The 57,671-nt window shown below is 70.9% G+C and carries 43 protein-coding genes and 1 pseudogene (1 of these 44 running past the window's edge); 25 read left to right on the top strand and 19 right to left on the bottom strand.

The annotated features are described in order from the left end of the window. Nucleotides 1-370 carry the 3' portion of a 5-methylcytosine restriction system specificity protein McrC gene (locus tag IG98_RS53865; protein WP_281178590.1) on the top strand. It extends 113 nt beyond the left edge of the window, so the window shows 370 of its 483 coding nt (coding positions 114-483); its start codon lies beyond the left edge, outside the window; its stop codon occupies nt 368-370. 264 nt (nt 371-634) lie between these two features. Here the strand turns inward: IG98_RS53865 and IG98_RS0137585 are convergent, their stop codons facing one another. From IG98_RS0137585 to IG98_RS0137560, 5 genes are all read right to left on the bottom strand, one after another. Further along, nucleotides 635-2,089 carry an RICIN domain-containing protein gene (locus IG98_RS0137585; RefSeq protein WP_211264289.1) on the bottom strand — a complete coding sequence of 485 codons (1,455 nt, stop codon included), beginning with the start codon at nt 2,087-2,089 and terminating at the stop codon, nt 635-637. Between the two features lie 1,043 nt (nt 2,090-3,132). Then, on the bottom strand, nt 3,133-3,705 hold the full coding sequence (locus IG98_RS0137575) for a peroxiredoxin (protein ID WP_030923787.1): 573 nt from the start codon (nt 3,703-3,705) through the stop codon (nt 3,133-3,135). A gap of 2 nt (nt 3,706-3,707) precedes the next feature. Then, a complete protein-coding gene (locus tag IG98_RS0137570; RefSeq protein WP_030923784.1) occupies nt 3,708-4,358 on the bottom strand; it encodes a 4'-phosphopantetheinyl transferase family protein in 651 nt (216 codons plus the stop codon). Next, nucleotides 4,355-5,194 (bottom strand): metallophosphoesterase family protein, encoded by an 840-nt coding sequence (locus tag IG98_RS0137565; RefSeq protein WP_030923781.1) that lies wholly within the window; start codon nt 5,192-5,194, stop codon nt 4,355-4,357. Before IG98_RS0137565 ends, IG98_RS0137570 begins: the two co-directional genes overlap by 4 nt. 223 nt (nt 5,195-5,417) lie before the next feature. Further along, the gene (locus tag IG98_RS0137560; RefSeq protein WP_030923777.1) at nt 5,418-7,712 is read right to left on the bottom strand and encodes a catalase; all 2,295 of its coding nucleotides are present in this window, start codon (nt 7,710-7,712) and stop codon (nt 5,418-5,420) included. Between the two features lie 353 nt (nt 7,713-8,065). On the opposite strand from IG98_RS0137560, the gene IG98_RS0137555 reads away from it, so the two are divergent. The 4 genes from IG98_RS0137555 to IG98_RS0137540 all read left to right on the top strand — a co-directional run bounded on the left by IG98_RS0137555 (nt 8,066) and on the right by IG98_RS0137540 (nt 11,795). After that, nucleotides 8,066-9,157 (top strand): M4 family metallopeptidase, encoded by a 1,092-nt coding sequence (locus IG98_RS0137555; protein WP_245651887.1) that lies wholly within the window; start codon nt 8,066-8,068, stop codon nt 9,155-9,157. 25 nt (nt 9,158-9,182) lie between these two features. Beyond that, complete coding sequence (locus IG98_RS0137550; RefSeq protein ID WP_030923769.1) at nt 9,183-9,503, top strand: protealysin inhibitor emfourin; 321 nt, start codon at nt 9,183-9,185, stop codon at nt 9,501-9,503. Nucleotides 9,504-9,616: 113 nt separating this feature from the next. Then, nucleotides 9,617-9,778: a hypothetical protein gene (locus tag IG98_RS51360; RefSeq protein WP_157594742.1), complete on the top strand. Its 162-nt coding sequence runs from the start codon at nt 9,617-9,619 to the stop codon at nt 9,776-9,778. A gap of 292 nt (nt 9,779-10,070) precedes the next feature. After that, on the top strand, nt 10,071-11,795 hold the full coding sequence (locus tag IG98_RS0137540; RefSeq protein WP_030923767.1) for a S8 family peptidase: 1,725 nt from the start codon (nt 10,071-10,073) through the stop codon (nt 11,793-11,795). 70 nt (nt 11,796-11,865) lie between these two features. On the opposite strand, the gene IG98_RS0137535 is transcribed toward IG98_RS0137540, so the two are convergent. Genes IG98_RS0137535 through IG98_RS0137515 form a run of 5 tightly spaced genes read right to left on the bottom strand, consistent with a single transcriptional unit; the run spans nt 11,866 to nt 18,545 of the window. After that, nucleotides 11,866-14,505 carry an alpha-L-rhamnosidase gene (locus IG98_RS0137535; RefSeq protein ID WP_051753447.1) on the bottom strand — a complete coding sequence of 880 codons (2,640 nt, stop codon included), beginning with the start codon at nt 14,503-14,505 and terminating at the stop codon, nt 11,866-11,868. Next, a complete protein-coding gene (locus tag IG98_RS0137530; RefSeq protein ID WP_030923761.1) occupies nt 14,502-15,500 on the bottom strand; it encodes a serine hydrolase domain-containing protein in 999 nt (332 codons plus the stop codon). The genes IG98_RS0137535 and IG98_RS0137530 overlap by 4 nt, the downstream gene beginning before the upstream one ends. Continuing rightward, the gene (locus IG98_RS0137525; RefSeq protein ID WP_030923759.1) at nt 15,497-16,312 is read right to left on the bottom strand and encodes a carbohydrate ABC transporter permease; all 816 of its coding nucleotides are present in this window, start codon (nt 16,310-16,312) and stop codon (nt 15,497-15,499) included. Before IG98_RS0137525 ends, IG98_RS0137530 begins: the two co-directional genes overlap by 4 nt. Continuing rightward, nucleotides 16,309-17,253, bottom strand: a complete 945-nt coding sequence (locus IG98_RS0137520) for a carbohydrate ABC transporter permease (protein WP_084195940.1) — start codon at nt 17,251-17,253, stop codon at nt 16,309-16,311. The genes IG98_RS0137525 and IG98_RS0137520 overlap by 4 nt, the downstream gene beginning before the upstream one ends. Further along, nucleotides 17,247-18,545, bottom strand: a complete 1,299-nt coding sequence (locus IG98_RS0137515) for an ABC transporter substrate-binding protein (protein WP_030923753.1) — start codon at nt 18,543-18,545, stop codon at nt 17,247-17,249. The genes IG98_RS0137520 and IG98_RS0137515 overlap by 7 nt, the downstream gene beginning before the upstream one ends. Before the next feature lie 352 nt (nt 18,546-18,897). Between IG98_RS0137515 and IG98_RS0137510 the strand changes: the two genes are divergently transcribed. From IG98_RS0137510 to IG98_RS0137500, 3 genes are all read left to right on the top strand, one after another. After that, a complete protein-coding gene (locus IG98_RS0137510) occupies nt 18,898-19,938 on the top strand; it encodes a LacI family DNA-binding transcriptional regulator (RefSeq protein ID WP_030923750.1) in 1,041 nt (346 codons plus the stop codon). Between the two features lie 126 nt (nt 19,939-20,064). Beyond that, nucleotides 20,065-21,654, top strand: a complete 1,590-nt coding sequence (locus tag IG98_RS0137505; protein WP_030923748.1) for a hypothetical protein — start codon at nt 20,065-20,067, stop codon at nt 21,652-21,654. Next, nucleotides 21,651-23,654: a hypothetical protein gene (locus tag IG98_RS0137500; protein ID WP_030923744.1), complete on the top strand. Its 2,004-nt coding sequence runs from the start codon at nt 21,651-21,653 to the stop codon at nt 23,652-23,654. The genes IG98_RS0137505 and IG98_RS0137500 overlap by 4 nt, the downstream gene beginning before the upstream one ends. Before the next feature lie 43 nt (nt 23,655-23,697). On the opposite strand, the gene IG98_RS47765 is transcribed toward IG98_RS0137500, so the two are convergent. Further along, nucleotides 23,698-24,303 carry a TetR/AcrR family transcriptional regulator gene (locus IG98_RS47765; protein WP_051753446.1) on the bottom strand — a complete coding sequence of 202 codons (606 nt, stop codon included), beginning with the start codon at nt 24,301-24,303 and terminating at the stop codon, nt 23,698-23,700. A gap of 141 nt (nt 24,304-24,444) precedes the next feature. On the opposite strand from IG98_RS47765, the gene IG98_RS0137490 reads away from it, so the two are divergent. From IG98_RS0137490 to plsX, 11 genes are all read left to right on the top strand, one after another. Further along, the gene (locus IG98_RS0137490) at nt 24,445-25,320 is read left to right on the top strand and encodes an alpha/beta hydrolase family protein (protein WP_030923739.1); all 876 of its coding nucleotides are present in this window, start codon (nt 24,445-24,447) and stop codon (nt 25,318-25,320) included. Nucleotides 25,321-25,605: 285 nt separating this feature from the next. Then, complete coding sequence (locus tag IG98_RS0137485; RefSeq protein WP_030923735.1) at nt 25,606-26,904, top strand: extracellular solute-binding protein; 1,299 nt, start codon at nt 25,606-25,608, stop codon at nt 26,902-26,904. An 82-nt stretch (nt 26,905-26,986) separates the two neighbouring features. Then, nucleotides 26,987-27,916: a carbohydrate ABC transporter permease gene (locus IG98_RS0137480; protein ID WP_051753445.1), complete on the top strand. Its 930-nt coding sequence runs from the start codon at nt 26,987-26,989 to the stop codon at nt 27,914-27,916. Then, nucleotides 27,913-28,710, top strand: a complete 798-nt coding sequence (locus tag IG98_RS0137475; RefSeq protein ID WP_084195937.1) for a carbohydrate ABC transporter permease — start codon at nt 27,913-27,915, stop codon at nt 28,708-28,710. Before IG98_RS0137480 ends, IG98_RS0137475 begins: the two co-directional genes overlap by 4 nt. Next, nucleotides 28,707-30,017: a M28 family peptidase gene (locus IG98_RS0137470; RefSeq protein ID WP_245651886.1), complete on the top strand. Its 1,311-nt coding sequence runs from the start codon at nt 28,707-28,709 to the stop codon at nt 30,015-30,017. The genes IG98_RS0137475 and IG98_RS0137470 overlap by 4 nt, the downstream gene beginning before the upstream one ends. Beyond that, nucleotides 30,014-31,459, top strand: a complete 1,446-nt coding sequence (locus IG98_RS0137465) for a carboxylesterase/lipase family protein (protein WP_051753443.1) — start codon at nt 30,014-30,016, stop codon at nt 31,457-31,459. Before IG98_RS0137470 ends, IG98_RS0137465 begins: the two co-directional genes overlap by 4 nt. A gap of 41 nt (nt 31,460-31,500) precedes the next feature. After that, nucleotides 31,501-31,860, top strand: coding sequence for a hypothetical protein (locus IG98_RS52850; protein WP_051753442.1), 360 nt, complete (start codon nt 31,501-31,503; stop codon nt 31,858-31,860). After that, complete coding sequence (locus IG98_RS0137460) at nt 31,857-32,732, top strand: recombinase family protein (protein WP_051753441.1); 876 nt, start codon at nt 31,857-31,859, stop codon at nt 32,730-32,732. The genes IG98_RS52850 and IG98_RS0137460 overlap by 4 nt, the downstream gene beginning before the upstream one ends. Before the next feature lie 204 nt (nt 32,733-32,936). Continuing rightward, nucleotides 32,937-34,397, top strand: a complete 1,461-nt coding sequence (crtI, locus tag IG98_RS0137455) for a phytoene desaturase family protein (RefSeq protein ID WP_030923718.1) — start codon at nt 32,937-32,939, stop codon at nt 34,395-34,397. Beyond that, the gene (locus tag IG98_RS0137450; protein WP_030923716.1) at nt 34,394-35,293 is read left to right on the top strand and encodes a phytoene/squalene synthase family protein; all 900 of its coding nucleotides are present in this window, start codon (nt 34,394-34,396) and stop codon (nt 35,291-35,293) included. The genes crtI and IG98_RS0137450 overlap by 4 nt, the downstream gene beginning before the upstream one ends. A 55-nt stretch (nt 35,294-35,348) precedes the next feature. Then, the gene (plsX, locus tag IG98_RS0137445; RefSeq protein WP_030923713.1) at nt 35,349-36,320 is read left to right on the top strand and encodes a phosphate acyltransferase PlsX; all 972 of its coding nucleotides are present in this window, start codon (nt 35,349-35,351) and stop codon (nt 36,318-36,320) included. A gap of 57 nt (nt 36,321-36,377) precedes the next feature. Here the strand turns inward: plsX and IG98_RS0137440 are convergent, their stop codons facing one another. Beyond that, nucleotides 36,378-37,088, bottom strand: a complete 711-nt coding sequence (locus IG98_RS0137440) for a hypothetical protein (protein WP_030923710.1) — start codon at nt 37,086-37,088, stop codon at nt 36,378-36,380. On the opposite strand from IG98_RS0137440, the gene IG98_RS0137435 reads away from it, so the two are divergent. After that, nucleotides 37,063-37,659, top strand: a complete 597-nt coding sequence (locus tag IG98_RS0137435) for a glycerol-3-phosphate acyltransferase (RefSeq protein ID WP_030923707.1) — start codon at nt 37,063-37,065, stop codon at nt 37,657-37,659. The two genes, IG98_RS0137440 and IG98_RS0137435, sit on opposite strands and share 26 nt — an antisense overlap. Here IG98_RS0137435 and IG98_RS0137430 read toward each other — a convergent pair. From IG98_RS0137430 to IG98_RS0137420, 3 genes are read right to left on the bottom strand one after another with little or no spacing between them, the layout of a single operon-like run. Further along, nucleotides 37,601-38,830, bottom strand: coding sequence for a glycosyltransferase family 2 protein (locus tag IG98_RS0137430; RefSeq protein WP_084195936.1), 1,230 nt, complete (start codon nt 38,828-38,830; stop codon nt 37,601-37,603). The genes IG98_RS0137435 and IG98_RS0137430 overlap by 59 nt on opposite strands. A 31-nt stretch (nt 38,831-38,861) precedes the next feature. After that, nucleotides 38,862-40,343, bottom strand: coding sequence for a phytoene desaturase family protein (locus tag IG98_RS0137425; RefSeq protein WP_037972339.1), 1,482 nt, complete (start codon nt 40,341-40,343; stop codon nt 38,862-38,864). 31 nt (nt 40,344-40,374) lie between these two features. After that, the gene (locus IG98_RS0137420) at nt 40,375-41,184 is read right to left on the bottom strand and encodes a carotenoid biosynthesis protein (RefSeq protein WP_245651885.1); all 810 of its coding nucleotides are present in this window, start codon (nt 41,182-41,184) and stop codon (nt 40,375-40,377) included. Between the two features lie 197 nt (nt 41,185-41,381). Between IG98_RS0137420 and IG98_RS0137415 the strand changes: the two genes are divergently transcribed. Further along, complete coding sequence (locus tag IG98_RS0137415) at nt 41,382-42,125, top strand: sulfite exporter TauE/SafE family protein (RefSeq protein ID WP_030923695.1); 744 nt, start codon at nt 41,382-41,384, stop codon at nt 42,123-42,125. A 328-nt stretch (nt 42,126-42,453) separates the two neighbouring features. Continuing rightward, nucleotides 42,454-42,690: pseudogene (locus IG98_RS54485) on the top strand (transposase); the annotation flags it as partial. Here the strand turns inward: IG98_RS54485 and IG98_RS54990 are convergent. The 3 genes from IG98_RS54990 to IG98_RS0137395 form a co-directional block, all read right to left on the bottom strand. Further along, nucleotides 42,627-43,109, bottom strand: a complete 483-nt coding sequence (locus IG98_RS54990) for a DUF6444 domain-containing protein (protein ID WP_084195935.1) — start codon at nt 43,107-43,109, stop codon at nt 42,627-42,629. The pseudogene IG98_RS54485 and the gene IG98_RS54990 sit on opposite strands and share 64 nt — an antisense overlap. Nucleotides 43,110-43,634: 525 nt before the next feature. After that, nucleotides 43,635-44,918: a sensor histidine kinase gene (locus IG98_RS0137400; protein WP_037972338.1), complete on the bottom strand. Its 1,284-nt coding sequence runs from the start codon at nt 44,916-44,918 to the stop codon at nt 43,635-43,637. After that, nucleotides 44,915-46,090, bottom strand: coding sequence for an acyltransferase family protein (locus tag IG98_RS0137395; RefSeq protein WP_037972337.1), 1,176 nt, complete (start codon nt 46,088-46,090; stop codon nt 44,915-44,917). The genes IG98_RS0137400 and IG98_RS0137395 overlap by 4 nt, the downstream gene beginning before the upstream one ends. Nucleotides 46,091-46,407: 317 nt before the next feature. Here IG98_RS0137395 and IG98_RS0137390 point away from each other — a divergent pair, with 317 nt between their 5' ends. Next, nucleotides 46,408-47,499, top strand: coding sequence for a prephenate dehydrogenase (locus IG98_RS0137390; protein ID WP_281178586.1), 1,092 nt, complete (start codon nt 46,408-46,410; stop codon nt 47,497-47,499). Between the two features lie 95 nt (nt 47,500-47,594). Continuing rightward, nucleotides 47,595-48,266: a response regulator gene (locus IG98_RS0137385; RefSeq protein ID WP_030923678.1), complete on the top strand. Its 672-nt coding sequence runs from the start codon at nt 47,595-47,597 to the stop codon at nt 48,264-48,266. 42 nt (nt 48,267-48,308) lie between these two features. Here the strand turns inward: IG98_RS0137385 and IG98_RS0137380 are convergent, their stop codons facing one another. Next, nucleotides 48,309-49,517: a cytochrome P450 gene (locus IG98_RS0137380; RefSeq protein ID WP_051753440.1), complete on the bottom strand. Its 1,209-nt coding sequence runs from the start codon at nt 49,515-49,517 to the stop codon at nt 48,309-48,311. A 384-nt stretch (nt 49,518-49,901) separates the two neighbouring features. Between IG98_RS0137380 and IG98_RS0137375 the strand changes: the two genes are divergently transcribed. After that, nucleotides 49,902-57,671 (top strand): non-ribosomal peptide synthetase (locus IG98_RS0137375; RefSeq protein WP_051753439.1); only part of this gene is annotated, 7,770 nt, incomplete at its 3' end.

Below are 57,671 nucleotides of genomic sequence, written 5' to 3'. Positions count from 1 at the left end.
CAGTGAACTGCAGGACCGCCGCCACCACCTGGACCATGGGCGGCGGGTGCTGCTCAAGCCCGACCTGGTGCGCTATGTCCTCGATTCCGGGGGGAAGGAGGTTCCCGCCGCGGTGGTGGACAGTAAGTACAAGATCTCCGCCAACAGCGCCGACCTCTACCAGATGCTGGCGTACTGCACGGCGCTCGGCCTCGACCGCGGCCACCTGGTGTACGCCGAGGGGAGCGCCGAGCCGTACCGGCACCTGGTGCACGGCGCGGCGATCGGGATCACGCAGCATGCGATCGACCTGACCCTGCCACCGGCACGGCTGCCCTCCACCGTCGAGCGGGTCGCCGGATCGATCCTGCGGAATGACGAGGGCCGGTAACCCGTGTCGCCCGGGTGGTGGCGTGCGGATGGCGCAGACCCTCGTGTGGCCGGAAACGAAGGGGTACACGGCGTGGAGGCGTACGGACCCGCCGGGCGCATCGTCACCGGGCAGGGCTGCGACCGTCTCATCAGCCGAGAACGCCTCGACCTTGTTAACGACGCGAACGGTGATTCGAGCGACGTCGACACACCGGGGCGTGCGAGCTTGTACCGCGGATCCGCAGGCCTGTACCGCGGATCCGCGGTCATGTCGAGACGACCGTCAGACGGCCGTGCGCGACCACTGCTGGTTGGTGCCGGTGTTGCACGGATACTGCTTGAGGATCACGCCGTCCGCGGTCGACGCGGACGGTACGTCCACGCATTTACCGCTGTGTCGTGCCCGGAGCTGGAAGTAGTCGCCGTTGGCGACCATCTGGAACTGCTGGTTGGTGCCGCCGCCGCAGGTGTACTGGACGAGTTCTGCGCCGTCGGCGGTTGAGGCGCCCACTACGTCGAGGCACTTTCCGCTGTGGCGGCTGTAGATGCGCAAGTAGCCGCCGCCGACGTCATCGAACCGCCACTGCTGCCACGCGTTGCCACTGTAGGTGTACTGGTCGACGCGCGTGCTGTCGTTGGTGCTCGCTTGTTGGACGTTCATGGCCTTGCCGCTGTGGCGCGCGTTGATCCTGTACACCGGCGGAGGGGTGGAGTCGCCGACGGTGTCGCCCCAGGCATACCGGAGCCGGTTGGCGCCGGAGCCGTTGCGGACGGTCACGCTGAGATTGGTGCCGCTGCCACCCAGAGCGTACATCGAGTAGTGGTCGTAGCCGAGGCTTCCGGTCGGCTTGCCGCCGAGGGCGGGCCAGTAGGTGCCGCCCATCCGGTTGTCACGCATGACCTGGGCCATGGCGCGGAAGTAGCGCACGAAGTTGTCGGTGCTGTTCGGGTTGCCGTAGTCGAGGCCAGTGGACATCGGCGCGCCGAACTCGGTCGCGACCGCGCGGGAGGCGCAGTTGCCCAGAAGCGTCTGAATGTGGCTTCGGAAGTCGTCGTAGGCCATCGCGCTGTAGAAGAAGGCGTAGGAGTGGAAGGACAGCAGCGTCGAGTTGAAGCGGCTGTCGTTGCAGATGTCCCGCAGGTCCTGACTGAAGCCGGTGCCGCTGATGAGCACCCGGCCGGGCACTGCCGAGCTGTGATAGCTGAGCCAGTTCGCTGCGACGTCGCGCCAGTCCGCCGATGAGTAGCCGTGCGGCTCGTTCATCGGCTCGAAGTAGAGGTTGCTGTTCGAGCCGTAGGTGTTGATCACGGTGGACCACATCGTGTTCCATGCGGTGAGGTTCGTGATCCTGCCGCCGGAGGCGGCGCCGTCCTCCCAGTAGGCCAGGATGACCTTGAGTCCACGGTCGGTGGCGGCGTCGATGGCGCCGCGGTAGGCGTTCCACCAGGTCGTGTTGGCCACGGTGTGAGTGTTGATGGGCAGCCGGATGGTGTTGACTCCCATGGTGTAGGTCACGTGGTCGTAGAACGCGTTGGCCTTGGCCCGAACTGTCGCGTTGCTGTCGGACTGGCTCAGGCCCTGCACGACGAGCGGGCCGGTGCTGAAGTTGTCTCCGAGCACGGCCCAGTTCATGCCTCGGAACTGGCCGGTGTCGGCATTGGCCGGCGGAGCGGAGACGACGAGGCTTGTCACTGTGGTGAGCGCGGTCACCACAAGGGCGATCAGTAACCGGCGCAACGGCCGGGTGCTCCGCGATGGTCCTGATGAGTGACCATCAGGCGCCGTGATCAGTGCCATGAGATGTCCAATCACTAGATCTGAATTCCTGGGTCGGGCCCTCGGCCGACGTGACGACCGGGTCGTTCTGGTTCAGGGGCATCCAGATGGGGCTATCGGAGTTCACCGCCAGGTGGAGGGCGTGGTCGTCACCGGACCGGTTCGGCGACTCTTCGAAGTAGCCCGTGACATGGAGACCGAATACGTGGCCGCCGACGCTGACGGCGCCGCGGCGATGTGGACGACACTGCCCAGCACGGCCGTCGACTACGTGACGGTGGCGACGATCTTTTGACGCAGGGACACCGCGGACATCCTTTCCGGGAATCGGTGAGGAGACGGCGAGGGGCGACGCCACAGCTGCGTAGGGCAGTGGGGTGGCATCGACGGGCGCACGAAGAACTGTTAACGCTAACATTTATGCACAAACATCGTCCCTGTGAGCTTGGCAATAGGGCGATTGATTCCCGATGAAGGGCCGACGATCGGGTCACATTCATGTTTCTATTGCATTGCCGCAAAGTGTTAGGGTTCACTGGCGGGATGTCAACATCTCGCTACAGGAAATTCGTCTCCATGCAGTCGACATTCTGCGGCAGTGGCGATGCGTGTAGTGCCGATCTCGGGCCGCAGGCGGTAATATCGCCTGTTCAGTCCTCTTCGATGCTTGGCGGTCGGTGGCCTGGGGCGTCATGCCGGCCTTCTGACCACGGGCCGGAAGGTCCAGTGCGGTCGATGACGGCGGGTGTTGACCGTACTCATGTGAACGCGCACACTGGTGTGATGTCGATCTAGCCCGCCGCCCTGTCGCGGTTACGGACTGCGCTTCGCGCATTGGGACCTGAATTATTATCGCGTTCCAATAATCATGCCTGATTACGTTAACGCTGACGCAATCGGTGTGCCCCTGGTCTTGTGGAGGCGGGTTCTTGGATTCTTGGGCCACTCGTTATTGGCGGGGGCGCCGGTGGTGAGGGTCGTGGTGGACGGAATCAACCGCGACCTCACCGATGGTCACGCAGCCAGGTCAGCACCTCCGCGGCGTGGCCGTCGGGCGGGAAGACGGGATAGAAGCACTGCTCGATCACCCCGTCGCGGATCACCAGGGTGAACCGGCGCAGCAGTGTCATGCCGGCCACCCGCAGTGTGGGCAGGCCGAGAGCGCGGGTGAGCTCCAGCGACGCGTCGCTGAGCAGCGGAAACGGCAGGTGCAGCCGCTCGGCCGCCTCTCGCTGGTAGGCGGTGTCCTGGGTCGAGAGCCCGGCGACGGCGGCGCCCGCCGCCCGTAGCTCCCCGGCGTGGTCGCGGAAGGCGCACGACTCGGGCGTGCATCCGCGCGCGCCGGGGATGAGGTCCCAGTCGGGGACCAGCGGGTCCTCCTTCGGCCGTCCGGTGCGCGGGTAGGCGTACAGCACCAGCCGCTCGGCGCCGCCGGGAACGCGGTCCACCCGGAAGGAGGCCCCGCTCGTCGAGGGAAGGGCGAGCGCGGGCACAGGGACGCCGGTCAGGTGGGCGCATGCGCCGTCGTCGACGGGCACCGGCAGGTCGGCGGGCAGGATCGTCGGATCATGTGGCATGGTCAGGGCGCGGGCCGGTCCGGTACGGCGATGGAGGTCACCGCCAGGCCGTCGGACACCAGCCAGCGGCCGGTGAAGCCGGTCAGTTCCCGGCCCGCCACCAGGGGGCCGGGGACGAGCAGCCGGGCGGTGAACGTACCGGACGGGTCGAAGACGAGGTGGGCCTCCTCGAAGCCGAGCCAGCGCCGAGCCAGCGGGAACCACGCCTTGTAGACGCTCTCCTTGGCACTGAACAGCAGCCGGTCCCAGTGCACGCCGCCGTCGAGCCGCGCGATCGCCGCCCGCTCCGCCTCCAGGGAGACCGCGTCCAGGACGCCGTCGGGCAGCGGCTCGTGGGGTTCGGCGTCGATGCCGACGGTCAGCGCGTCACGGGAGACGGCCGCGGCGCGGTACCCGGCACAGTGGGTGATGGCGCCCACCACCCCGCCGGGCCATCCCGGGGCACCGCGCTCGCCGGGCAGGATCGGCGCCGGCGGCAGCCCGATGCGGGCCAGGGCCTGGCGGGCGCAGTGGCGCGCGGTGGTGAACTCGCGCCGCCGCTTGTCCACCGCGCGGGCGATGACCGCCTCCTCCTCGGGGAACAGCGTCACGCCCGGCGGGTCGTCGAAGGACTCCGCGCTCGCCACCCACGGTGGCAGGATCTTCTCGATCATGCGACGGGCTGCGGGCTGGGCAGGATGTGCCGCGGCTGGCCGGGCGTGGTGGAGCGGGGACGCCATTCGCGCGGATAGCCCAACGAGACCTCCTCGAAGCGGACCCCGTCGTGCCAGGTGGTCCGGGGGATGTGCAGGTGACCGTAGACGACGGTGGCGGCGTCGAAGCGCAGGTGCCAGTCGGCGGTGCGCTCGGTGCCGCACCAGATCGCGAACTCCGGGTAGCGCAGGATCAGGGTGGGCTCGCGCACCAGCGGATAGTGGTTGACCAGCACCGTCGGCACACCGGGCGGCCTGGCCGAAAGGCGCCGCTCGGTCTCGGCGATCCTGGCCTCGCACCACGCGTCCCTGGTCGGGTACGGGTCGGGGTGCAGCAGCATCTCGTCGGTGCAGACCACGCCCTTGTCGTACGCGCGGGCCAGCGCCTCCTCCTTCGTCGCCACGCCGGGCATCCGGAAGGTGTAGTCGTACAGCACGAACAGCGGGGCGACGGTGACCGGGCCACCGGGTCCACTCCAGGTCGGGTACGGGTCCTCCGGCGTCACCACCCCCAGGTTCCGGCACACCTCCACCAGGTGCCGGTAGCGCTCCTCGCCGCGCAGCTGGACCGGGTCGCTGGGATGGGTCCACAGCTCGTGGTTGCCGGGTGCCCAGACCACCTTCTCGAACCGGTCGGCGAGCAGTCCCAGCGCCCACGCCACATCGGAGACCTTCTCCGAGACGTCCCCGGCGACCAGCAGCCAGTCGGAGGCGGAGGTGGGCCGCAACTCCTCGACGATGCGCCGGTTCTCCTGGTAGCCGATGTGCAGGTCGCTGATGGCCAGCAGTGCCGTCATACGTGACCCGTCCCCGGCGAACCGGCGCCTGCCGGGGGTCGGCCACCGCGCGCCGGGGAAGCCTCCCGCGTTCTCTTGTCCACAAGCACCGTCGCCTCCGTCTCGCCCGTTCTCCGGGCGCGGTCACGCATCTGTGATCGTCGAGCAAAAGAACCTTCTCACGATCTCCCCCGGGCGCACACTTCGTCCTGCTATGACGCCCCGTGCCGTTTTCCGGCAATCCTTACCTGTTGTGACCTGTGGTGGGGAAGCGGTCCCAGACCCGGTGCCCTCCCAGTAGCCGGACGACCTCCTCCAGTACCGTGTCGCCGCTGTCCGCGACGAGCACGCCGGGCGCCGCGGTGTCGATGCCCGCGGCGGTGAGCGCCCGCTCGGCGTCCGCCCAGCCACCGAGCGGCTTGGCGTGGCGGAACGCCTCGGCCAGCATCAACAGCACCCTCGGGTCGGTGGGCATTCCGGCGACGCCGTTGCCCGCCTTGGCGTCCCGGGCACCGTAGGCGTCCTTGCCGGGCGCGGGGGTGCCGGCCAGCAGCAGGGCGTCGAACTCGACGGACCTGGCCGTGGTGAACGTGCGCTGCACGGTGACGGGGTCACCGCCGTCGGCTCCGAGCACGCCGCCCGCCGGGGCGATGACCAGCGGCACCATGCCGCCGTCCAGGATCGTCCGGCGGAGGGCGCGGACCGTCTCCAGGTCGCTGCCGTCGTCGGCGACGATGCCGATGACCCGGCCGGTGGTCGGCCAGGTCCGCCCGAGCTGGGAGAGCGCGGGACTGGGCTCGACGGACGGCAGCGAGTTCACCGGCTTCGGAACCGGCAGTCCCAGACCCTGGGCCACCTGCTCGCACAGGTACGGGTCGATCTCGGCGAGCGTCCTCAGGGTGCGCTCCTTGATCGCCTGCTCGTAGACCTTGCCGAGTTCGAAGGTGTAGGCGGCGATGACGTGCTCGCGCTCCACCGGGGTCAGGCTCAGCCAGAACAGGCGCGGCTGGCTGAAGTGGTCGGCGTACGACGCCGGGGCCTCGCGGACCTTCTCCGCCGCGGGCACCCGCACGGGCGTCTCCCGGTAGCCGCCCTCGGACTGCCCGGCGAAGAAGGGGCAGCCGCCGTCCAGCGAGTTGGGCTTGTAGGGCGCCACCCCCGAGTGCACCGCGTCTTGATGGAAGCCGTCGCGCAGCATGTCGTTGATCGGCGCGTGCGGGCGGTTGATCGGGATCTGCGCGAAGTTGGGGCCGCCCAGCCGGGTTATCTGGGTGTCCAGGTAGGAGAAGAGACGCCCGGCGAGCAGCGGGTCGTCGGTGATGTCGATGCCCGGCACCAGGTGTCCCGGGTGGAAGGCGACCTGCTCGGTCTCGGCGAAGAAGTTGACCGGGTTGGCGTTGAGGGTGAGCAGGCCGATCGGCTGGACCGGCGCCAGTTCCTCAGGCACGATCTTCGTCGAGTCCAGCAGGTCGATGCCCTGGAAGGTCTGCTCGGGGGTGTCGGGAAAGGTCTGGATGCCCAGTTCCCACTGCGGGTAGGCGCCCGCCTCGATCGCGTCGGCCAGATCGCGCCGGTGGAAGTCCGGATCCACACCGTTGATCAGTTGTGCCTCCTCCCACAGCAGCGAGTGCACACCCGCCTTGGGCTTCCAGTGGAATTTCACCAGCGTCGTCGCGCCCTCGGCGTCCACCAGCCGGAAGGTGTGGACTCCGAAGCCCTCCATCGTCCGCAGGGAGCGGGGAATGCCGCGGTCGGACATGTTCCACAGTGTGTGGTGGGTGGCCTCGGTGTGCAGGGAGACGAAGTCCCAGAACGTGTCGTGCGCGCTCTGGGCCTGGGGGATCTCCCGGTCGGGGTGTGGCTTGCCGGCGTGGATGACGTCGGGGAACTTGATCGCGTCCTGGATGAAGAAGACCGGGATGTTGTTGCCCACCAGGTCGAAGACGCCCTCACCGGTGTAGAACTTCGTCGCGAAACCACGGGTGTCACGTACCGTGTCGGCCGATCCCCGTGACCCCAGCACCGGTGAGAAACGCACGAAGACCGGCGTCTCGACGTCCTTGGCGAGGAACGCCGCCTTGGTCACCGTCGTGGCCGTGCCGTACGCCTTGAAGACGCCGTGCGCGGCGGCTCCACGGGCGTGCACGACGCGCTCGGGGATGCGCTCGTGATCGAAATGCATGATCTTCTCGCGCAGGTGGTGGTCCTGCAGCAGCACCGGCCCCCGCGGACCGGCCTTGAGCGAGTGGTCGGTGTCGACCAGCCGCAGTCCCTGGGCCGTCGTCAGGTACTCGCCCCCCTGCGCCCGTGCGGCCGGTGGCACGTCGGTGGGCTGGCCCGTGGCGGTGAACGGCTCCGGGCCGCTCTGGTCGGGCTTGGGCGGGAGAGGCGCCCGAGGCTCGGTCGGCTCCTCCAGCGCGGCCGGCTCGCTGCCCGGCCGGCCGGGAATCGTGTCGGAGGGTACGCCGCCGGAAACGGCATCGACGACCTTGTCAATAACCCTGTCGACCGCTCCCTTTGCCGGACGAGACTTTTCCATCGTTTTCCCCTTTAAGGTGTGGCAGCGGTGATCGCCACCGCCGTCGGTAATCGAGTTCGGGCACAGCGAGGCCGGTGCGTCGGCAGTGCGAGATGAGACCGCTGAGGACCGGCATCAGCAGTACGCCGTACCCCTCCTTTAACGCTTAAACCGCAGATCACCCGGGGTCCCGCCCCGACGGTCGCCTCGGACCCCTTCGGGGAGTCGGCGGAATCAGAAGGCCGGCGCCGGGCCGAGAAGCCGGCGTCCGTACCGGTCGGAGACCCGTACCGGCGCGCAATTGTGAACCGAGCGGCCCGCATGAGTACGGCGATACTCATGCGGTTGCCGAAGACAGCGATGATTCTTGACCTATGACTACCTTCGACAGCATGCCCGCGTGCTGTATCGCGCCCCCCGACCTGCTTGAGGCGGTCGCCGGGCAGGGCACCCCCGAGGAGCGGGAGGCCGCGCTCCGGACCCTGACCGCATCGGAGACCTCCCGGGCTCAGCGCGCGTCGGTCACCGGCGCGCTGAGCCGGCTCACCCTCACCATCGCCGACGTGGCACCCGCCCCCGGCATGGTGCGTACCGTCTACGACGCGGAGAACGGCGGCGACTTCGACCTTCCCGGGAAGAAGCGGCGGGGGGAGGGCGATCCGCCGTTCGGTGACGCGGCGGTCGACGAGGCGTACGACGGGGCGGGGGCCACCTACGACTTCTACCGGACCGTCTTCGGGCGCGACAGCATCGACGGGCGGGGGCTGGAGATCGTCTCTTCGGTCCACTACGGGAACGACTACGACAACGCCGCCTGGATCGGCTTCCAGATGATCTACGGTGACGGCAGCGGGCAGATCTTCACCAAGGGATCCCTCACCAAGGCCGTCGACATCGTCGCCCACGAGCTGACGCACGGCATCACCCAGTTCACCGCGCACCTGGTCTACAGCAAGCAGTCCGGGGCGCTCAACGAGTCGTTCTCCGACGTCTTCGGGTCCCTCGTCAAGCAGTACGGCCTCGGGCAGAGCGCGGAGCAGGCCGACTGGCTGATCGGCGAGGGCATCCTGGGCAGCGCCCTGCGGGGTACGGCCCTGCGGTCGCTGAAGGCGCCGGGGACCGCCTGGTCGACCCCCACGGGCGGCCGCGACCGACAGCCCGCGCACATGCGCGACTACCTGGACCTGCCCGACGACGGCAACCCCTCCAACGACCACGGAGGCGTCCACCTCAACTCCGGCATCCCCAATCACGCCTTCTACCTCGCCGCCACCGCCATCGGCGGCAACGCCTGGGAGCGTGCCGGCCGGATCTGGTACGTCACCCTCACCGAGCGGCTCCGGCCGCGCTCCGACTTCCGGCAGGCCGCGGAGGCGACGGTGCGGGTGGCCGGAGAGCTGTTCGGCGTCGACGGTGACGAGCAGAGGAAGGTGCGCGCCGCCTGGCAGCAGGTCGGGGTGCTGTAGGAGAACCCGGTCTAGGATCGGTTTCATGAAGGTGTCGATCGTCCGGGGTGGCGGTATCGCCGGTCTTGTCACGACCACCACGGTCGACTCCGCGTCGCTGGCGTCGCAGGAGGTCGCCGAGCTGCGCTCCAGGGTGGAGCGGGCCGGGCTGTCCGATGCGCCGGAACGCTCCGGTGCCTCCGGCGGGCAGCCCGACCGCTTCGACTACGAGCTGACCGTCGAGGACGGCGGCCAGGCGCACACGGTGCGCGTCTGCGAGAGCGACCTCCCCGGCCCGCTCCGCGCGCTCATCTCGTACGTGACCTCGCTGCCGGGCAGGCAGGAGCGGGTCGGCCCGCCCGGCTGATCCCGCTCGCAGAACACGCGGGCCGTCGATCTTCTTGCCGTTCGACAGGGTCGCGAAACGCCTCGCCCCCAGGTCGATCCCGATCTCGCCCGACATCTCGGGCAACGGACGACGTGAAGTACCGGCCCGCCGAATTCGTGGCCACCGTCACCGGCGACGACTCCAAGGACGGCGACCGCGACCGGGCCGTGGCCACGGTGGCCTCAACGGACCCGATGGCGGGAGCCGGCAGACGGGGCATTGGGGGCGGACGCCGCTCCTCCCCGCACTCGTGAGGGTATCCGTCTCGAATCCCACGCCGGATTTCGGTACCGGTGACGTCTCACCCCTTTTGAAGGGGATTTCGCAGTGCGAAATTCCGTGCCCTCGTTGGTTTTGGGGCGGGAATCCTCGCATGCGGGTTCGGTGATGGCATGATTCGCCAATGTGCGCAGGTCACAGGGGCATCGGGATTTCCGGTGTTTGCCGGATCGATTACATCCCGGTGGCGAACATCTGCCCGCCCGAATTGCCGGTGCGGGGGAAATCAGGGTTGCGAGGGGTCTTTTGACCATATTGGAGGTAAATGTGAAACGGGTCGCCATCGCCGCAGCCGTCACCGCCCTCGCGGCAGCCGCGCCGATACCCCCGGTGCGGGCGCGGCAGGTGATCGCCGAACCGGGCGCGGAGGTCGAGTACGTCGTCCTGTACAGCGAGGGAGCGCGTCCCGCCGACGCCCAGCGGGTCATCAGGGCGGCGGGCGGGAGCATCCTCAAGGAGAACGCCGCGGTCGGCGTCGCCACCGTCACGACGAGGAACGCCCGCTTCGCCGAGGCGGTGCGCGACGCCGACGCGATCGACGACATCGCCCACAACCGGTCCATCGGCAGCGTGCCCACGGCCGCCGGGGGAGTCGCGGGCCGCGCGACGGTCCAGGCCAGGGCGGTGGAGAAGGCCGGTGACGGTGCCCCCGCCTCCGCCACCTTCGGCGGGGCCGTTCCCGGTGCGGAGCCGCTGTCGGAGCTCCAGTGGGACATGAAGCAGATCCACGCGACGGTGCAGGGCTCCTACCGTCATCAACAGGGCGACCCGGGCGTGCTGGTCGGTGTCATCGACACCGGCGTGGACGGATCCCACCCCGACATCGCGCCGAACTTCAACCGCGAACTGAGCCGCAACTTCACCGTAGACATCCCCGTCGACGCCGACGGCAACAAGGCCGACGGCCCGTGCCAGGCCGAACCGGACCATTCCTGTAACGACCCGGCGGACGTCGACGAGAACGACCACGGCACGCACGTGGCGTCGTCGATCGCCTCGCCCGTCAACGGGCTCGGTACGTCGGGCGTGGCCCCCAAGGTCTCGATCGTGAACCTGCGGGCCGGACAGGACTCCGGCTACTTCTTCCTGCAGCCCACCGTCGACGCGCTGACCTACGCCGCCGACATCGGCGTCGACGTGGTCAACATGAGCTACTACATCGACCCGTGGCTGTTCAACTGCGTCGACAACCCGGCGGACTCCCCGGCCGAGAGGCTGGAGCAGGCCACGATCATCAAGGCCGCCCAGCGGGCGCTCACCTACGCCTACAACAGGGGCGTGACCCTGGTGTCCGCGGCGGGCAACGGCGCCACCGACTACACCAAGGAGCTCGCCGACGGCTCCAGCCCCGACTTCGCCGGCGTCCCCGGCGAGCTGCCCCGCCCGCGCACGATCCCCCCGAGCTGCGTCTCCATGCCCAGCGAGGGCAGGCACGTGATCTCGGTCTCCTCGACCGGCGTCAGCAGGCGCAAGTCGTACTACTCCGACTACGGTGACGGTCACGTCGACGTGGCCGCCCCGGGTGGCGACGTCTACGACACCGGGGACGGCACCCGCGACGTGACCAGGGCGACGCTGGCGGCCTACCCCAAGGCGCTGGCCGAGGAACGCGGTCAGCTCAACCCCGACGGCACGCCCAAGGTCACCAGCGTGGTCCGCAGCTGCCGGGGCGAGGTCTGCGCCTACTACCAGTATCTTCAGGGCACCTCGATGGCCTCGCCACGCGCGGCCGGGGTGGCCGCGCTGATCGTCGCCAGGTTCGGCCGGCCCGACCGGGTGCACGGCGGCAAGACACTCCACCCCGCCGTGGTGGAGATGGTCCTCAAGGGCACCGCGACCAGGGTGAGCTGCCCCGTCCCGGCCGCCCACACCTACACCAGGCACCTGCCGGGCGGCGGCACGGCGACCGCGACGCACACCTGCGAGGGCGGCGGTCCACACAACGGCTTCTACGGTTACGGGATCGTCGACGCCCTGCGGGCGGTGCGCTGACCCGGGCGGGCTGTCCGGCCGCCGTCACGGCGGCGGCCGGGACGCTCTCAGCGTGCCGAAGGGGAGGGGGTCACAACTCGTCCCAGGCGGAGAGCAGCGGGTCGGCGGCGGCGGCCGGAGCCGTGATCGACCAGCGGCCCGACGGCAGGTCCAGCGAGCACGAGCCGTCGGCCAGCCGCCTGGTGGGGAGTTGCTCGGCCAGCCCCATCAGGAAGGTGCCGTTGACGGTCATACCGTCCCAGGTGCCGTGGACGGGGAGCACCGCGCGGGCGGTCACGCCGGGAGGGACACGGAAGACGAACTGCAGGCCGTCGGGCCCGGCGCGCCATCCCGACTCGACGGTGCCCGCGGGGCTGTCGTACCTGGCGTGCGCCTGCCGCAACAACGGGACGGGGCCCGGGCGAAGCAGCGGCTCGGTGAACCCGCCGTTCACCCCGCGGGGGTCGTCACCGACACCGGCGACGTGGCGGAAGAGCCAGTCGCCGACGCAGCCGTAGGCGTAGTGGTTGAAGGAGTTCATCGTCGGGGTGTGCATGCCCCGCCGATGGTGCCAGGCGTCCCACCGCTCCCACATGCTGGTCGCGCCCGCCCGCAACTGGTAGCGCCAGGAAGGGTGCCCCTCCTGGTTGAAGACCCGGCAGGCGACGTCGTGGTGGCCGGTCTCCGAGAGCGTCGGCAGCAGCAGCGGCGTACCGACGAAACCGGTCATGAGCCGGTGGCCGTCCGCCCTGACCAGCTCCGCGAGCGCCGCCGCGGTCCGGGCACGGTTCCTGGGCGGGACGAGGTCCCAGGCCAGGGCGAGGGCGTACCCCGTCTGGGTCTCGGTGCGCAGCCGGTGCTCGGTGAGGAAGGCCCGCTGGAAGGCGTCCGAGACCATGGTCGAGGCCTCGCGGTACGCCCTGGCGTGCGGCTCGCCGAGCACGTCGGCGACGTCGGCGATCAGGCGCAGGCTCCGCGCGAGGGCGGCGGTGGCGATCAGGCTCCTGGGCGTCTCCACGGTTCCGGGGGCCAGCCAGTCGCCCAGCGCCCGGCCTGGGCGGACCCCGTCGTCACACTGCGCCAGGCAGTAGTCGGCCCAGCGCCGCATCGGCCCGTACGCCCGGCGCAGCGTCCGATCGTCGCCGTAGCGCCGCCACAGCAGCCAGGGCACCTCCACGATCGCGTCGGACCAGACCGGCGAGTCGAACCCGTACTCGGGCAGTACCGGGGCCACGTGCGGGACGGCCCCGTCTCGCCGCTGGCCGTCGATCAGCGTCGTCACCCAGCCGGAGAGGAACGCCTGGGTGTGACGGAGGAAGCTCAGCGTCGAGGCGAACACCGAGATGTCGGCGGTCCAGCCGGCCCGTTCGTCGCGCTGCGGGCAGTCCATGGGCACGCTGAGCAGGTTGCCCTCGGCGGAGGCGACGATGTTGGAGACCAGCTGCCTGACGGCGGGGTCGGAGGCGGTCAGGGTGCCGGTGACGGGCAGCGCCGAGGACAGGAGCACCGCCTCGGCGTCACCCGCGGACATGCCGCCCGGCCATCCGGTGACCTCGGCGTAGCGGAACCCGTGGAAGGTGAACGAGGGCTCCGCGACGTGGCGTCCGGCGGGGAGGAGGAACTCGTCGCGCTGCTCGGCCGTGCGCAGGTTGGCGTCGTAGAGACGGCCGGTCGCGGTGAGCTCCTCGCCGTGGCGGACCACCAGGTGGACCGGGTACGACGTGTCGATTCGCAGCCGGAGCCGTCCCACGACGTTGCGGCCGAAGTCGAGCAGGTGAACGCCGGGGACGGGCTCGGTGACCGACGCCGCGGCCAGGGTGCCGATCTCCCGCACCGGGGGAGCGGGATCGGCCTCCACCAGCAGGCCGGGCGGTGGCGCCACCACGGTCACGGCCCGGTCCCGGCCGGGCCGGGAAGCCAGGTGGACGGTCTCGCCCATCACCAGGTCGGCGCGGGGTACGCCCAGGTCTCCGGCCGTCCAGCCGGGGCCGGTGGCCGCGAGCGGGTGAACGCCCTCCGGGTCGCGCAGGAACAGCCGGGCGCTGGCGGCGGGGTGGTCGCCGTATCGGCGCGGCCCGCCCGCCGCGACGTGACCGGCGTACCAGCCGGGGGCGAGCCGGATCTCCAGCAGGTTCTCCCCGGTACGGAGCAACGCGGTGACGTCGGCCAGCCGGTAGCGGACCCGGCGGCCGTAGTCGGTCCAGCCGGGGGCGAGTTCCTCGTCGCCGAGCCGTTCGCCGTTCAGCACCGCCCGGTAGACGCCCAGCGCGGTGGTCGCCAGCCAGACCCGTCCCGGCCGAGGCTCCCAGCCGAACGTCCCGCCGAGGCGGACGGCGCCCTCGCTCTCGTTCCCGCCGTCCTCGACCCAGGGGGCTCCCCAGGCGCCGCCCGCGCGCAGGCCGGTCACGAAGGTGCCGCCGAGCTGCCCGGCGACCGACCAGGTGTACGGGGTGAGCGGCTCCAGCGCCTCTTCCGGGACATCGGCCCAGCTCGTGCCCGGCGGGAGGTCACGCGCCCACACCTCGCGTCCGCCGGTGGACACCGTCAGCCGCTCGGGATGGAGCAGCCTGGCCGCCCAGGACAGGCGCGGGGAGGGATCGTCGACGCCGACCGGGTCGGTGAGCCCGCAGGTGTGGCAGGCGACCGCCTCGGCGGGCGGGGAGGAGCCGACCGGCACCTGGCCGCCCGAGGCGGCCCGTGCCAGGCCGGGGGTTCCCGGGACGTGGATCATGCGCCGAGACCCGTCGTGAAGGCGTTGTGCAGTCCGTCGATGTCGACCCCGTGCAGGCTGGGCGCCATCACGTTGATCAGCAGTACGAAGCAGGCGTCGTGGTCGGGATACATCCACCACTGGCATCCGGAGGCGCCGCCGTGCCCGTAGAGCCGCCGCTCCAGCAGGCCGGGCGCGGAGTGGCGCAGGTTCCAGGTCAGCCCCCAGTCCTGGCCGGCGTTGACCGGGTCGGGCTGCAGCTTGACCAGGCCCGTGGTCTGGGGTTTCGTCATGGCGGCCAGCGTGATCGGGTGGACCGGTGCCCGGTCGCCGCGGAGCAGGGCGCTGCCCAGCGCGAGCAGGTCCTCGGCACGGGAGAACAGGCCCCCGGCCGGATGCCGGAGCCGGACGAACCTGTCGTAGTCGACACCGAGCAGCTCGACGGCCCTGACCTCTGCCGGGTCACAGGCCGGGTCGAAGGTGATCCGCCCGCCGCCGGGCACCAGTGTGTTCAGGTCGGTGTCGATCACGTCGGCCAGATCCCTGCCGGTGACATCCCTGATCATCTCGGAGATGCCGGCGAAGCCGATGTTGCAGTACTGGCTGAGCGTGCCCGCCTCGAACAGCGCGGGGGCGGCGATCAGATGCTCCACCAGGTCGTCCGGGGTGAGCGTCTGCTCGGCGATGCCGCTGGTGTGGGTCAGCAGGTGCCAGAGCGTGACCTCGTCGGAGCGCAGCCCGCCGAAGCCGGGCACCGCGTCACGGAGCGGGCGGCGCAGCGAGAGCAGGCCCCGCTCCACCTGGCGCATGGCCAGCAGGCCGATCAGCGGCTTGGTCACCGAGAACAGCGCGAAGTGGTCGTCGGCGCGGGTCGCACGTCCGTCGTGCTCTCCGAAGGACTCCAGCAGCACCGTGCCCTGCGAGGTGGCCGCTCCGAGCACCGCGCACGGGAGTCTCCCCTCGCGGACCATGCGCCTCACCCACTCGACGGCGAGCGCGAACGGTTGGTCGGTCATCCTTTGAGTGCTCCTTCTGTGAGCCCGGCGAGGACGTGCTTCTGCGCGAACACGTACACCGCCACCAGCGGCAGCGTGGTCAGCAGGACGTGGGCGAAGACGAGGTTCCACTGCAGGGTCTGCAGCGTGCCGGAGGCGAACTGGAAGAGGGTGAGGGGCAGGGTCGCGTTGTCCTGCCCCTTGAGGAGGAACAGCCCGAAGAAGAAGTCGTTCCAGACGTTGATGACCAGGATGACGCTCCCGACGAAGAGCACCGGGCGCAGCAGCGGCAGCAGGATGCGCGCGAAGATCTGCGGCCGGGACGCCCCGTCGATGGCGGCGGCGTCCTCCAGGTCGGGAGGGAAGGCCCTGACGAACCCGGTGGCCAGGAAGACCACGATGCCCAGCCGGGTGCCGATCAGGACCAGCGCGTAGCCGAACGGCGTGCCGTCCAGGCCGAGCCCGCGCAGCACGTGGACGGTCGGGATGATCGACGGGGGGATGAGGATCGACAGGCTGAGTACGAAGTAGGTCGCGCGCAGCCACCGCGAGTCGCCTCGGCCGTAGGCCCACGCCGCCGCCGCGCCGAGCAGCAGCACGGCCAGCACGACGGGTACCGTGATCATGAGGCTGTTGGCGAGCCCGCCCAGGTAGTCGCCGGTGTCGACGACGGTCGTGTAGTTCTCGACGATCGCCCACTGCCGGGGCAGGCCGAGGCCGAGTTCGGCCGCCTCGCCCGCGGGCTTGAAGGAGTTCACCACGACCAGCCAGAACGGCACGACCACCCAGGGGATCGCGAACAGCGACAGCAGCGTGTACTTGACGACTCTCATCCGGTGACCTCCCTGCGGCGCAGCCACCAGACGAGGGGGACCGCCGTCGCGATCACGAGCAGCGTCACCGTGAGGCTGAGCGCGCTGGCGGAACCGAAGAACCCCTGACCCCACTGCTGGCGCATGACGATGTTCAGTGCTCTGGTGTGGTCGCCGGGGCCGCCGCCGGTGGTGGCGGCGATCACGTCGTAGGCGCTGAGCGCGCCGACCAGGGTGACCGCGACGTTGAAGGTGATCGCGGGGGCCAGCAGCGGGAACCTCACCCGGGCGAAGCGGGTCCAGGGGCCCGCGCCGTCGACCGTGGCCGACTCGATGAGCTCCCTGGGCACCGAGTTAAGGCCCGCGATGTAGACAAGGGTGATCAGCCCGCTCCACTTCCAGGCGTCCACGAACGCGACCGTGAGCAACGCGGTCGCGGGCTCGCCCAGCCAGGCCCAGTCGATGCCGAGGAAGGAGTTGACCGGGCCCGCCGGATCGAGGATGCCCCGCCAGATGTAACCGGCGGCCAGCGGCGAGACGAGGGTCGGCAGGAAGAACACCGACCTGAACACGGTGTTGACCCGGTCCGTCCGCTGCAGGGCGAGTGCGAGGCTCAGGCTGACGGTGTTCTGGATGGCCATGCACAGGATCGCGTAGAGCACGGTCACCGTGACGGCGTTCGTCAGGAGATCCTGCTCGACGAGCATGCGGAAGTTGTCCAGGCCGTTCCAGGTGATCTCCGAGCGGAACCCCGTCCAGGCGGAGAAGGCGAAGCGGGCGTTGAGTGCGAACGGCAGCGCGAAGAAGAGTGCCACCAGCAGCACTGCGGGCAGCGCCCAGGGCAGCCAGCCCCGCCGTCCGGGGTCCCCGGTCTCGCCACCGCCCCCGTCGGCGGGGTGCGGGGCGTGGGGCGCGGTCTCGGTGCCCGGGGGACGCTCGCGCGGGGGTAGCGAGGTCACCATCCGGGCAGCCCGGCGGCCTTCGCCGCCTGCTCGACCTGGCCCTGCAGCTGCGTGGCGGCCTTCTGCGGATCCTTCTGCCCGGCGATCAGTTCCGACATCAGCGGCGCCAGCCCGGCCATGCCGGGGATGTCGGAGTTGAAGGCGATGACGGCGCCGTTGTCGTACGCCTTCTTGACGTCCTGGAGCACGGGGGAGACGTCCTGCGGACCGTCCACCCCCTGGAGCACGGGGAAGGTCTTCGCGGACTTCACGTAGTCGGCGTAGGCGGGGCCGGTCATGAACCGGACGAAGTCCAGCGCGGCCTGCTCCCGTCCGGCGTCGCCCGTCTTGGGCAGGTAGAAGGTGCCGATCGGCCCCGGCGCGTACGTCACCACGGCCTTGGTGCTCGACAGCCCGGTGAACCCGACGGTGTCGTCCACCTTCCGCTGGTCGCCGCCGGCGGCGGCGAGCATGGCCGGCAGCATGTCGGAGTGCTGGGCGACCATGGCGGCCTTGCCGGTCACCAGGGCCTTCATCGAGTTCTCGAACGTGGCGGTGGTGATGTCCTTGTTGAAGCAGCCGTCGTCCTGCAGCTTCCTGTAGGAGCTCAGCCCGGCCACGAACGGCGAGCCGGGGTCGGCCAGCGAGGCGGTGTGGCCCGCGATGGCCTTGCCGTAGGCGTTGGCCTCGTTGCTGGCGCTGACGTACAGCAGTGGCAGGATCTGCACCGGCCAGATGGATCCGCCCGACTCGAACACGGGCGTCACGCCCTTGGCGGAGAGCGCGCGGCAGGCCGCCGAGAGCTCGTCGAACGTGCCCGGGGGCTTGACGCCCGCGTCGGCGAGGACCTTCTTGTTGTAGTAGAGGCCGAAGACCTGGGGGAAGCCGGTGATGGCCGCGTAGACCTTTCCTCCCGTGGCGCCCGCGCTGCTGTAGAGGTCGCCGGACCTGGCGACGTACGCCTCGCCGGACAGGTCCCTGAGGTTCTCCGACGGGTTCAGGGCGAGCAGGTTGCTCACCGTGGCGTGGTATTCGAGGATGTCCGGCCGTTCGCCGGTGGCCCACTTGGTCTGGGTGCTGTCCTCGAACCCGTCGGAGGGGATCGGGACCAGCTCGATCGTGTGGCCCGACTCGCGCTCGAACCGCTTGTACATCTCCACCAGCGGGGCGGGATCGGCGGTGTTGTGCCAGAGCGTCAGCGTGACCTTCCCGCCGTCGGTTCCGCCTGGTTCGGCGGCGCCGCCACAGCCCGCCGCGGTGAGGGTGAGGGCGGCGCAGGCCGCGGCTCCCAGCAGTCGTTTCGATGCCCTCATGCTCGTTATTCCTGTTCGTCACGGGGTTGGTGATAGCCGGCCTCCGGGCGGACGCCTGCACGCCTCCGGGCCACAAGACATGCGGGTTTCCGTCATGTTTCGTAGAACGTTCTCCATTGTTAGACCAGGAGTGTTTGCGGCGTCAAGACCCGTGTTCCAGGTGACCAACTCGTTAAGAAGTGGTAAAAATCGGGTCTGGCAAGGATGGCTTCGAACGGGTACCGTCGCCTCTGCATCGCCAGAATGTATTTCGTTCTACACACGGGCGCCGCGCTCGCCCGGCGATTTGCCCCGCTCTTCCCCCGAGGTTCGCTGCGGGGCCGTTCCCACTTTCGCCTACCGAAGGACTCGCGTGACCACAGGATCAGCACCGCGCCGGGTGACCATCGCCGACGTGGCAGACCGGGCCGGCGTCTCCACGGCCGCCGTGTCCAAGGTGCTGCGCGGAGCCTACGGGGTCAGCCCCGGCATGCGGGCCAAGGTCCGTGAGGCCATGGACGAGCTCGGCTACCGGCCGCACGCCGCGGCCAGGGCCATGCGGGGCCGCACCTACACCCTTGGTGTGATGCTGTCCGACACCAGGAACCCGTTCTTCCCCGACATCATCGAGGGCGTCACCGGCCGGCTGGGCGGCACCGAGTACCAGGTGCTGCTCGGCCCCGGCGGGGACGAGCCCAGGAGTCAGGCGAGGATGACCGACGCGATGATCGACCGGAGCATGGATGGCATCATCCTGATATCTCCGGTCATGTCGAGTGCGGAACTCGCCGCCATCGCCACCACGACGCCGATCGTGGTGATCGGCCGTCACGGAGGTGCCGCCGAGTACGACTCCGTGGTCGACGACGACATCGTCGGCGCCCGCCTGGTGGTCGACCACCTGGCCGATCTCGGCCACCGGCGGATCGCCCACATCACCCATCTCGACCGGGGGCGCGCCTCCGGTGCCGACTCCCCGCAGGCCGTCCGCGCCGAAGGCTACCGTCAGGCCATGCGCGCCAGAGGCCTGGCGGAGGGGATCGACGTGGTGGCCACCTCCTTCACCGAGGAGGGCGGCTACGAGGGAGCGCGGCAGCTGCTCGCCCGGCCGGCCAGGCCCACCGCCATCTTCGCCGGCGCGGACGTCGCGGCCCTCGGGGTGCTGCGTGCGGCCTACGAGGCCGGGTTGTCGGTCCCCGGTGACCTGTCGGTCGCCGGATACGACAACATCGGCATCGCCTCCCTCAAGCCCATCTCCCTGACCAGTGTCGACCAGGACGGACACGTCATCGGGGCCACCGCGGCGCGCCTGCTCATCGAGCGCATCGAGGGTCGCGGGCGGTCCGTCCTGTCCTCCGTCTCACCCACCCTCGTCGTCCGCGGCACCACCGGCCCACCGGCCGGACGGGAGTGACCGGACGGCGTCGACCCGCCGCTGACCGGGATCTCCTGAAGCACCCCGCCCCGGCACGAGCATCCCGTTGAGCGGTCCCCGCGAGGGACCGCCATGTCACCGTGTTCCGACGCGAAGGAACCCCCCGTGAAACGTCTCATCCTCATCGGACCGATGCTTCTCGCCCTCACCTTCCCCGTCCCCCTGCCGGGAGCCGCGCTCGCCGCCCAGGCGACGACCTGCCCGGTGCGAATCGACCCGGCGAGCTTCGCGAGCGAGGCCCGCCTGCTCGAACTCGCCGAGCGGCAGGAGGACTTCGGTCCCCGGCCGACCGGCTCGGCCGCTCACGACGACTACATCGACTGGCTGGAGGACGAGATCGGCGCGGTCCCCGGCGTCCAGCTCTCCTCACTGCCCTACGAGATCGACCGCTGGGACGACCTCGCCACGGGGCTGACCGTCGGCGGCCAGGCCGTGGCGGTCGCCGCGCCCGTGCCCTTCTCCTCCTCCACCGGGCCGGGCGGAGTGACCGCCCCGCTCACCTACCTGCCCGCGGGCACCGCCATCACAGCGGCGAACGCCGCGGGGAAGATCGTCGTCAGGGATCTGCCCTGGTCGACGGTGCCCAACCTGCTCTTCTATCCGCCCCTGCTCGGCTACCACATGTACGACCCCGGCCTCACGATCAACCTGCTCGGCTCCGACTCCATGGAGGCCCCCGCCGGAGCCGACGCCGACCTCAAGGCCGCCGCCGCGGCTGGCGCGGCGGGGGTGCTGGAGGTGAGCCGCCTGCCGCACGCCCAGATCGAGGGGATGTACGCGCCCTACGAGGGTCTGCCGTACCAGGTTCCCGGCGCCTATCTCGGCGTCGACCAGGGCGAGCGGATCAAGCAGGCGCTCGCCGCAGGGCAGCCGGTCGAGGCCGTGCTGACCGTCGACGCGGCATGGACACCGAAGACGACCCGCACCGTCCTCGCCACCCTGCCCGGGGTGAGCGAGCAGAAGATCGTCGTGGAGAGCCACACGGACGGCATGAGCCCGGTGTGGGACAACGGCCCGCTCACGATGGTGGAGATGGCCCGTTATCTGGCGTCGCTGCCGGTGAGCTGCCGCCCGCGTACGGTCCAGTTCGCCTTCGTCACCGGCCATCTCTACCAGCATCTCACCGGACCCGGCGTCCGTGAGGGAGGCGCGGGGCAGCTGGCGGCCATGCTGGACGCCGAGTACGACCAGGGCAAGGTCTCCTCGGTCGTCGTCCTGGAGCACCTGGGTGCCCGGCGCTACGACGCGGTCACCCGCACCGGAGGGCTGCCCGGACTGGAGCTCGTGGCCGATCCCTCGCTCACCGAGCTGCTCTGGGTCCCGGTCAGTGAGAGCACGCCCCTGCGTGAGCTGGTCAAGGGTCATGTCCAGTACTGGGACGTGCGGCGCACGGCCGTGCTGAAGGGGCTGTCGGCGGCCGACCTGGGCACCGTGCCGCACCACTGCGGCTTCGGGGGCGAGGGTACGCCGTACAACCGGCACCTGCTGCCGACCATCGCGCCGATCGCGGCCCCCAAGACGCTCTTCTCACCGCGTTTCGGGGCCGAGGCGATCGACGTGGCGGTGATGCGCCGGGCGTCGCTGGCCTTCACCGACGTCGTGCTCGACCTCGGCACCATGCCACAGGCGGACGTCGCGGGCGATGTCACGTTCATGCGCGCCCAGCGTGCCTCGGGCACGCCGGGGTGCGCGTGAGCATCGACCGAGAGGCCCTGGTACGGCGGCACGCCGTGGTGCTGACCGAGCCGGACGCGGAGTCCCCGCTGACCGTCGGCAACGGCGAGTTCGCCTTCACCGCAGATGTCACCGGGCTGCAGACCTTCCCCGCCTTCCACGCCGCGAGCATGCCGCTGGGCACCCAGTCGCAGTGGGGCTGGCACACGATGCCCAACCCCCGGGGCTTCACCCTGGAGGACGCGATGACCGGCTACGGCCGGGCCCGCTATCCCGACCGGCACCGGATGACCTTCGGTGGTCCGGTGGCGCCGGAGTTCGAGGCCGGTACGTGGCTGCACGGCAATCCCCAGCGGCTCGACCTGGGCAGGATCGGGCTCGACCTCGGCGAGCACGTGGAGATCACCGACCTCACCGGCGTCCATCAGCGGCTCGACCTGTGGAGCGGGCTGCTGCGCAGCGCGTTCACGCTCGACGGCGTGCCGTACGAGGTGGAGACGGTCTGCCATCCCGGACGCGACCTGCTGGCGGTGCGTGTCACCGGCGGGGCGGCGGTGACGATCGCCTTTCCGTACGCCTGTGAAGCCTGGAACGTGGCCGCCGACTGGGACGGTCCGGAGCGGCACCTCACCGGCCATGTCGTCGGCGCCGCACGCTGCGACTTCACCCGGGTGCTGGACGGCGACCGCCACCATGTCGCCCTCGCCTGGCAGGGGCCGGCCCGGCTCACGCCCATCGCCGAGCACCGCTACCGGCTGGAGGGCGCCACCGAGTTCGTCGTGGCCTTCGGTCTCGACCCCGTGGGGTCCGGTCTTTGCGGATTCGCTGAGGTCCGCGCGGCCGCCGCCCGGCACTGGGCCCGTTTCTGGACCGATGGCGGCGCGGTGAGCTTCGCGGGCAGCTCGGACCCGCGCGCGCCCGAGCTGGAGCGGCGCGTGGTCCTCTCGCAGTACCTGACCGCGGTCAACTGCGCGGGCTCGCTGCCGCCGCAGGAGACCGGCCTGGTCTGCAACTCCTGGAGCGGCAAGTTCCATCTGGAGATGCACTGGTGGCACGCGGCGCACTTCCCGCTGTGGGGAAGGCCGGAACTGCTGGAGCGCAGCATGCCGTGGTACCGGAGCATCCTTCCTGCGGCGCGGGCCACGGCCGCCGGGCAGGGGTATCGCGGGGCCCGCTGGCCCAAGCAGGTCGGCCCCGAGGGCAGGGAGAGCCCCAGCACGATCGGGCCGTTCCTGATCTGGCAGCAGCCGCACCCGATCTACTTCGCCGAACTCCTCTACCGGGTCCGGCCGGAGGCCCTGTACGACTACCGGGACCTGGTCTTCGAGACCGCGGAGTTCATGGCGTCCTTTCCCGTCGAGGAGGACGGCCGCCATGTGCTCGGTCCGCCGCTGGTCCCGGCGCAGGAGTCGTACGCGGAGATCAGGGCGACGGTCAGGAATCCCACGTTCGAGCTGGCCTACTGGTGGTGGGGGCTGGAGATCGCGCAGCGGTGGCGTGAGCGTCTCGGCCTCGCCCGGGACTCGGAGTGGGAGAGGGTGCGGGACGGGCTGGCCGCGCCGTGCGTCAGGGACGGCGTCTACGCGGCCATCGCGGTGGAGCCGTACACGCTCAGGACGGACCACCCCTCGATGACCGGGGCACTGGGCCTGGTTCCGGCGACGCCGCTGATCGATCCGGAGACCATGCGGGCCACCCTCGACGACGTGCTGGAGACCTGGGACCTGCCGAGCACCTGGGGCTGGGACTACCCGATGCTCGCCATGTGTGCGGCCAGGCTGGGCGAGCCGGGCAAGGCGGTCGACGCGCTGTTGATGGACGCGCCCAAGAACGCGCACCTGGTCTCGGGTCACAACCGGCAGTGGCCCGGGATCCTGCCGCTCTACCTGCCGGGCAACGGAGGCCTGCTGGCGGCCGTCGCGCTGATGGCGGCGGGCTGGGACGGTGGGCCCGACGGGTGCGCGCCCGGCTTCCCCGCGGGCTGGAACGTCCAGGTGGAGGGGGTGCGGGCGATGCCCTGACCCGGACGCGGCACCCGTGCCCTCGCGGCGCGGGTGCCGTGGGTCAGCCGAGTGCCCTGTCGGCCGTCGCGCGGTCGGCGAGCAGCGTGACCGTGTAGTGCAGCAGGTCCTCCTCCAGTGCGGACAGCCGCTCCGCGTTCCCCGCGCGCACCGCGGCGGCGATGAACTCGGTGACGCCGAAGACGATCAGGGAGGGCACGCTCTCCCTGACCGGTCCCAGGGAGGGGGTCTCCGCCCTGGCCCGCGCGGCGAGGGCGCGCAGCATCTCCAGGAAGGGCAGGTAGGCGCGGTCGCGCTGGTCCATCGCCCGCCGGCCCGCCGCGGGGAGTTCGACGAAGTAGGCGCGGGCGTACTCGGGACGGTCCTGCCACCACCGCAGGTAGGCGTACAGGCCCTGGCGGACGGCGGCGACCCAGTCGTGGCCGGTGCCCTCGGCCGCGGACAGGATCGTCTCGACCACGCCGGACAGGTCCCGTTCGCACAGGGCGAGGAAGCAGGCCTCCTTGTCATGGAAGTTGGCGTAGAAGGCGTTGCGCGAGACCCGCGCGGCGGCGATCACATCGGGCACGGTCGTGGCGGCGTACCCCCGGGCCGCGACCAGTAGCAGCATCGCCTGGATCAGGCGGTCGCGCTGCGAGGTGCGGACCACTTCTGGGGGCAGCCCGTGACGGCCGCGGGGGAGGGGCTCACCCTCCGGAATTTTCTTTCGATCCTGTCTTGACATCAATCACAGATCGTACTTCCCTCTGTTTGGGGACGTTCACGTCTCCAAAGAATCGGTGAGGTGACCATGGAAGACAAGGGCATGTCCCGGCGGCGGGTCCTGCGCGCGGCGGCGGTCGGGCTGCTGTCGGCGGGCCTCGTGTCGCGGACCACCCAGGCGGTGGCGGCCGGCACGATCGAGTCGCACTACGCGGTCCGAGGCCCCTGGGCGGTCACCGCCTCCGACGCGGGCGACGCCTCGGGAACCTACCGGCTGCACCACCCGGCGGACCTCGGCGCCGGCGGCTTCCGGCACCCGATCGTCACCTGGGGGAACGGCTCCCACGCCACCCCCGCCCTCTACCCCGGCGTGCTCGACCAGCTCGCCTCCTGGGGCTTCACCGTGATCGCCTCCACCGACACGACCACCGGGACGGGCACCGAGATACTCGCCGCCGCGCGATACCTGGTGGCGAGGAACGCCGACCCCGCGAGCCCGTTCCATCAGAGGCTCGACGCCACCAGGGTCGGCGCCGCCGGGCACTCCCAGGGCGCGGGCGGCACGGTCAACGCGGCCAACCTCTCCGCGGGGCTCGTCACCACGGCCGTGCCGATCGCATTGCCCGCACAGCTCTGGGTGGGGGCCGGCGACCAGTTTCAGGTCTCCCAGCTGGTCTGCCCCGTCCTGTTCATGAGCGGGGGCAACGACTGGCTGATCTCACCGGCCTCGGCGCTGCGGGGCTACTACGACCAGGTGCCCGGGGCGGCGGCCATGGCACTGCTGAAGGGCGCGGGTCACAACGACATCCAGGGCACCGGCGGCGGCTTCCTCGGCTACCTGACGGCCTGGCTGATGTACCGCCTCCAGGACGACGCCTACGCCCGAGGCGCCTTCGCCGGGAGCGCCCCCGAGTTCACCGCCAACACGGCCTGGCAGCACCAGGCCGCCAAGAACCTCCCTTGACGTCCTCCCCGGCTTGAAAGCCGGGGATTCCAGCACCCGACCTGATGGTCGGATCCGTCGGTTCGCGGTTCATCGGCCCGGACACTTCCGAAGCCTCCCCGCGCAGACACGGTACGCCCCGCCGCGTTCGAACGAACACGCCCCACCTGGTTATCGCGGAACACCCCGACTCTACCGAGCCACACCCGCACAACACGTGAAAAGAGGCATCCGCCCCAGATGTTCGGCGACCACCTCATCCCGCGCGGTGCCCGCCGTACGGGATCACCCCCCAGGAGAACAGCCATGACGGATCTGACACGGCGCCGGCTGCTCGCGGCCGGCGCGCTCTCCCTGGCCGCGCCCAGCGTGCTGGCGGCCTGCGGCGCCGACCGGCCCGAGCGGCCCGATCGGCAGGCCCAGGATGGCAGGCCGCACGGCGAGGTCAGCGTCTGGCTGCACGGCTCGCAGGAGACGGGCCCGCAGTTCGAGAAGCTGGTGCACCGCTACATCGACGAGTTCGGCGTGGACGTCAAGCTCCTCTACCTACCCGTCGCCCAGCTGGACGCCAAGCTGCTGACCGCCTTCGGCGGCGGCGCCCCACCCGACGTCTTCAAGATCGGGCACTGGAGCTTCCCCTCCCACGCCGGAAAGGAGCGGCTGGCGCCCATCGACCCCCGGGCGTTCGGCGCGCCGGACGTGGCGACCGTCCTGGGACGGTACGAGCCGGGGACGGTCGCTCCGCTGAGTTACCGCGGCCAGGCGTACGGTGTGCCGATCGACCTCAACCCCGCCATGCTGTACTACCGCAGGGATCGCTTCGAGGAGGCCGGCCTCGACCCGGACAAACCTCCCACGACCTGGGAGGAGGTCGCCGGCCACAGCAAGAGACTCACCTCGGCCGACGGCCGGCGGGTGGGCCTGCAGTGGCTCTACGGCGACCCGCAGTGGGCGCTGATGACGCTGACCGCGCTCATCAAGGGCGGCGGTGGCGAACTGGTCAGTGCCGACGGCACCCGCGCCTCCCTCGACACCGAGCACGGCATCCGGGCCCTGGAGTACTTCGCCGGGATCGGCAACCCCAGGCTCTCCAACCCGCTCGGCGCGCTCGGGCTGTTCTACTCGGGTGAGGCCGCCATGGTCGTCAGCGGGGCCTTCCTCGGTCCCGCGCTGGAGCGGCTCGGCGAGGACACCCTCAAGCCGGGCAAGGACTACGGCGTGGCGCCCATGCCCCGCTGGGAGGGTAGTAGGGCCGTCGTGCCCGCCTACACGTGGGGCTGGGGCGTCGCCGCCGCGTCGAAGAACGGCTTCACCGCCTGGCACCTGATCAACTACCTCCAGGGGCGGGAGTCGGTCACGGCCAACCTGGAGAACGGGATCGTCATCCCGGCCACCGGCTGGCGGGACGCCGGGCCGCGCGGCACCTCCGAACTGATGGAGATCGCGGCCTCCGGCATCCCCGACGCCGACTTCGGGCCGGCCATCCCCGCCGCGCTGGAGCTCGCCAAGGCCGCCTCCAGCGCCTGCGACGCCGTGGCCCACGGCCGCTCCACGCCCGCCCAGGCGGCCAAGGACTTCGACGCCACCGTACGGCTCGCGCTGTGAACGCGGACACCGGGCATGCGGGCCGTCCGGCCGGTTGTCCGGGCCGGTCGTACCGGGTCCGAAGTGACGTGGCGGGCACCCGATGACCCTGACCACGAAGACCGTCGAGGCACCCGCGGTCTCGCCGGGACCGGGGAAAGGCGGGCGCGGCAGGTCGCGCCGGGAGGCGGGGGCCGGGATCGTGCTGACGATCCCGGTGGCCGTCTTCTTCGTCGTCTTCTGGCTCGTGCCGTTCTGCGGTGCCGTGTACCTCAGCTTCACCGACTACGAGATGGCCGGTGCCCCACGGTGGATCGGGCTGGACAACTACGCGCGGATGCTCCAGGACCCCGGGGTCTGGAACTCGGCGTGGATCACCGTCGTCTACACGGTCTTCACGGTCCTGCCGACCATCCTGCTCGCACTGCTCGTCGCGGTGCCGCTCAGCGGGCCCGGTCGCCTCAACCGCGTGCTCCGCTCGCTGGTCATGGTGCCCGCGGTGATGCCGCTGGCCGCGACGTCGATGGTGTGGGTCATCATCTACTCCGACCGAGGGCTGGCGAACACGCTGCTCGGCGCCGTCGGCATCGAGCCGCAGTCGTGGCTGACCGGCTCGGATCTGGCGATCTGGGCGCTGGTCGTCATGGTCGTCTGGAAGAGCCTGGGGCTGTTCGTCATCATCCTGACGGCTGGGTTGCAGGCACTGCCCCGGGAGGTGTACGAGGCCGCGGCGATCGACGGTGCCGGGCCCGTCACCACGTTCCGCAGGATCACCGTCCCGCTGCTCCGCAGGACCCTGCTGTTCGTGCTGGTCATCTCCGTCGCCGGATCGATGCAGGCCTTCGTGCCCGCCTTCCTGCTCACCGGCGGCGGCCCGGCCGACGCCACCCAGGTGCTGCCCTACTACATCTGGGCCAACGCCTTCCCCTACGAGCACATGGGCTATGCCTCCGCACTGGCCATGACGCTGCTGGTCGCGATGCTGGTCGTCTCGATCGTCCAGTTCGGCTTCCTGAGGGGTGGGGACGAATGAGGGTGCTCCGGACCGTCTGGCTGCTGAGCGCCGTGGCCGCGATGCTGCTGCCGATCTACGTGATGCTCGTGGTCGCCTCCGCTCCCGACGACACCGACCTCGGCGGGCTGGTCTTCAACGGCTTCCACCTGCCGGAGAACCTCGCCGAGCTGTTCGCGGGCGAGGGCTTCCCCGTCTACTTCCGCAACAGTGTGATCTACTGCGTCGGCAGCGGGGCGCTGGACGTGCTCTTCTCCTCGGCTGCGGGCTACGCCCTGGCCCAGCTGTCCTTTCCCGGCAGGCGCGTGCTGTTCGTGCTCGTGGTCGGCACGCTCGCGCTCGCCCCGATGGTCATGATCATTCCGGTGTTCCTGATCGTCAAGGAGCTGGGCTGGGTGAACACCATCCAGGGAGTGATCGTCCCCGGCATGATCAGTGCCTTCGGCGTCTTCCTGGTCCGCCAGTTCGCCCTCGGCGTCCCCAAAGAGCTGATCTTCGCGGCGCGCGTCGACGGGGCGGGGGAACTGCGCATCTTCCTCCGGGTGGCGCTTCCGCTGTTGCGGCCGGCGCTGGTGACGCTCTTCCTCATCCACTTCCTCGCCCAGTGGGACAACCTGCTCTGGCCGCTCATCGTCGCCAACGACCCCGCGCTGTGGTCGCTGCCCGTGGGACTGGCCAACTTCCAGAGCGAGCACGGTTTCAACTACCACCTCATGACCGCCGCCGCCCTGGTCACCGCCGTGCCGCCGTTCCTGCTGCTGGCCGGACTGCAGCGCTACTACGTGGCGGGGCTCACCTTCGGAGGGGTCAAGTGACGATCCCGGACACCGCCGAGATCATGGCGTGGATCGAGACGATCACGGCCAGGGGGATCCGGCGTCCCGGATACCCCGCCGACGCATGGACGGAGAGGTGGGCGGCCGGGCTGCTGGCGGGCTTCGGGCTCGACGTGCGCCTCGCGCCGGTCGAGGTGCCCACCTGGCATCCTGTCACCGCCACGCTCCGCGCCCACCTGGAGGCCGACCCGTCCCGGGCCGTCGAGGTGGAGGCCTTCGCCCTGCCGTACACCACCCCGAAGGCGACGGTGACCGCGCCGCTCACCCGGTCGGCGGCCCCCGGTCGCATCGCGGTGCGCGAGCACACCTTCGCCGAGCTGCCCCAGGCCCTGGTACGGGAGATCGCCACCGCCGTGCACGACCCCGACGGCGACTTCGACGGCCTGGTGCAGACGCTGCCGTTCGCGCCCGGCTACCTGGAGGATCTCGACGGGGCGGTCACCTCGGGGGCGGCCGGGTACGTCGGGGCGCTGACCGGCCTCCCGTGGGAGACACGCGACTACTACGTGCCCTACGACGCGGTGCGCCGGTCCGTACCCGCGGTCTGGTTGTCGGCGGCCGACTCGCGGCGGGTGCTGGCGCTGATGGACGAGGGGCCCTGCGCCGGCACGCTGTCCGTGGAGTCGGAGACCTCGACCGCGACCTCGCACAACGTGATCGCCACCCTGCCCGGGCGGGGCGACGGCTGGGTGATCGTCGCCTCGCACCACGACGCCCCCTGGGCCTCCGCGGTGGAGGACGCCTCCGGTGTCGCACTGGTGCTGGCCGCCGCCAGGCACTGGTCGCGGGTGCCTGAGGAGGACAGGCCGCACAACCTGCTCTTCCTGCTGACCGCCGGGCACATGGCGCACGCGGCGGGCACCCGGGCGTTCATCGAGGAGAACCGGGCCCTGCTGGAGCGGGTCGTGCTCCAGGTCCACCTGGAGCACGCGGCCCGCGAGTGCCGCGCGGAGGGCGGGACGCTGGTGCCCACCGGTGCCCCCGAACCGCGCTGGTGGTTCACCACCCGGCGCCCCGAGCTGGAGCGGCTCGTCGAGCGGGCGCTGGTCGCCGAGGACCTGCGCAGGTCGTTCGTGCTGCCGCCCGACGTGTTCTCGCCGATGCCGCCCACCGACGGCGCGTTCTTCCACCCGGAGGGGGTGCCGCTGGTGCACTTCCTCACGGCCCCCATGTACCTGTTCGATTCCGCCGACACCCTCGACAAGGTCGACGAGGCGAGCCTGGTGCCGCTGACCCGCGCGGCGATCCACATCGTCGAGGGCACCGAGGGATGGAGCCCCAGATGATCGTGCGAACCCCCTCCGGCCTCGTCAGGGGCCGCTTCGACGGAACGGTGGCCTCCTTCCTCGGCGTTCCGTACGCCGCCCCGCCCTTCGGTGAGCACCGCTTTGGCGCGCCCGTCCCGCCTCCCGCCTGGGACGGGATCCGCCCTGCGCTCCTGCCGGGCGCGGCGGCGCCGCAGCGCGCCACCGACGACATCGGGCTGTATGCCCCCGAGGTGTTCGCCTCCGGAGAGGACTGCCTCAACCTCGACGTCCACACCCCCGATCCCGGTGCCGCCGGCCTGCCGGTGCTGGTCTGGTTTCACGGCGGGGCCTTCGCCATCGGCGGCAACGGGGCCGCCTGGCACCGCGGACACCGCTTCGCCCGCGACGGTGTGGTGTGCGTCTCCGCCAACTACCGGCTGGGCTTCGAGGGGTTCCTCGCGCTGGACGGGGCGCCGCTCAACCGGGGCGTGCTCGACTGGCTCGCCGCGCTGGAGTGGGTGCGCTCCGCCGTCGCGGCGTTCGGCGGTGATCCGGGCAACGTGACGATCGCGGGGCAGTCCGCGGGTGGTGCGGCGTGCGCCACCCTCCTGACGATGCCCCGCGCGGCGGGCCTGTTTCGCCGGGCGATCGTGATGAGCGGGTCGGCGAGCCTGGCCGTACCGGAACAGCGGGCCCGCGGGTACGCCGGTGAGCTCGCCGCCCGTCTCGGCGTCCGGCCGGCCAGGGAGGACTTCCTGACCATCCCACCCGCCGCGCTGGTGGCCGAGCAGCCGCCGCCGCTGTCGGGCGGGGAGTCCGGCGCGTTGAGCGGGGCGGTGCCGATCCAGCCCGTCGTGGACGGCGACCTGGTGCCCTCCGTGCCACTGGACGCGCTGCGCGCGGGGGTGGGCGGACACATCCCGCTCCTGGTCGGCTGCACCTGTGACGAGGCCGGTGTCTTCGTGCGCGCGATGGCGCGGGGGATCGATGAGGCGACGGCCGCGGCCGTGCTGGCGCAGCTGGGCCTGCCGCCCGGCTACCGGGACGCGCATCCCGGGTTGTCGCCCGAGGAACTCGTCGGCAGGGCGGCCGGCGACCACCTGTTCCGCAGGGAGACGATCTGGATCGAGGAGGCCCGCGCGGCCACCGCCTCCGCCCCGACCCACGCCTACGAGTTCCGCTGGGAGTCGCCGGTGCCCTCTCCCATCGGAGGCGGGAAGGTCGGCGCCGCGCACAACATCGACCTGCCCTTCGCCTTCGACGTGCTGGACGCGCCGGGCGTCGAGCGTACGGCGGGGCGGCGGCCCCCGAGGGCGCTCGCCGAGGCGATGCACGGCGCCTGGGTGCGGTTCGCCCGCGACGGCGACCCGGGATGGCCCGGCTACGACCGCGCCCGCAGGCAACTAATGATCTTCGATACCGAGTCGGAGGTCGCCGACGATCCCCTGCGGCCGCAGCGGCACCTCTTGCGGGAGCCGTGAGCGGCGTGCACCTTGTTACTCAGCGACCGGAGGTTTTCCCCATGCTGTCCTACTCGTGCGCCGTCTCGGGCGCCCCCCTCCTCGGCGAGACCATCGGCGAGAACTTCGAGCGGATCGTGGCCCGCTTCGGCGACAGGGAGGCCCTGGTCGACCTGCCGGGCGAGCGCCGCTGGACCTACGCCGAGCTGAACGCCGACGTCACCTACATCGACGAAGGGAGCTGGCACCGCCTGCCGGCCGGGGCCACAGGCGTCGGCCCCGAGAGCCTGCGCTCGCGAACCTGCAAGCGGCGAAGGCGGGCAAGCCCTATACGGCAGGCATCCGCCCCTTCGGGTACGGCGAGGACCACGTGGCGATCGTTCCGGCCGAGGCTGAGGCCATCCGCGAAGGAGCCTCGATGATCCTTGCCGGTGAGTCCCTGTCGTCTGTCGCCCGGAAGTGGACCCAGGCCGGTCTCCTGTCGCCTCGCTCGATCGCGGCCGGAGCGAAAGCGTGGACCCTGCGAGGGGTGAAGAAGGTACTCACCTCCCCGAGGTACATCGGCCGGCGAACCTACCGAGGCGAGGTCATGGGTGATGCCGAGTGGTCGGCCATCCTCGATGACGCGACTCACTATGCGGTGGTGTCGATCCTGTCGAGTCCCGACAGGTTCAGCGGAGGTCCGAGGACCGGCAGGACGGCGGCGACGCTCCTGGCCGGCATCGCAGTATGTGGCGTGTGCGGGGAGACCGTGAGCGGCAGGGGGTACCGGGGGGCGAAGGTTTACGGATGCCGTCAGACCCACACGCGTACACCTCGAGATGTCGCCGACGAGAGAGCGGAGAAGGCGACCCTCGCCCGCATGGTGTGGCCCGACTTCCTGTCCACCGTCCTTGCCATGCACGCAGAGGGTGGCGATGCCGGCACGGCACATCTGCAAGCCGAGATGAAGAATTTACGCGAACGCCTCGATGGTCTTGCCTTGGCCTACGCCGAAGGGGCCATCAGCCTCTCGCAGATGACGGCTGGAAGCGAAGCCCTACGGGGCAAGCTCGAAGAGGTCGAGTTCAAACTGTCCGGGGTCACCGGTCTACCTCCCCTCGACCCCGTCTCCGGCATTTCTGGGCTCATCGAAGGATGGGCCGATGCTCCTTTGCCTGTGAAGCGTTCATGGGTGGCGTTCTGCACGATCGTGACTCTGAGGTCGGCGAACGGGAAACACGCACGGAACATGACACCGGAGGATCATGTCTCGCTCGACTGGCACCACTTTGCAGGGGACGGCGAGGAGTAGCTGAGCAGGCAGGGGCCGGCGGCTCAGGGCCGAGAGGCCGACGCCGTCTTTACGCCTTCTTGCGCGATGGGTTGATTTATCCGCAGCCCGATCCGGGGATGGGTCGTCCGACGCCATTGATCATGGGCCGTGCGCCTGCCGACGAACAGACGCATCCGAACGCGTACGCGCGGACCCCGCGGACCTGGCGACGAGGAGGAGCGCGTGAGCCATGTCGTGGTGATCGGCGCGGGGCTCGGCGGTCTGGCCGCCGCGGTCCGGCTGGCCGCCGCGGGGCGGGACGTCACGATCGTGGAAGCCGGCCGGACGCCCGGCGGCTGCTGCGGTACGGCCGCCGTCGGTGAGTACCGTTTCGACACCGGCCCCTCCGTGCTGACCATGCCCGAGGTGCTCGCCGACGTCTTCGCCGCGGCCGGGCAGGACATGGAGAGCCTGCTCCCGCTGCGGCGGCTGGACCCGTACTACCGGCTGCGCTATCACGACGGCTCCCACCTGGACGTGGTGGCGGGCGAGGAGGCCATGGTCGAGCAGGTGCGCGCGCTGTGCGGAACCGCGGAGGCCGACAGGTACCGGCGCTTCCGCGTCCGGCTCGGCGAGCTTTTCGACGCCGAGTGGCCCGCGTTCATAGACCGCGACATGACGCGGCTGCGCGACCTCGCCCAGCCGCGCGTCCTGGCCCGCCTGGCGGCCCTGGGCGGCTTCCGCAGCCTGGACTCCCTGGTCAGAAGCCATCTCACCGACCACCGGCTGGTCAAGGCGCACACCTTCCAGGCACTGTACGTGGGCCTGCCGCCGCGCAGGGCGCTGGGGATCTACGCGGTCATCGCCCACATGGACACCGTCGGCGGCGTTTTCTTCCCGCGACACGGCGGCATGCGGGCCATCCCGCGGGCCCTGGCCGCGCTGGCCGAGAGGGCGGGCGCGCGGATCAGGTACGGGGTGCGCGCCATCAGGGTCGAGACCGGATCCTCGGGTGTCCGCGGGGTGCGGCTCGACACCGGGGAGCGCCTGGCGGCGGGGAACGTCGTGGTCGCCTGCGACCTGCCCCGAGCCCACACCGGGCTGCTCCCCGAGGAGGCGGGCGACTGGCGGCTCCGCCGTCCCCGCTACTCGCCCTCCTGCCTGGTCCTGCACTTCGGCCTGGACCGGAGGCTCACCGGGCAGGCGCACCACACCCTGCACTTCGGCAGGGAGTGGGACGCCGCCTTCGCCGCGCTGCGGGCCGGACGGCCACAGCCCGATCCGAACCTGCTGGTCACCTATCCGGAGTCCGACACCGACGCCGCGCCGACCGGCCACGCCACCCTCACCGTGCTGGAGCCGACCGCCAACCTGCGCGGCGGCGCCGACTGGGACCGGCTCACCCCAAAGTTGGCGGACCGGCTGCTGGCGAGGCTCGCCGACCTCGGCTACGGCGACCTGTCCCGCGCGCCGAGGCTCACCCTCGACCCGCCCGCCTGGGCGCGGTTCGGCCACTCGGCCGGCACCCCGTTCGCCCTGGACCACCGTTTCACCCAGACCGCCTGGTTCCGGCCGGCGGGGGTGTCCCGGCGTGTCCCGGGACTGCACTTCGCCGGCATGTACACCGCGCCGGGGGTGGGGGTGCCCCCGGTGCTGATCTCCGGCAGGCTCGCCGCGGAACGCGTACTGGAGACCTCCCGATGACCCTGACCGCGAGTTACGAACTCTGCCGCAGGCTCAACGCCCGTCACGGTCGCTCCTACTACCTGGCCACCCTGCTGCTGCCCGCCTGGAAGCGGCCGCACGTGCACGCCCTGTACGGCTTCGCCCGCTACGCCGACGAGATCGTGGACTCCTTCACGATGACCGGCGACCGGGCAAGGGCACTCGACGGCCTGGCCGCGCGACTGGCCGTCACGCTGGCGGGCGGCACCACCGACGACCCGGTGCTCCCCGCGTTCGCGCAGACCACGCGCTCCTTCGGCATCGACCACGGTGACGTGGCGGCGTTCCTGCGCTCGATGCGGGCCGACCTGACCGTGGCCCGCTACGAAACCTACGACGACCTGCTCGTCTACATGGAGGGCTCGGCCGCGGTGATCGGCACGATGATGCTGCCCGTCCTCGAACCGCTGCCGGGCATGCGGGAGAAGGCCCATGAGCCGGCCCGCCAGCTGGGGCTGGCCTTCCAGCTGACCAACTTCCTGCGCGACGTGGCCGAGGACCTGGAACGCGGCCGGGTCTACCTTCCGCTGGAGGACCTGGACAGGTTCGGGGTGGAGGTGGCCGACCTGGGGCGCGGCGCTCCCACCCCGGCCCTGCGCGAGCTGCTGGCCTTCCAGATCCGGCGGGCCAGGGGTCACTACGCGCGGGCCAGGGAGGGGATCGGCATGCTGACCCCCTCCTCCCGGCCGTGCGTCCGCGCGGCCTTCCAGCTGTACGGCGGCATCCTCGACCGGATCGAGGCCGCGGGCTACGACGTCCTCGGCGGCAGGGCGGCCGTGCCCGGACGGAGGAGACTCGCGATCTTCACGCGGCACCTGCTCGCGGCGTCCGCGGCCGGCCGCGCCGAACGCCGGCTGATCGCCGAGGTGCCGTGAACCGGCCGGGTGGGGCCGGTGCGAGGTCGTCCAATGCTGTCGTCGGGAGGGTGTGATGTCAGAGCCGGTGGCCGTCGACGCGATGGGCGGAGACCACGGACCGGGCGAGACGGTCGCCGGGGCGGTCGCGGCCCGGCGCGAGCTCGGAATCCCCGTGGTGCTGGTGGGCCGCTCCGGCGCCGTGCGCGCCGAGCTCACCCGCCACGGTGCCGTCGGCGAGATCGGCGTGGTGCACGCCGAGGACGTCGTCCCGATGACCGAGCGGGGCGCGGGAGCGGTCTTCTCCACCACGACCAGCCTGACGGTCGGCTGTGACCTCGTACGGCGTAAGGAGGCGTCGGCGTTCGTGTCGGCCGGTTCCACGGGCGCGGTCGTCTCGTGCGCCATCCACGGCATCGGGCGCGCCCCGGGCATTCTGCGACCCGCCCTGGCCATCGCACTGCCCTCGGTCACCGGCGGCGCGACCGTGCTGATCGACGCCGGGGCGACCTCCGACCCCACCCCGGAGATGATCGCCCAGTTCGCGCTGCTCGGCACCTCCTACGCCCAGCTCGTGCTGGGCGTCGCCGATCCGTCGGTGGGCCTGTTGTCGATCGGCTCGGAACCCGGCAAGGGTAACCGGCTGACCCGCAGGGCCGGTGAACTGCTCGCCGGGCTGCCGTTGCGCTTCTGCGGCAACGTGGAGGGACACGACGTGCTCGCGGGCACCGTCGACGTGATCGTCACCGACGGTTTCACCGGGAACGTGGTGCTCAAGAACGTCGAGGGTTCGGTGCGGGCCGCGCTGACGCTGGTGGCGCGTTCCGGGGCCGCCGGAGCCGAGGCGTTGCGGGCGGTGGCCCGCCGCTACGCCCCGGAGGCCCACGGCGGGGCGGCGCTGCTCGGCCTGATCGGCACCGTCGTCGTCGCGCACGGTTCCTCGCGGGCGGCGACGATCGCGCGCGCCTGCGCGGTGGCGCACGACCTCGCCGAGGGCGGGGTCGTCACCCGGTTCGCGGAGCGGCTCACCCCGGAGGCCGCCCGTTGAGCGGCGCGGCGGAGCCTCGTCGCGGCGGGGGCGAGCCGGGTTCGCCCGGCGGCGAGGTCAGGCCAGCGGGTCGGCGCCGTCCCAGGTGCCCTCGCTCGCGTAGGGGGAGAAGCGGGCGAACAGTTCCTCGGAGTACCAGCCCTGCGTGCGGGTCCTGCCGATCACCTGCCGGTGCGCCCGCCCCCGGTGGGCGAAGTCCCGTACCGCGGCGGCGTCACGCCAGAGTGAGAACGTGCCCTGGCGGGCCAGCGGCCACTCGCCGACGCCGACCGAGGCCAGGCAACCGTGCTGCTCGGCCAGGAGGCGGTCCACGCCGGGGACCGAGCGGTAGAACGCCACCAGGCGGCGAGGCCGGATCGACGCGCGGGTCAGCACGGCGACCGGGCCGCCGGGATCGCGCTCCCGCGTGTTCCGCGAGAGGGGGCCGAACGGGTCCACCCCGTCCCACCTGCCGCGCGAGGTCAGCGGAGCCAGCCGCACCTGCCAGGACTCCCGTGCTTCGCGCCGCCAGCGCGCCGCCACCGGGGAGTCTCTCAGGAAGCCGTCCAGGGCACGCTCCTCGCGCCACACCGCCAGCAGTGCCCAGCGGCGCAGGTCCGCCCCCATGCTCGTCGACGCCCCACGACCGGAGCCGAGCAGCCGCCAGAACATCAGCCCCGGCGTGCGCCTCAGCATCGGCCGGTCGAACGCCATGTGCCGCATGGCACCCAGATCCGGGTATCTCGTGAGATGGAAGGAAACGATGGGCCCGTTGCTCGTCTCGGTCATCGGCGGCTACCTTCTCGGGTCCGTGCCGGTCGCCGTGCTGGTGGCCCGCGCGCACGGGTTCGACCCCCGCGAGGTCGGCGACCGCAATCCCGGCTTCTGGAACGTCAGGGAGCGGATCGGCTGGCGGGCCGCCGTACCGGTCTTCGCGGGTGACACGCTCAAGGGCACGCTTGCCGGGCTGCTCGCCCTGGTGGCCTGTGGCACGCACCCCACCTGGTCCAGCGGGGTGCGTGGTGACAGCGTGCCGGCCGTGTACCTGGCGGTGGCCGCCGCCATGGTCGGGCACGCCTGGCCGCTCTTCGCCGCCTTCAGGGGCGGACGGTCGATCCTGGCCCTCGCCGGAGGCTTCGCCGTCATCTGCCCACCCGGCTTCCTGCTCGGTGTCGCCGCCCTGGTCACGGTCGCCGCGGTGACCCGGTCCTTCGCGATCGGGGCGAGGGTCGGTGTCTTCGGCATCCCGCTGTTCCAGCTGCTCTTCGCGCCGGTCACGCACGTGCTCGGGACCGGCCTGCTCATGTGCCTCGTCGGGCTGCGATTCGGTCAGGCGGCATGGGCCTCCCGCCCGCCGTGACCCGGCCCGTCCACCCGTCCGCTGTTGCTCGGGCCGATCGTCCGTACGCCGTGACCCGGCCGAGGCGGGCGCCCGTCGTGGCAGCCGGGTAGACACGGCCCCGCCAGCCGCGTGCCGGGCGCAACGTGGTCTGCGTCAGCCGCAGCGCCGCCAGCGGGTCCAGCAGCGGGGAGAGCAGCACACCGGGACCCGGCCGCGTGTAGCTGCCGCGCAGCGCGCCGGCCAGCAGCAGCCGTACGGCCAGCAGGCCCAGGTCGAGCCGGGTGGTCCTGCCGCTCGCCAGCCGCAGCACGGGCAGCGCGCCTGCCAGCCAGACCACGGCCAGGTCGGCGGCCTGCCAGCCGGGCCCCGTGACGTCGCGCAGCGACAGTGACCGCCCCCACTCCCGCCATACCCCGGCGGCCGAATCGTGCATGTCGACCTCCAGCAGGCTCCCGGCGTCCAGGAATCCCACCGCCCAGCCCCGGGCCGCCAGCGTCCTGGCCAACGCCACGTCGTCGGCCAGGTGCCCGCGGACCCGCGCGAACCCGTCGACGTTCAGCATCGCCGTACGGCGGAAGGCCATGCACTGGCCGTTGGCCACCGCACGGTGCGGAGCCGGGGGAGTGAGCGGCCCGATCGGGCCGAAGCGGTAGACCAGCGTCGCCAGGAACGAGGCGTGCAGCGCCTGCTCGGCGGTCCCCTCGCACAGGTACCTGGGGCCCACGCTCACCAGGTCGTAGCCGTCCAGCACCGCCGCGAGCGCGCCGATCAGTCCCGGCGCGGGCCGGGCGTCCGCGTCCAGGGTCACCACGACGTCGCCCACCGCCGCCTCGACCCCCTGCCTCAGGGCCCACTGCTTGCCCACCCAGCCCCCGGGAAGCGGCGCTCCGATGAGAACCTTCGCGCCGAGCCGGGCGGCCAGTTCCGCCGTGCCGTCGCGTGACTCGTCGTCGACGACGACGACCTCCGTGACGGCCGGATCGGCGAGCACCGCCGACAGGCAGGGGCCGAGGCGGGCCTCCTCGTCGCGGGCGGGGATCACCACCGAGACGCGCGGCGGCGTCGTCCTCGCCGAAGTCGGCGGGTGGACCGGCACGGGGTTCAGCGCGGGCAGGCGGCGCCGCCCCCGGGCCAGGCGTACCGCCACCGCCAGCGCGGCGACGGCCTGCAGCGCGGTCAGCGCTCTCATCGCGACATCTCCACGGTCTCGGGCAGGTGGTTCACCGGGCGGTTCCGGGTCCGCGGCCTCCGATGGTGGTCAGCTGGGAGGAACCGGTGGGGAAGTCCTGCTCGACGAGCGAGGCGACGATGCGGGCACCCATCGTGACCAGCGGCAGCCCGCCGCCGGGATGCGCCGAGCCGCCCACCAGGTACAGGCCGCGCCGAGGCCCCCGGTTGCCGGGGCGGCGCAGCGGCGCGAACCGGCCCGAGCAGGCGGCGCCGTAGATCGAGCCGCCCCACGCGCCGTAGCGCTCGCGCAGGTCGGCGGGGGTGAACAGGTCGACGAAGCGCAGCCGCCCGGACAGGTCGTGCCCCCGGCGTGCCAGCCGCTCCAGCACCAGGTCCCGGTACGCCTCGGGCGACATCGGCCACCGGTCGGGGTCACGGGCCGGGACGTTGACCAGCATCACCTGGTTCTCCGCGCCCTGCGGAGCCTGTGACGGATCGTCCACGGCCGAGCAGCCGAGGTAGACGGTGGGATCCTCGGGTGGCCTGCGCCGCTGGAAGATGTCGGAGAACTCCCGCGCGTAGTCGGCGGAGAAGACGATCGAGTGGTGCGCCAGCCCCTCGGTCCTGCCGTCCACCCCGGCCAGCAGCAGGAACACCGAGGAGGAGGTACCGAGTTCGGCGATGCGCCGCAGCCGCCGCCGGTCGGGCAGCAACCGCCCGTACAGCGCGGCCGCGTCGGTGTTGGCGACCACGATGTCGGCGCGCTCGCGTTCCCCGGAGGCGAGCCGCACTCCCCTGACCCGTTCGCCGTCGGCGAGCACCCGCGTCACCTCGGCGCCCAGGACGATCGCCACGCCGGCCTTTTCCAGCATCAGGGCAAGGGCGTCGGCGATGCGGGGCAGCCCTCCGGAGACGTACCAGCCGCCCTCGCCGTGCTCGATCGCCGGGATGCACCCCAGCGCGGCCGGCGCCAGGTACGGGCTGGAACCCGCGTATGTCGCGTAGCGGTCGACGTACTGCCACAGCCGCGGATCGGTGAAGAAACGGCGGGCCAGGCCGTGCAGGGTCCGGCCGGGGGCGACCGCAAGCAGGTCCGGCAGTCGGCCCCCGGCGGGTGGACGGATGAGTGGTCCGGTGAAAAAGGTACGGCGTGACGCCTCCAAGCAGCCCCGCGCCCAGTCGTGGAAGGCCAGCCAGTTTCGGCCCTCGCCGGGAGCGAGCCGGTCGACCTCGGCGGCCATCCTGGCCGGGTCACGGTACGCCGTCAGCGTCGAGTCGTCGGCGAAGCGGTAGCGGCACAGCTCGTCGAGCTCGACGAGGTCGAGCTCCAGCCCCAGATCGGAGAAGAGGCCGGGCAGGGTCAGCAGGGAGGGGCCGAGGGAGAAGGTGAAACCGTCCCTGGTGTGCTCGGCGAGCTTGCCGCCGAGGCGGGGGAGGCGCTCGTACAGGCGCACCCGGTGCCCCCCGCGGGCCAGCAGCAGGGCGCAGACCATGCCCCCGACACCGCCCCCGATCACCGTCACCTCCGGCATCCGCGCCCCTTTCCGGTAGGCGAAGTCACCGTCATGTCCGGCATCCGCGTCTCCAGGCGAGCGGGACGAACAATCCCATGCACATCCCTCCCGCGACGGCGACCAGCGGATCCGGCGGGTCGAAGACCGCCGCGAAACCGACGGTCTCCATGACCGCCATCGTCGTGTAGATCGACACCAGCCCGGGGCTCCACGCCGCAGGCTCGGTCAGGAGGCGCTCGATCAGGACCATGACCAGCAGCGAGACGACGAGCCAACCGGCGAAGTTACCGAGGGGAACGCCACGGTAGGGGCCGGGGTCGTGCCAGACCCACAGGCCGAGCCGGGTCATCTGCGGGTCCAGGAACACGTCCCAGGCGGTGAGTGCCGGCGCACCCAGCGCGACCCGCGCGGCCCGGCTGCCGGGGGCGATCGCGGCGGCCACCGCGTGGGCTGCCAGTCCCATACCGCCCCAGGCCAGCGCCACGATCACCGGTACCCCGCCGAGCACCGGCTGGAGAGCGCCGGTGTAGTGGTAGTCGCCGAAAGGCAGCCCCGTCCTGGTCCCGACCCACTCCGCGGCGTACCCGGTCGCGACCACGGCGGTGAACGCCGCGACGGCCCCGGTGGGGGAGTGGGTCACCGAGGCGAAGGTCAGCGCGCTGGCCGCCAGCAGCGGGACGACCACACCGGTCAGCGCGATCGGCCGGGGCTGCAGCCCCGAGGCGACCTGTGCCACGACCATCGCGGCCAGCAGCACCGCGCCCAGCGCGCCCACCGTTCTCGACGTGCGCGTCGCCACGGGTACCGCCGGTGGTGGCCACACCCGCAACGCACCGGGCTCCTCCCGTCTGCTGTTCACCTGGTGGCTGTGCCCGATGAACGGTCATTTGATCGGCTGGGCCGGGTCAGGTTCGCTTTGAAATACCGATCTCAGCGGGAGGTGATCGCTCTGCGGGTACATCCGGTGCCGGCATCTCCGCCGAGGGTGGTGAACCGGGAGGCACATTCGGTCCCGGCTGCTGTGCCGGGCAGGGGTCTGTGATTGGCTGTCCCTCCGTGAACGTCGCTGAGGTGCTGGGGCTGTTCGGAGCCGGGGTGCTGGCGGGGGTGGTCGGCACGGTGGTGAGTCTGGCCTCGATCATCTCCTACCCGGTGCTGCTGGCGTTCGGCCTGCCGCCGGTGACCGCGAACGTGACGAACACGGTCGCGCTGACGTTCAACGGGGTGGGCGCGGCGTTCGGGTCGCGGCCGGAGCTGACCGGACAGGGATCGAGGGTCCTGCGACTCGGCGTGATGACGCTGCTCGGCGGTGCGGTGGGGGCCGGGTTGCTGCTGGTGACCCCGTCCACCACGTTCGAGGCGATCGCGCCCTGGCTGGTCGCCTTCGCCTCGCTGCTGCTGCTCCGTCCGCCGAACACGATGACGGGGTACGGCGGCGAGGACGGGTGGAAGGCGCGCGCCGCCATGTTCGCCGTCGCGATCTACATCGGCTACTTCGGGGCCGCCGGCGGGGTCCTCATGTTCGCGGTGCTCTCGGCCGTGCTCGACCAGTCACCCGTCAAGATCAACGCCCTGAAGAATGTCGTCTCCGCCCTGGCCAACGGGGTGGCGGCGATCGGCTTCGCCCTCTTCGGGCCGGTGCAGTGGGCGGCGGCGGTGCCCCTGGCCCTGGGCTTCCTGCTGGGCGGCCGGCTCGGCCCGGTGATCGCCCGCCGCCTGCCCGGCCGCGCGCTCCGCCTCGGCACCGCCGCCTGCGGCCTGCTCGTCGCGCTCAAACTCGGCGTCGACGCCTACGCGTGAGCCGTCCTGCGGTGAAGTGTGTTGTACGGGTACCCGGGCCTCGCCCGCGAGGTGCCGTGCTGGAAGCCGATCGCCGTTGACCAGATGCGGTGCCGTGCGTGCTGAAAAGCACACCGAGGGCAGACAGGGGCGCTCATTGGCCACCCTCAGGTGCTCGCACACCACATGCGCGGACGTGACCGGGTGGGTTCACGCCCAGGGAGATGGTGTGCGGGTGATCAAGCCCTGGCGTTGGCACGGGTGAGATCCATATGACAAGAGACGGCCACTCCGTAATCCTTCGATTCGCTCATATCAACACGAAGGGGACGAAGTGACCGTCAATGACATTGTGCCCGCTGCCGGAGAGTACTTCGACGACACCCTCGCCGCGGCGAGCCCGGACCTGCTGCGCACGATGATCCGGGAGTTCGCGCAGCGGATGATGGACGCCGAGGTCGAGCAGCTGTGCGGCGCCGGCTACGGCGAGATCAGCAACGAGCGGGTCAACACCCGCAACGGCTACCGCAGCAGGCCGTGGGACACCCGCGCCCAGGTCGTCGTTTCGCACGTGCAGCGGCACCGATGCGCCCGATGCTCGGTCACCGCCACGCTGACCAGGGGAATATCCCACACCTGGCGGCGTTCGAACCCCGTGCTGCCGGTCAGGTCCAGCCCGGCCCCGCACCCACCACACCGCTCGGGCAGGTGATCGGCGACGGCGTCCGGACGTTCGACCGTGGCCAGCCCACCACCAGCCGAGCCCGGCCGGCCACCGCGTCGTCGGCTACTCCCCGGTACCGCCTTCTTCTGCGGCCGGGTGAAGGTATCGGCCGAAGGCGGCAGCGAGGAGTTACCTGAGTTACGGCCCAGCCGCCGTTCCAACTCCGCCACCCGAGCCGTCAACCGCTCGTTTTCGGCTCGCAACTCGACGATGATCCGCGCCTGCTCTACGACCAGGGCGGCAAGCTCGTCATACGACGGACGCCCATCCCCGGCCTGCACACGAAGATCATCCCACGGCTGGCAAGCCGCTCACGCCGTACTCGATCTCGTGGCCTGATGAATGCTTACGGTCGCGTACGGTCTCGCGATCGTGCTGCCCTCCGTGCTGGCGCTGCTGATGCTGGGACTCGACCCCGGGACGGCCACAGGTCCCGTCCCCGTGCCCTCGCTGGAGCCGGGCCGGGAGGAGAGGGTGCCGGCCACGCCCCTGCTGCTGTCCATCACCGTGGTCGTCGCGCTGGCCCACCTCGGCGGGGCCGTCTTCCGGAGGCTGGGCCAGCCCCGGGTGATCGGGGAGATGGCCGCGGGCATCGTGCTCGGCCCCTCCCTCTGCTGTCGTGGGGGCTGTACCGGCTGTACGAGTATCCGATCGAGAAGAGGCTGCGGGCCCTGCTGCGCCGCGAGCCCAAGGCCGTCACCCCGGCGCCGGGCGCGGAACCCTCGATGTGAGGTCCGGGGGGCGGCACGCGGAAGCGGGGCGAGAGGCGGGCGCGCGGGTGTGCGTGTCCACCTCTCGCCCCTCGCTCACTCGGTGGCGACGGCCTTGATGGGCAGCGTCGCGGTCACCTCGTATCCGCCGTCGGTGGTGGAACCACAGGTCAGGGTGCCGCCCAGCATCGCGGCGCGCTCGCGCATACCGAGCAGACCGTGACCGGCGCCCGGCGAGGGCGGGGCGGGGCGGGGCGGGGCGGTGTTGCCGATTCGGATCGTGACCCCGGACGGGGCGTAGGCGATCTCCACCCGCGCCTCCGCCCCGGGCGCGTGCCGTATCGCATTGCTGAGCGCCTCCTGGATGATGCGGAACGCCGACAGCTCGATGCCAGGCGTCAGCTGGACCCGCTCTCCGGTGATCCGGGTGGTGACGGTGAGCCCGGCGTTGAGCACGTTGGAGACCAGGTCGTCCAGCCGGTCGAGACTGGGCTGCGGGGTGTGCCGCTCGTCTTCCGGCGGGGTGTGCTCGGAGCGCAGGACGCCGAGCACCTGGCGCAGCTCGGTGAGCGCCTCCTTGGCGTTCTCACGAATGCTCTCCAGGTTCTCCTTCAACTCGGCGGTCGGATTCTCCACCAGGTGCGGGGCGGCCTGCGCCTGGATGGAGATGACCGACATGTGGTGGGCGACCACGTCGTGCAGCTCGCGGGCGATGCGCGTGCGCTCCTCCAGGAGGGTGCGCCGGGCCCGCTCCTCGGTGGTGAGCTCCTCCTGCACGACCAGTTGCGTCCGGGCCACGTCGCGCGCGCGCAGCGAGGCCCCGACCACCATCGCGATCACGAGGACCGCGACCGTGAGGGGGATGTAGCCGCCGTAGCCCCAGACGAGGATGAAAACCAGGCTCGTAGCGACACTGATCACCAGTGCCTCGACCGCGACCCGGAGCCGGGTTCGCAGCGCGACCAGGAAGAGCACCCATGTCTGCAGTGCGAGTTCGAGGCCCGACCAGTCCGGACGCGAGCCGAGCGCGACGCCGTCGGGCGTGAACCACACGGCCACGAGCGCCACCTGCGTCAGGGTCGACGTCCACCAAGCCGGGATCGGGCGATGCGGGGCGAGGAGAGGCACCACCGTCTGGGCCCCGGCGAGGAGGGCGCCGAAGAACCCCAGCTGGTATCCGGTGGAGTATCTCTCCCAGTTGAAGCTGACCAGGAAGGCCCCGAACAGCAGGAGCGGAGGAATCTCCAGGAACGGCGGCCAAGGCCGCCGTCTTTCGCGAGGCCGCCGGTCGGCGCCCGCGGTCCAGAAGTCGTCGCGCAGGGCGCGCGCGACCGGCCGCAGGGCTCTCACAAGTGCTTGTGCCGTGTCTGAGCCCCTCACGAAGACATCTTAGACGCACCTGCCGTTTCCGGCTGAGTGGAACGTCCCTCGAACACCTCTCGGGCGTTCTTCCGGGGCCGTCCGTGTTCGTACGTCCGGAACGCGGCCCAGCAGATCAGCAGCGCGAGTGCGAACACCGGCAGCCAGGCCAGCCTGGCGAGCAGCCAGTCAGGGGTGTCGGGGACGGTGTGCAGGCCGAGCAGGGCCTCATCCGCCAGCAGGCCCAGCGCGGTGACCATGATCATGGCGGTCTGGTGCCAGAGGAAGATCGTCATCGCGGAGAGGTTCAGCAGGGCCACCGCCGCCCAGACGGCGGGGCGGCGCAGCACCCGCCGCAGCGGGTCGAGCAGCAGCAGGGCCGCCCCGCACTGGGCGAGACCGAAGGCGACGGCCGCGAGGGTGGGCGGGGAGAGGTTGGAGAGCCTGGCACCGGGCACCCCGACCATGGAGGCCGGATAGCCGGCCCACAGGATGAGTGCGGCGGCGGTGGCGGCCCCGCCGAGCAGCAGTGTCCACCCGGTCGCGCGGCTCCGCAGGTCGCCCCGGGCCCATGCGGCGCCCAGGCAGTACGGAACCAGCCAGCCGGCCACCATGTTGACCGAGTTGGTCCAGCCGGGCCCGTCCAGGCCCAGCCGGACCAGATCGGCGAGCGCGACGACGGCGAGCGGCCACAACGGGTGCAGCCTGGCGAGCAGCGGGGTCGCCGCCGTCAGCATCGCGAAGACCAGCAGGAACCACAACGGTGACCACACCAGCTTGGCCAGCACGCGTACGGTCACCGGGTCGGCCCCGAAGGCGAGCATCGCGACCACCAGCACGCTCCACACCACCAGCACGGCGGCCACGGGGCGGAACAGCCGGAGCATACGAGTGCCGAGCCATCGCCGGTACGTGGCGCCCCGGGCGCGGGCGGAGGCGTAGCTCTTCGCGCCCACCTCGCCGCCCACCAGGAAGAAGACGGCGAGGGCCTGGAACACCCAGGAGATGGGTGCCAGTTCGGCCATGGACCGCAACGGGCTGCCGACGCGTACGCTGCCGCTGTCGACGACCAGCGCGGTCACCAGCCAGTGGCCGAGGACCACGCCCAGGATGGCGAAGGCGCGCAGGGCGTCGATGCCACGGTCGCGGTCGGCCGGAGTCCCGGAATCGATCCGCCGGACAAATTCACGCATGACGGCCCTTCGTTGCCTCTTCGGGTCCGGCCGCTCCGAACGCCGTGGCGGACGGCCCTTCCGTACCGGGATCTGTGGTGCTTCCGGTACCGAAGCTAGGGGCACGTTCCGGGGGCGGGCATCCCGCCTGAGAGCGAATGTTCCGCGTAGCTCCGAAGTACTACGGGGTGAGCGGCCGCTGTCCGAACTGGCATCCGGCGCCGCCGACGGTATATGGTCCCGACCGCGGGCGCTCCGTGCCGGCGCGCATCGAGCAGTGGTCTGAGCCGCGACCAGGATTCGGGCCGTCGCCACCACGTCGCTGATCGATCGAGGGAATGGACGCCGCCGTTATGCACTCCGCGTTGGTGATCGGCACAGGACTGATGGGAACCTCGGTGGCACTGGCGCTTCGGGCGCGTTCCGTGACCGTGCACCTTCGGGACGTGGACGTGGCGGCGGTGCGGACGGCGGCGTCCCTTGGGGCCGGAACGCCACAGGCGCCGGCGGGGGCCGTGGACCTGGCGATCGTGGCGGTGCCGCCGCCACTCGTCGGCAGGGTGCTGGCGGACGTGCAGGCGGAGGGCGTGGCGCGGCACTACACGGATGTGGCGAGCGTCAAGGCGGAGCCGCAGAATGACGCCGTCGCCCTCAACTGCGACACCTCGCGTTACATCGGAGGCCATCCGATGGCCGGCGCGTCGCGCAGCGGCCCGCTGACAGCCCGGGGAGCTCTGTTCGAGGGGCGCATGTGGGTGCTCACACCGACGGCGGACACCACTACCGAGACGCTCAACGTGGCCCTGGAACTGGTGGCGTTGTGCGGCGCCGTGCCGGTCCTGATGGAGGCCTCCGCGCACGATCGTGCGGTCGCGCTGGTCTCGCACGCCCCCCATGTCGTGGCGAGCCTGGTCGCCATGGGCCTGGAGAAGGCCGAGGAACGCGCGGTGAGCCTCGCCGGGTCAGGGTTGCGGGATCTCACCCGGATCGCGGAGGCCGACCCCCGGCTGTGGCTGGACATCCTGAGCGCCAACGCCGGAATCGTGGCCGACCTGCTCGAGGAACTGGGTTCCGACCTGGAGCAGATGATTCTCGGCCTGCGTGCCATGGCCGCGACGGACGAGGCCAAGCGCGGCAGCGGGGCGGAGATCGTCGAGGGCATGCTGCGAAGGGGCGTGGCGGGTCGTGCCCGGATCTCGGGGAAACACGGGATCCAGCCGGAGCGGTTCGAGGTGGTGACCGTCACGATCGGGGATCAGCCGGGTGAGCTGGCACGGCTGTTCACGGATGCCGATCGCGCGGGCGTCAACGTCGAGGACATCCGTATCGAGCACGCCACCGGCCAGCTGGCCGGAATGGTGCACATCAGTGTCGGGCAGGGCCTGGCGGACCGCCTGAAGCACGCCCTCCAGGCGCGTGGCTGGCGCTAGAGCCGATCGTCACCGCCCGAACACCTCGCCGACTCGAATCGGGGCGGGTGCCCTAAGCTCCCTGGCGAAGCTGCCGACCGTGGTGAGGAAACCGCATGACGACCATCCGCGTGCTGATCGCCGACGACCAGATGATGGTTCGCCAAGGCCTCACGGTGCTGCTCAACGCCGAACCCGGCATCGAGGTCGTCGGCCAGGCCGTGGACGGCAACGACGCCATCGCCAAGGTCGCCGAGCTCGCTCCGGACGTCGTCCTGATGGACATCCGGATGCCGCAGCTCGGCGGCATCGAGGCGACTCGCCGCATCACCAAACCCGACGACGCCACCGTCAGAGTCCTCGTCCTGACCACCTTCGACCTGGACGAGTACGTGTACGAGGCGCTGCGCGCGGGCGCGTCCGGATTCCTTCTGAAGGACGCGTCGGCCGCCGAACTCGTCCAGGCGGTACGGGTGGTGGCCGCCGGGGACGCGCTCCTCGCCCCGAACGTCACCAAACGTCTCATCGCCGAGTTCTCCCGGATGGCCGACGCCCCTCGCGCCCCGTCCAAAGGCAGTATCGGCGACCTGACGGAACGCGAGACCGAGGTTCTGTCCCTGATCGCGCAGGGCCTGTCGAACGGGGAGATCGCCGAGCATCTGGTGGTGGCGGAACAGACCGTGAAGACGCACGTGAGCCGGATACTGGTCAAGCTGGGCCTGCGTAATCGGACGCAGGCCGCGATCCACGCCTACGAGACGGGCCTGGTGCGCCCGGCCGGATACTGAGACGCGAGGGCTGGAAAGCCGCCGGCGGGACGACCCCGCCGACTAGGAGGTGCGGGGCGTCAGCCGGATCGGCAGGATCTCGGGCCCGTTGACGACGATCGAATCGAGCAGCTTCGGTTCGCCGTCGAGTTCGATGCGCACGGATTTCCTGAGCAGTTCACCGTAGAGCAGTCGCAGTTCGGTGCGGGCGAGTGTGCCGCCGAGGCAGAAGTGCTCGCCGAAACCCAGCGCCAGATGACGGTTCGGGTTCCGGCGCACATCGAAACGATCGGGGTCGTCGAATACCGTTTCGTCGCGATTGGCGGAAGGGAGCCAGAACACGACCTGATCGCCCGCCTCGATGTTCTTCCCGTGGATCTCGATCGGCCGGGTCGCGGTACGCATGATGTGCGTGGCGGTGGACGTCCAGCGAAGGACCTCTTCGATCGCGGACGGCAGGACGTCCGGGTTCTCCGACAGATCACGCCACTGGCCGGGATGCCGGAGGAGGGAGAGCATGCCGCCGGCGGCCGCTATGCGGGTGTTCTCGGTGCCGCCGACCAGCAGGTTGTCGCAGTTGAGGATGAAGTCCTCCGCGCTGAGCCGCCCATCGCCGGTGTCGGCCGTCGCCAGCGCGCTCACCAGGTCATCGGTAGGGTTCGCCACCTTCTCGGAGTGGAGCTTCTCGAAGTATCCGAGGATGTCCAGGTGGGCGAACCTGCGCGTGAGCGGATCGCCCGCCGCGAACGCCTGGCTGGTCAGGTTGTACAGGTACTGCCAGTCGGACTCGGGCACGCCCATCATCTTGCAGATCACGTACAACGGGATCCTGGCCGCGATCTCGGCGACGAAGTCGCAGCTCCCGCGTTCGACGGCCTGATCGACGACGCGCCGGGCGATGTCCTTCATCTCCGCCTCGAGAGCGCGGATCGACCGGACCGTGAACCATTCGTCGACCAGCCCCCGCAACCGGCGGTGCCGGGGCGGGTCGGTCAGGGCGAGGGTGCGCCCGCCTCCGGGGTCGGCGCCGTGGTCGGTGGGCCGCAGCAGGATGCCCTGGGCCGAGCTGAAGGTCTCCGCGTCGCGATACGCCGTGCGGACATCCTCGTACCTGGTCAGCGACCAGAAGGCCGGGAGATCGGTCGGCGGATGCCAGTGGACCGGCTCGTTCGCGCGCAGCCATCGCCATTGTGCGAATGGATCACCGTGTGAATAAAGTGCGGGGTCAACCAGATTGATATGCGGCGGTGGCTCGATCGGCTCACTGTGCATGCGACGCCTCGCAAATTTTATTCTAGGCGGTTTTAACCTGGAACGTTATTTCGTGCACGGTCAAGATATCCGGTGGCAGTGTGTTCAAGTGCTGCCGCGGCGCAGTTGAACACGCCTGGTCGAAGGCGTGGTCAGAGCGTTTCGCCATGATCGGCCGGCGCGTTGAAGTCCGGTGCGTTTGTGAGCCATAGTGGATTCCCGTGAAGTAGTGGTCCGCCGTGAGCTGTCAGGGTTTTTACAATATTGCGGCCGCGGGGTAAATGGGTTCCGCTGGGCGGTGACACGGCATGCCCGGTAGTGGCGGTCTGCGCTGTTCCAGTCGACGAGTGGAGCGATTGGAGTACGCGGACAATGGCTGTGTGCGAGGACAGGTTCCGGGAGCTTATGGCCAGCCAGCTCGCCGTCTGGTACGCCCAGCAGCTCGCGCCCGAAAATCGAGCCTTCAGCATCGCGGAGTACCTGGAGATTCACGGTGCCGTGGACAGGGATCTGCTGGTACGGGCCGCGCGTCGCAGGCTGGAGGAGGCCGAGGCTCTCCGCCTGCGGGTCCGGGTGATCGACGGGACTCCGTGGCAGTACGTGCACGACGCGCATGACTATCCGGTGGACGTCGTCGACGTCAGCGCCGAGGCGGACCCGCGGATGGCCGCCGAGGAGTGGATGCACGCGAACCTGCGCGAGCCGGTCGATCTCGCGGGCGGGCCCCTGTCCTCCACGGCGATCATCCAGGTCGGACACGACCTGTTCTACTGGTATCAGCGTGCTCACCACATCGCCCTGGACGGCCATGGTGGCTGGTCCCTCGCGAGCCGGGGCGCCGAGATCTACACGGCCTTCCTGGAGGGCGGCTCACTCGCGGACGGAGCCCTGGAGCCGGTTTCCCTGCTGCTGGACGCGGAGGCCGCCTACCGGACCTCCGCCGCTCACGATCAGGACGGCGAGTACTGGCGGGGCGTCCTGTCGGACGTGCCGGAATCCCGCGAGGCCGGGGCGAACCAGGCCCGGCGGGCGCAACACGCGCCGGTCCGGCACACCAGCGATGTCGGCGCGGAGGTCGGAGCGGCTCTGAGCGCGGCCGCGCAGCGGCTGAGGACCTTCCCCTCCTGGCTGCTGATCGCCGCCGCGGCGGTCTACGAGCACCGCGTCACCGGAAAGCGGGACGTGGTCATCGGCCTTCCGGTACGCGGTCGTACCGGCATACGGGAGACCGGCGTCCCCGGCATGACCGCCAACGTCCTCCCGCTCTGTCTCACGATCGGTACGGACACCTCCGTCGAGGACGTCATGCGGCAGACCTCCCGGGCGATCAGGGACGGGCTGCGGCACCAGCGGTACCGGCACGAGGACATGCTCCGCGATCTGAAGATCGTCGACGGTGTCCTCTGCGGGCTGCACATCAACGTCATGTCTCTCGACCAGGAGCTGAGGTTCGGCGAGCTCACCGCCGTCCAGCACACCCTCTCCAGCGGGCCGGTGGACGGCGTCCGGATCGACGTCTATGACCGGTCCGACATGCAGATCAGCGTCGGCGCCAACCCGGACGCGCACGACCTCGCCTCGACGGCGGAGCTGTCCCGCCGCTTCCTGCGGGTGGTGCGCTGGCTCGCCGGCGCCGCCCCCGCCGACCTCGTCGGCCGCGCCGACCTCATGGGCGGGGACGAGCGCCACCGGGTGCTGAACGAGTGGAACGACACCGCCGCCGAGGTCGCGCCGGCGACGTTGCCGGAGTTGTTCGAGGCCCAGGTGGCGCGGACGCCGGACGCGGTCGCGGTGGTGTTCGAGGGCGTCGAAGTGTTGTACGCGGACCTGGACGCGCGAGCGAACCGTCTCGCGCGGCTGCTGATCGGCCGGGGCGTGGGACCGGAGTCGGTGGTCGGCGTGTGCATGGAGCGCGGCGTCGACCTGGCTGTGGCGCTGTTGGGCGTTCTGAAGGCCGGTGGTGCTTATCTGCCGATCGATCCGAAGTATCCGGCGGAGCGCATCGCGTTCACGCTGGCCGACGCGGGCGCGCGGCATGTGCTGACCGGTTCGAGGCTGCTCGGCCGGCTGGCCGAGGTCGAGGGCATGACCAGCGTGCCGGCGGTGGTGGTCGACGACCCCGCGGTAGCCGGGGAACTGGCCGCTCTCGACGGTGCGGCGCCGGCCGCGGAGGAGCGCGCGGGCGTGCTGTCCGTGAGGCACCCGGCGTATGTGATCTACACGTCCGGCTCCACGGGACGACCCAAGGGCGTCGTGGTGGAGCACCGGTCGCTGGTGAACTTCCTGGTGGCGATGCAGGAGCGCTTCGCGCTGGGCGAGGACGACCGGTTGGTCGCGGTCACCACGGTCGGCTTCGACATCGCCGGCCTGGAGCTCTACCTTCCGCTGCTCAACGGCGCGCGTCTCGTGCTCGCCGCGCACGAGACGGCGCGGGACGCGCGCGAGCTGCGGAAGCTGATCGTGTCCGCGGGGGCGACGGTGGTGCAGGCGACCCCGAGCCTCTGGCACGCCGTGGTTTCCGAGGCCGACGACGGTGATGGCGCTGACGGCGTACTGGCCGGGGTGCGGGTTCTGGTCGGTGGTGAGGCGCTGCCGGGTGAGCTGGCGCGAAGGCTGGTGGCCAGGGCGGCGTCGGTGACGAACCTGTACGGCCCGACGGAGACCACGATCTGGTCGACCGCCAGGTCGGTGGACGCGACCGCGGGCGGTGTCTCATCGATCGGCGGCCCGATCGCGAACACGCAGGTGTACGTGCTGGACGCCGGGTTGGCTCCGCTGCCCCCGGGAGTGGCGGGCGAGCTGTACATAGCGGGTGAGGGCCTGGCCCGCGGCTACATGGGGCGGCCCGACCTGTCGGCGGGGCGGTTCGTGGCCTGCCCGTTCGGCGCCGCGGGTACCCGGATGTACCGGACCGGCGACCTCGCGCGGTGGGACGCCGAGGGACGGCTGGAGTATCTGGGGCGCGTCGACGACCAGGTGAAGGTGCGGGGATTCCGTATCGAACTGGGAGAGATCGAGGCCGTGCTGGCGGCTCACCCGGCGGTGGCGCAGGCCGTGGCGGTGGTGCGTGCCGAGGCCGACGATGACAGGCGCCTGGTCGCCTATGTCGTACCCGCCGACGGGGAGGGCGGGGGTGGCGGGCTGCCAGGAGTGCTGGGCGGGTTCGCCGGCGAGCGCTTGCCGGAGTACATGGTGCCGTCGGCGGTGGTGGTGCTGGAGGCGCTGCCGCTGACGCCGAACGGGAAGGTGGATCGCAAGGCCCTGCCCGCGCCCGAGTACGCGGCCGGTTCGGCGGCGGCCAGCCGCGCGGCGGCCACCCCGCAGGAGGAGATCCTCTGTGCGGCATTCGCCGAGGTGCTCGGCGTGCCCGCCGTCGGGGTGTACGACGACTTTTTCCGCCTGGGCGGGCATTCGCTGTTGGCGTCCCGGCTGCTGAGCCGGATCAGGGCCGTGCTGGGTGTGGAGGTGCCGCTGCGGGTGCTGTTCGACGCGCCGACGGTCGCGGGGCTGGCGTCCCGGCTGGCCGGTTCGGACGCTGCTCGCGCGGCGTTGACGGCGGGCGAGCGTCCCGACCGGGTGCCGCTGTCGTTCGCGCAGCGCCGTCTGTGGATCATCGACCGGCTTGAGGGGCCCGGCACGACGTACAACATTCCGGTCGTCCTTCGTCTGTCGGGCGAGGTGGACCGGGAGGCGCTGGGCATGGCGTTCCGGGATGTGATCGGCCGGCACGAGGTGCTGCGCACGGTCTTCCCGACGGCCGACGGTGAGCCGTACCAGCGCATCCTCGATCTGGACGAGCTGGACTGGGAGCTGACGGTCGCCCAGGTGGCGTCGGCCGAGCTGGATCGTGCGGTGGCCGAGGCGGAGGGTCACACGTTCGAGCTGTCCTCGGAGGTGCCGATCCGGGCGTGGTTGTTCGAAACCGGGCCGGACAGGCATGTGCTTGTACTGACGGTTCATCACATCGCGAGCGACGGCTGGTCGATGGGGCCGTTGGCGGCGGATCTGTCGGTGGCGTATGCGGCTCGGTGTGAGGGTCGGGTGCCGGGGTGGGAGCCGTTGCGGGTGCAGTATGCGGATTATGCGTTGTGGCAGCGTGAGGTGTTGGGGGATGGGGTTGATGCGGGCAGTGTGATGGCGGGGCAGGTGGCGTTCTGGCGTGGGGTGTTGGCGGGGGCGCCGGAGGAGCTGGAGTTGCCTTTTGATCGTTTGCGTCCGGTGGTGGCCTCTCATCGTGGTCATGCGGTGGCGGTGGAGGTGCCGGCGGGGGTGCATGCGCGGTTGGTGGAGGTGGCGCGTGCTGAGGGTGTGACGATGTTCATGGTGGTGCAGTCGGCGTTGGCGGTGTTGTTGTCGAGGTTGGGTGCGGGTGGTGATGTTCCGATCGGTGTGGCGGTGGCGGGGCGTACGGATGAGGCGCTGGATGATCTGGTCGGGTTCTTTGTCAATAGTTTGGTGATGCGGACGGATGTGTCGGGGAATCCGACGTTTCAGGAGGTGCTGGGCCGGGTGCGCGGAAGCGGCCTGGCGGCGTTCGCGCATCAGGACGTGCCGTTCGAGAAGCTGGTCGAGGAGCTCGCTCCGGCGCGGTCGCTGTCTCGCCATCCGCTGTTCCAGGTGATGCTGACGCTGCAGAACAACGCCGAGGCGGTGCTGGACCTGCCCGGCGCGCGGGTCGATGGAGTGTCGGTGGGAACGGCGGCGAAGTTCGACGTCGAGCTGAGCATCGGGGAGGTGGTCGACGATGAGGGCGTGCCGATGGGGTTGCGCGGTTCGGTCATCGCGTCGGCCGATCTGTTCGAGATGGAGTCGGTGGAGCGGCTGGCCGAGCGTTTTGTTCGGGTTCTCGACCAGGTGTCGGGTGATCCGCGGTCGCGGCTCAGCGAGGTGGACGTCCTCGGCGGGGACGAGCGTGGCCGGATGCTGGTGGAGTGGAACAACCCGGCGCTGGAGGCCGAGCCGGCGACGGTGGCGGAGTTGTTCGAGGCGCGGGTGGCGGTCGCTCCGGACGCGGTGGCGGTGGTCGCCGACGGGGTGGGGGTGTCGTACGCGGAGTTGGAGGCGCGGGCGAACGGGCTGGCACGGTTGCTGGCCGGCGCGGGGGTGGGGCCGGAGTCGGTGGTGGGGGTGTGTCTGGAGCGTGGGGTGGATCTGGTGGTGGCGTTGCTGGGCGTTCTGAAGGCGGGGGGTGCGTATCTGCCGATCGATCCCGCCTATCCGGTGGAGCGGGTGGCGTTCCTGGTGGAGGACGCCGCGCCGGTGGTGGTGGTGACCAGCGGCGCGTTGAGCGGTGTGTTGCCGCGGGGGACGGCGTGGGTGGCCGTGGACGATCCGGAGACGGCCGGTGTTCTGGCGAGCCTGGAAGGAGGGGCTCTTTCGGGAGACGAGCGGCGCGCGGTGTCGCCGGAGCATCCGGCGTACGTGATCTACACGTCGGGTTCGACGGGGCGGCCCAAGGGCGTGGTGGTCACTCATGGCAACGTCGTGGGCCTGCTCGCGCAGACGGCGGGGTTGTTCGAGTTCGGGGCGCGGGAGGTTTGGAGCTGGTTCCACTCCTTCGCGTTCGATTTCTCGGTGTGGGAGCTGTGGGGAGCGTTGCTGAGCGGCGGTCGGGTGGTGGTGGTGCCGCTGGAGGTGTCGCGGTCGCCGGAGGAGTTCCTGGCGTTGCTGGAGCGCGAGCGGGTGACGGTGCTGAGCCAGACGCCGTCGGCCTTCTACCAGCTGATGGCGGCCGAGGAGCGGGTGGGGGCGGTCTCGGGGTTGCGCACGGTGGTGTTCGGTGGCGAGGCGCTGGACCCGGGACGTCTGGCGGGATGGTGGGTACGGCGTGGCGGGGGTAGACCGCGGCTGGTGAACATGTACGGGATCACCGAGACCACGGTGCACGTGACTTTCTGCGAGCTGGACACGCGGGCCGGGGCGTCCGGAAGCGTGATCGGGCGTGGCATACCGGGCTTCGGCGTGTTCGTGCTGGATCGGTTCTTGCAGCCGGTGCCGGTGGGGGTGGCCGGCGAGTTGTATGTGGCGGGCGGACAGCTGGCGCGGGGGTATCTGGGCCGGCCGGGGTTGACGGCGGAGCGGTTCGTGGCCTGTCCGTTCGGTGACCCGGGTGAGCGGATGTACCGGTCGGGGGACCGGGCCCGCTGGACCGCCGACGGGCAGCTGGTGTTCACCGGCCGGACGGATGATCAGGTGAAGGTCCGGGGGTTCCGGATCGAGCCGGGCGAGGTGCAGGCGGCGCTGATGGCACATCCGCGGGTCGCGCAGGCGGCGGTGATCGCTCGTGAGGATGTCGCGGGGGATGTGCGGCTGGTGGCCTACGTGGTGGCTCTTGACGGGGCGGACGGGCTGGCGGGCGCGGTACGGGAATTCGCGGTCGTGCGGTTGCCCGGGCACATGGTGCCGGCGGCGGTGGTCGTGGTGGACGCGCTGCCGCTGACGGTGAACGGGAAGCTGGATCGCAAGGCATTGCCCGCTCCGGACTACGGCTCGCTGGGAGGCGGTGGCAGGAGGCCGTCCAACGCGAGGGAGGAGATCCTGTGCGGGGCGTTCGCCGAGGTTCTGGGGGTGGACGACGTCGGGGTGGACGACGACTTCTTCGTCCTCGGCGGCCACTCCCTGCTGGCGATCCGGCTGGTGGAGGTACTGCGGACGCGAGGCGTGTCGGTGTCGGTGAGAGTGCTGTTCGACTCCCCGACGGTGGCGAGCCTGGCGTTGTCGGCGGGTGCGGAGCGCGTGCGCGTGCCGGAGAACCTCATCGCCGCGGGCACGACCGCCATTACGCCGGAGATGCTGCCCCTGGTGGACCTGACCGCCGCGGAGGTCGAGCGGATCGTCGCGAGTGTGGAGGGTGGCGCGGCGAACGTGGTGGACGTGTATCCGCTGGCACCGCTGCAGGAGGGCCTGCTCTTCCATCATCTGCTCGCGGAGGGAGGCGAGGACGCCTACGTACTGCCGTCGGTGCTGGAGTTCGACTCGCGGGCGCGGCTGGACGCGTTCACGGAGGTGCTCCAGCGCGTGGTGGACCGGCACGACATCTTCCGTACCTCGTTCGTGTGGGAGGGGCTGCGGGAGCCGGTACAGGTGGTGTGGCGCCGGGGGCTGGTACCGGTCGAGGAGGTGAGCCTGGATCCGCGGAGCGCCGATCCGGTGGCCGAGCTGATCGCGGCCTCTGGTCTGTCGATGGACCTGGGGCGGGCACCACTGGTCAACGTGCATGTGGCGGGTCTGCCCGAGGGCCGGTGGCTGGGCCTGGTGCGGGTGCACCACCTGGTGCAGGATCACACGGCGCTGGAGGTGGTGCTGGCCGAGGTGGAGGCGTTCCTTGCCGGACGTGGTGACGAACTGCCGGAGCCGCTGCCGTACCGGGACTTCGTGGCCCAGGCACTCGGGGGGACGGAACAGGCCGAGCACGAGCGGCACTTCGCGAGGTTGCTGGGCGATGTCGACGAGCCGACCGTGCCGTTCGGGCTGCTCCAGTCACGTGGCGACGGCGCGGATGTGGTGCGCGCGGTACAGCGGCTCTCACCGGAGCTGGAAGGACGCCTGCGGGAGATCGCACGCCGCCTGGGGACCAGCGCGGCGACGGTGATGCATGTGGCGTGGGCGCGGGTGCTGGCGGCGGTCAGCGGCCGTGAGGATGTGGTGTTCGGGACGGTGCTGTTCGGCCGGATGAACGCGGGTGCCGGGGCGGACCGGGTCCCCGGCCCGTTCATGAACACCCTGCCGGTACGTGCCCGGACCGGCGGACTCGGCGTACTGGCGGCGGTGTCCGCCATGCGCGGGCAGCTCGCGGAGTTGCTGGAGCACGAGCACGCGCCGTTGTCGGTGGCGCAGCAGGCCAGCGGGGTGCCGGGTGACACGCCGCTGTTCACCTCCTTCCTCAACTACCGGCACAACACCGGCCAGGGGATGGACTGGGCGATAGAGGGAATCCGGCTGCTGCTGTCGCGTGAGCGCACCAACTACCCCCTGGTGGCCCTGGTCGACGACAACGGAGACAGCTTCTCGGTGGCCGTGCACGCGGTGGAGCCGATCGAATCCCAGGCGGTGGTCGTGTTGATGCGTACCGCTGTGGAGAATCTGGTGGCCGCGTTGGAGACGGCGCTGGACGGTGGTCCGGAGTTGCCGTTGAGCGCGGTGGAGGTGCTGGAGGAGGCTGAGCGTCACCGGGTG

Origin of the sequence: Streptosporangium amethystogenes, assembly GCF_000721075.1 — a bacterium.
Classification (GTDB): domain Bacteria; phylum Actinomycetota; class Actinomycetes; order Streptosporangiales; family Streptosporangiaceae; genus Streptosporangium; species Streptosporangium amethystogenes.
Note: the sequence above shows the minus strand (reverse complement) of the source record. Positions and strands in the feature narration are given on the sequence as shown.

Coding starts and splice junctions, on each gene's coding strand:
- IG98_RS0137575 (WP_030923787.1), bottom strand. CDS start 3,705: ATGCCACATGATCCGACGATCCTGCCCGCCGACCTGCCGGTGCCCGTC.
- IG98_RS0137570 (WP_030923784.1), bottom strand. CDS start 4,358: ATGATCGAGAAGATCCTGCCACCGTGGGTGGCGAGCGCGGAGTCCTTC.
- IG98_RS0137565 (WP_030923781.1), bottom strand. CDS start 5,194: ATGACGGCACTGCTGGCCATCAGCGACCTGCACATCGGCTACCAGGAG.
- IG98_RS0137560 (WP_030923777.1), bottom strand. CDS start 7,712: ATGGAAAAGTCTCGTCCGGCAAAGGGAGCGGTCGACAGGGTTATTGAC.
- IG98_RS0137555 (WP_245651887.1), top strand. CDS start 8,066: ATGACTACCTTCGACAGCATGCCCGCGTGCTGTATCGCGCCCCCCGAC.
- IG98_RS0137550 (WP_030923769.1), top strand. CDS start 9,183: ATGAAGGTGTCGATCGTCCGGGGTGGCGGTATCGCCGGTCTTGTCACG.
- IG98_RS0137535 (WP_051753447.1), bottom strand. CDS start 14,505: ATGATCCACGTCCCGGGAACCCCCGGCCTGGCACGGGCCGCCTCGGGC.
- IG98_RS0137530 (WP_030923761.1), bottom strand. CDS start 15,500: ATGACCGACCAACCGTTCGCGCTCGCCGTCGAGTGGGTGAGGCGCATG.
- IG98_RS0137525 (WP_030923759.1), bottom strand. CDS start 16,312: ATGAGAGTCGTCAAGTACACGCTGCTGTCGCTGTTCGCGATCCCCTGG.
- IG98_RS0137520 (WP_084195940.1), bottom strand. CDS start 17,253: ATGGTGACCTCGCTACCCCCGCGCGAGCGTCCCCCGGGCACCGAGACC.
- IG98_RS0137515 (WP_030923753.1), bottom strand. CDS start 18,545: ATGAGGGCATCGAAACGACTGCTGGGAGCCGCGGCCTGCGCCGCCCTC.
- IG98_RS0137490 (WP_030923739.1), top strand. CDS start 24,445: ATGGAAGACAAGGGCATGTCCCGGCGGCGGGTCCTGCGCGCGGCGGCG.
- IG98_RS0137485 (WP_030923735.1), top strand. CDS start 25,606: ATGACGGATCTGACACGGCGCCGGCTGCTCGCGGCCGGCGCGCTCTCC.
- IG98_RS0137480 (WP_051753445.1), top strand. CDS start 26,987: ATGACCCTGACCACGAAGACCGTCGAGGCACCCGCGGTCTCGCCGGGA.
- IG98_RS0137475 (WP_084195937.1), top strand. CDS start 27,913: ATGAGGGTGCTCCGGACCGTCTGGCTGCTGAGCGCCGTGGCCGCGATG.
- IG98_RS0137465 (WP_051753443.1), top strand. CDS start 30,014: ATGATCGTGCGAACCCCCTCCGGCCTCGTCAGGGGCCGCTTCGACGGA.
- IG98_RS52850 (WP_051753442.1), top strand. CDS start 31,501: ATGCTGTCCTACTCGTGCGCCGTCTCGGGCGCCCCCCTCCTCGGCGAG.
- IG98_RS0137460 (WP_051753441.1), top strand. CDS start 31,857: ATGATCCTTGCCGGTGAGTCCCTGTCGTCTGTCGCCCGGAAGTGGACC.
- IG98_RS0137450 (WP_030923716.1), top strand. CDS start 34,394: ATGACCCTGACCGCGAGTTACGAACTCTGCCGCAGGCTCAACGCCCGT.
- plsX (WP_030923713.1), top strand. CDS start 35,349: ATGTCAGAGCCGGTGGCCGTCGACGCGATGGGCGGAGACCACGGACCG.
- IG98_RS0137435 (WP_030923707.1), top strand. CDS start 37,063: ATGGGCCCGTTGCTCGTCTCGGTCATCGGCGGCTACCTTCTCGGGTCC.
- IG98_RS0137440 (WP_030923710.1), bottom strand. CDS start 37,088: ATGACCGAGACGAGCAACGGGCCCATCGTTTCCTTCCATCTCACGAGA.
- IG98_RS0137430 (WP_084195936.1), bottom strand. CDS start 38,830: ATGAGAGCGCTGACCGCGCTGCAGGCCGTCGCCGCGCTGGCGGTGGCG.
- IG98_RS0137425 (WP_037972339.1), bottom strand. CDS start 40,343: ATGCCGGAGGTGACGGTGATCGGGGGCGGTGTCGGGGGCATGGTCTGC.
- IG98_RS0137395 (WP_037972337.1), bottom strand. CDS start 46,090: ATGCGTGAATTTGTCCGGCGGATCGATTCCGGGACTCCGGCCGACCGC.
- IG98_RS0137390 (WP_281178586.1), top strand. CDS start 46,408: ATGGACGCCGCCGTTATGCACTCCGCGTTGGTGATCGGCACAGGACTG.
- IG98_RS0137385 (WP_030923678.1), top strand. CDS start 47,595: ATGACGACCATCCGCGTGCTGATCGCCGACGACCAGATGATGGTTCGC.
- IG98_RS0137380 (WP_051753440.1), bottom strand. CDS start 49,517: ATGCACAGTGAGCCGATCGAGCCACCGCCGCATATCAATCTGGTTGAC.